Source organism: Aequorivita echinoideorum, assembly GCF_018476645.1.
GTDB lineage: Bacteria > Bacteroidota > Bacteroidia > Flavobacteriales > Flavobacteriaceae > Aequorivita > Aequorivita echinoideorum.
In genome coordinates this window covers 344,884-402,554 of the sequence record NZ_JAHCTB010000004.1, presented here as the reverse complement: position 1 = coordinate 402,554, position 57,671 = coordinate 344,884, and the positions used below count along the sequence as shown (strand labels likewise).

General features: G+C 39.3%; 43 protein-coding genes and 3 tRNA genes (2 of these 46 only partly in view). 24 read left to right on the top strand and 22 right to left on the bottom strand.

Annotated features, from left to right (window positions below):
* A protein-coding gene (locus KIV10_RS11145) for an NAD(P)H-hydrate dehydratase (protein WP_214113655.1) crosses the window boundary here: on the top strand, window positions 1-84 show its 3' end. It extends 1,452 nt beyond the left edge of the window; the window shows 84 of its 1,536 coding nt (coding positions 1,453-1,536); the start codon falls outside the window, past its left edge; its stop codon occupies window positions 82-84.
* Window positions 85-144: 60 nt separating this feature from the next.
* On the opposite strand, the gene KIV10_RS11140 is transcribed toward KIV10_RS11145, so the two are convergent.
* Complete coding sequence (locus KIV10_RS11140) at window positions 145-1,506, bottom strand: TlpA family protein disulfide reductase (RefSeq protein ID WP_214113653.1); 1,362 nt, start codon at window positions 1,504-1,506, stop codon at window positions 145-147.
* Window positions 1,507-1,641: 135 nt separating this feature from the next.
* On the opposite strand from KIV10_RS11140, the gene hutH reads away from it, so the two are divergent.
* The gene (gene hutH, locus KIV10_RS11135) at window positions 1,642-3,153 is read left to right on the top strand and encodes a histidine ammonia-lyase (RefSeq protein ID WP_214113651.1); all 1,512 of its coding nucleotides are present in this window, start codon (window positions 1,642-1,644) and stop codon (window positions 3,151-3,153) included.
* A gap of 12 nt (window positions 3,154-3,165) precedes the next feature.
* A complete protein-coding gene (locus KIV10_RS11130) occupies window positions 3,166-4,047 on the top strand; it encodes a T9SS type A sorting domain-containing protein (RefSeq protein ID WP_214113649.1) in 882 nt (293 codons plus the stop codon).
* Here the strand turns inward: KIV10_RS11130 and KIV10_RS11125 are convergent.
* Together KIV10_RS11125 and KIV10_RS11120 are read right to left on the bottom strand one after the other, a co-directional pair.
* A complete protein-coding gene (locus KIV10_RS11125; RefSeq protein ID WP_214113647.1) occupies window positions 4,044-4,421 on the bottom strand; it encodes a hypothetical protein in 378 nt (125 codons plus the stop codon). The two genes, KIV10_RS11130 and KIV10_RS11125, sit on opposite strands and share 4 nt — an antisense overlap.
* A gap of 116 nt (window positions 4,422-4,537) precedes the next feature.
* Entirely contained in the window at window positions 4,538-7,090 is a 2,553-nt protein-coding gene (locus tag KIV10_RS11120) for an ATP-dependent Clp protease ATP-binding subunit (RefSeq protein ID WP_214113645.1), read from the bottom strand.
* Between the two features lie 256 nt (window positions 7,091-7,346).
* Between KIV10_RS11120 and gyrA the strand changes: the two genes are divergently transcribed.
* Together gyrA and KIV10_RS11110 are read left to right on the top strand one after the other, a co-directional pair.
* Entirely contained in the window at window positions 7,347-9,887 is a 2,541-nt protein-coding gene (gene gyrA, locus KIV10_RS11115) for a DNA gyrase subunit A (RefSeq protein WP_214113643.1), read from the top strand.
* 11 nt (window positions 9,888-9,898) lie between these two features.
* Entirely contained in the window at window positions 9,899-11,155 is a 1,257-nt protein-coding gene (locus KIV10_RS11110) for a tetratricopeptide repeat protein (RefSeq protein ID WP_214113641.1), read from the top strand.
* 48 nt (window positions 11,156-11,203) lie between these two features.
* Here KIV10_RS11110 and KIV10_RS11105 read toward each other — a convergent pair whose 3' ends face one another.
* The gene (locus KIV10_RS11105) at window positions 11,204-11,953 is read right to left on the bottom strand and encodes a C40 family peptidase (protein ID WP_214113639.1); all 750 of its coding nucleotides are present in this window, start codon (window positions 11,951-11,953) and stop codon (window positions 11,204-11,206) included.
* Window positions 11,954-12,052: 99 nt separating this feature from the next.
* Entirely contained in the window at window positions 12,053-13,231 is a 1,179-nt protein-coding gene (locus tag KIV10_RS11100; protein WP_214113637.1) for an acetyl-CoA C-acyltransferase, read from the bottom strand.
* Window positions 13,232-13,363: 132 nt separating this feature from the next.
* Between KIV10_RS11100 and KIV10_RS11095 the strand changes: the two genes are divergently transcribed.
* The 4 genes from KIV10_RS11095 (at window position 13,364) to KIV10_RS11080 (ending at window position 15,974) form a co-directional block, all read left to right on the top strand.
* Window positions 13,364-15,409, top strand: a complete 2,046-nt coding sequence (locus KIV10_RS11095; RefSeq protein WP_214113635.1) for an HD family phosphohydrolase — start codon at window positions 13,364-13,366, stop codon at window positions 15,407-15,409.
* A 149-nt stretch (window positions 15,410-15,558) separates the two neighbouring features.
* Window positions 15,559-15,642, top strand: a tRNA-Ser gene (locus KIV10_RS11090).
* A gap of 141 nt (window positions 15,643-15,783) precedes the next feature.
* Window positions 15,784-15,858, top strand: a tRNA-Pro gene (locus KIV10_RS11085).
* A 42-nt stretch (window positions 15,859-15,900) separates the two neighbouring features.
* A tRNA-Arg gene (locus KIV10_RS11080) sits at window positions 15,901-15,974 on the top strand.
* Between the two features lie 66 nt (window positions 15,975-16,040).
* Here the strand turns inward: KIV10_RS11080 and KIV10_RS11075 are convergent.
* From KIV10_RS11075 to tsaD, 6 genes are read right to left on the bottom strand one after another with little or no spacing between them, the layout of a single operon-like run.
* Window positions 16,041-17,213 carry a THUMP-like domain-containing protein gene (locus KIV10_RS11075; protein WP_246516274.1) on the bottom strand — a complete coding sequence of 391 codons (1,173 nt, stop codon included), beginning with the start codon at window positions 17,211-17,213 and terminating at the stop codon, window positions 16,041-16,043.
* A 2-nt stretch (window positions 17,214-17,215) separates the two neighbouring features.
* The gene (locus KIV10_RS11070; RefSeq protein WP_317194730.1) at window positions 17,216-18,310 is read right to left on the bottom strand and encodes an AI-2E family transporter; all 1,095 of its coding nucleotides are present in this window, start codon (window positions 18,308-18,310) and stop codon (window positions 17,216-17,218) included.
* Window positions 18,311-18,338: 28 nt separating this feature from the next.
* Window positions 18,339-18,845, bottom strand: a complete 507-nt coding sequence (locus KIV10_RS11065) for a TrmH family RNA methyltransferase (RefSeq protein WP_214113633.1) — start codon at window positions 18,843-18,845, stop codon at window positions 18,339-18,341.
* A gap of 2 nt (window positions 18,846-18,847) precedes the next feature.
* Window positions 18,848-19,492, bottom strand: a complete 645-nt coding sequence (locus tag KIV10_RS11060; protein ID WP_214113631.1) for a DUF4159 domain-containing protein — start codon at window positions 19,490-19,492, stop codon at window positions 18,848-18,850.
* Window positions 19,493-19,549: 57 nt separating this feature from the next.
* Entirely contained in the window at window positions 19,550-20,260 is a 711-nt protein-coding gene (locus tag KIV10_RS11055; RefSeq protein WP_214113629.1) for a 16S rRNA (uracil(1498)-N(3))-methyltransferase, read from the bottom strand.
* 45 nt (window positions 20,261-20,305) lie between these two features.
* A complete protein-coding gene (tsaD, locus tag KIV10_RS11050; RefSeq protein WP_214113627.1) occupies window positions 20,306-21,328 on the bottom strand; it encodes a tRNA (adenosine(37)-N6)-threonylcarbamoyltransferase complex transferase subunit TsaD in 1,023 nt (340 codons plus the stop codon).
* Between the two features lie 94 nt (window positions 21,329-21,422).
* On the opposite strand from tsaD, the gene KIV10_RS11045 reads away from it, so the two are divergent.
* Complete coding sequence (locus KIV10_RS11045; protein ID WP_317194729.1) at window positions 21,423-25,805, top strand: translocation/assembly module TamB domain-containing protein; 4,383 nt, start codon at window positions 21,423-21,425, stop codon at window positions 25,803-25,805.
* A 456-nt stretch (window positions 25,806-26,261) separates the two neighbouring features.
* Here KIV10_RS11045 and KIV10_RS11040 read toward each other — a convergent pair whose 3' ends face one another.
* The 3 genes from KIV10_RS11040 to KIV10_RS11030 form a co-directional block, all read right to left on the bottom strand.
* Window positions 26,262-27,005, bottom strand: a complete 744-nt coding sequence (locus KIV10_RS11040; RefSeq protein WP_214113623.1) for a phytanoyl-CoA dioxygenase family protein — start codon at window positions 27,003-27,005, stop codon at window positions 26,262-26,264.
* A gap of 483 nt (window positions 27,006-27,488) precedes the next feature.
* Window positions 27,489-27,869 (bottom strand): RidA family protein, encoded by a 381-nt coding sequence (locus KIV10_RS11035; RefSeq protein WP_214113621.1) that lies wholly within the window; start codon window positions 27,867-27,869, stop codon window positions 27,489-27,491.
* Between the two features lie 136 nt (window positions 27,870-28,005).
* Entirely contained in the window at window positions 28,006-30,780 is a 2,775-nt protein-coding gene (locus tag KIV10_RS11030) for a putative LPS assembly protein LptD (protein ID WP_214113619.1), read from the bottom strand.
* 78 nt (window positions 30,781-30,858) lie between these two features.
* On the opposite strand from KIV10_RS11030, the gene KIV10_RS11025 reads away from it, so the two are divergent.
* The 7 genes from KIV10_RS11025 to bshA are packed head-to-tail and all read left to right on the top strand — an operon-like array spanning window position 30,859 to window position 39,769.
* Window positions 30,859-31,977: an N-acetylmuramoyl-L-alanine amidase family protein gene (locus KIV10_RS11025; RefSeq protein ID WP_214113617.1), complete on the top strand. Its 1,119-nt coding sequence runs from the start codon at window positions 30,859-30,861 to the stop codon at window positions 31,975-31,977.
* Window positions 31,978-32,031: 54 nt separating this feature from the next.
* Entirely contained in the window at window positions 32,032-32,982 is a 951-nt protein-coding gene (locus KIV10_RS11020; RefSeq protein WP_214113615.1) for an MlaD family protein, read from the top strand.
* A 3-nt stretch (window positions 32,983-32,985) separates the two neighbouring features.
* A complete protein-coding gene (locus KIV10_RS11015) occupies window positions 32,986-34,317 on the top strand; it encodes a (Fe-S)-binding protein (protein ID WP_214113613.1) in 1,332 nt (443 codons plus the stop codon).
* A 50-nt stretch (window positions 34,318-34,367) separates the two neighbouring features.
* Window positions 34,368-35,159 carry a (Fe-S)-binding protein gene (locus KIV10_RS11010; protein ID WP_214113611.1) on the top strand — a complete coding sequence of 264 codons (792 nt, stop codon included), beginning with the start codon at window positions 34,368-34,370 and terminating at the stop codon, window positions 35,157-35,159.
* 3 nt (window positions 35,160-35,162) lie between these two features.
* The gene (locus KIV10_RS11005) at window positions 35,163-35,648 is read left to right on the top strand and encodes an ABC transporter ATPase (RefSeq protein WP_214113609.1); all 486 of its coding nucleotides are present in this window, start codon (window positions 35,163-35,165) and stop codon (window positions 35,646-35,648) included.
* 3 nt (window positions 35,649-35,651) lie between these two features.
* Window positions 35,652-38,582: a glycoside hydrolase family 3 N-terminal domain-containing protein gene (locus tag KIV10_RS11000; RefSeq protein ID WP_246516272.1), complete on the top strand. Its 2,931-nt coding sequence runs from the start codon at window positions 35,652-35,654 to the stop codon at window positions 38,580-38,582.
* Window positions 38,583-38,629: 47 nt separating this feature from the next.
* Complete coding sequence (bshA, locus tag KIV10_RS10995; RefSeq protein WP_214113607.1) at window positions 38,630-39,769, top strand: N-acetyl-alpha-D-glucosaminyl L-malate synthase BshA; 1,140 nt, start codon at window positions 38,630-38,632, stop codon at window positions 39,767-39,769.
* A 77-nt stretch (window positions 39,770-39,846) separates the two neighbouring features.
* Here bshA and KIV10_RS10990 read toward each other — a convergent pair whose 3' ends face one another.
* The gene (locus KIV10_RS10990; RefSeq protein WP_214113605.1) at window positions 39,847-40,347 is read right to left on the bottom strand and encodes a hypothetical protein; all 501 of its coding nucleotides are present in this window, start codon (window positions 40,345-40,347) and stop codon (window positions 39,847-39,849) included.
* 140 nt (window positions 40,348-40,487) lie between these two features.
* Between KIV10_RS10990 and KIV10_RS10985 the strand changes: the two genes are divergently transcribed.
* Window positions 40,488-43,406 (top strand): FAD-binding and (Fe-S)-binding domain-containing protein, encoded by a 2,919-nt coding sequence (locus KIV10_RS10985; protein ID WP_214113603.1) that lies wholly within the window; start codon window positions 40,488-40,490, stop codon window positions 43,404-43,406.
* On the opposite strand, the gene KIV10_RS10980 is transcribed toward KIV10_RS10985, so the two are convergent.
* Window positions 43,403-44,239, bottom strand: coding sequence for a UDP-2,3-diacylglucosamine diphosphatase (locus KIV10_RS10980; protein WP_214113822.1), 837 nt, complete (start codon window positions 44,237-44,239; stop codon window positions 43,403-43,405). The genes KIV10_RS10985 and KIV10_RS10980 overlap by 4 nt on opposite strands.
* 172 nt (window positions 44,240-44,411) lie before the next feature.
* On the opposite strand from KIV10_RS10980, the gene aroC reads away from it, so the two are divergent.
* The 4 genes from aroC (at window position 44,412) to KIV10_RS10960 (ending at window position 48,856) form a co-directional block, all read left to right on the top strand.
* The gene (gene aroC, locus KIV10_RS10975) at window positions 44,412-45,476 is read left to right on the top strand and encodes a chorismate synthase (protein ID WP_214113601.1); all 1,065 of its coding nucleotides are present in this window, start codon (window positions 44,412-44,414) and stop codon (window positions 45,474-45,476) included.
* A gap of 78 nt (window positions 45,477-45,554) precedes the next feature.
* Complete coding sequence (locus KIV10_RS10970) at window positions 45,555-47,000, top strand: dicarboxylate/amino acid:cation symporter (RefSeq protein WP_214113599.1); 1,446 nt, start codon at window positions 45,555-45,557, stop codon at window positions 46,998-47,000.
* A 50-nt stretch (window positions 47,001-47,050) separates the two neighbouring features.
* Window positions 47,051-47,563, top strand: coding sequence for a flavodoxin family protein (locus KIV10_RS10965; protein ID WP_246516271.1), 513 nt, complete (start codon window positions 47,051-47,053; stop codon window positions 47,561-47,563).
* Window positions 47,564-48,067: 504 nt separating this feature from the next.
* On the top strand, window positions 48,068-48,856 hold the full coding sequence (locus tag KIV10_RS10960; protein WP_214113597.1) for a hypothetical protein: 789 nt from the start codon (window positions 48,068-48,070) through the stop codon (window positions 48,854-48,856).
* Window positions 48,857-48,859: 3 nt separating this feature from the next.
* Here the strand turns inward: KIV10_RS10960 and KIV10_RS10955 are convergent, their stop codons facing one another.
* Both KIV10_RS10955 and KIV10_RS10950 read right to left on the bottom strand, forming a co-directional pair.
* A complete protein-coding gene (locus tag KIV10_RS10955; protein ID WP_214113595.1) occupies window positions 48,860-49,261 on the bottom strand; it encodes a thiol-disulfide oxidoreductase DCC family protein in 402 nt (133 codons plus the stop codon).
* A gap of 94 nt (window positions 49,262-49,355) precedes the next feature.
* Window positions 49,356-51,515, bottom strand: a complete 2,160-nt coding sequence (locus tag KIV10_RS10950; protein WP_214113593.1) for an endonuclease MutS2 — start codon at window positions 51,513-51,515, stop codon at window positions 49,356-49,358.
* Window positions 51,516-51,564: 49 nt separating this feature from the next.
* Here KIV10_RS10950 and ung point away from each other — a divergent pair, with 49 nt between their 5' ends.
* On the top strand, window positions 51,565-52,230 hold the full coding sequence (ung, locus tag KIV10_RS10945; protein ID WP_214113592.1) for a uracil-DNA glycosylase: 666 nt from the start codon (window positions 51,565-51,567) through the stop codon (window positions 52,228-52,230).
* Between the two features lie 199 nt (window positions 52,231-52,429).
* Here ung and KIV10_RS10940 read toward each other — a convergent pair whose 3' ends face one another.
* The 4 genes from KIV10_RS10940 to KIV10_RS10925 form a co-directional block, all read right to left on the bottom strand.
* Window positions 52,430-53,296, bottom strand: coding sequence for a substrate-binding domain-containing protein (locus tag KIV10_RS10940; RefSeq protein WP_214113590.1), 867 nt, complete (start codon window positions 53,294-53,296; stop codon window positions 52,430-52,432).
* Window positions 53,297-54,172 (bottom strand): nucleoside phosphorylase, encoded by an 876-nt coding sequence (locus KIV10_RS10935; protein WP_214113588.1) that lies wholly within the window; start codon window positions 54,170-54,172, stop codon window positions 53,297-53,299.
* Window positions 54,173-54,250: 78 nt separating this feature from the next.
* Window positions 54,251-54,580, bottom strand: a complete 330-nt coding sequence (locus KIV10_RS10930) for a translation initiation factor (RefSeq protein ID WP_214113586.1) — start codon at window positions 54,578-54,580, stop codon at window positions 54,251-54,253.
* Window positions 54,581-54,625: 45 nt separating this feature from the next.
* The gene (locus KIV10_RS10925; RefSeq protein WP_214113584.1) at window positions 54,626-55,576 is read right to left on the bottom strand and encodes an isopenicillin N synthase family dioxygenase; all 951 of its coding nucleotides are present in this window, start codon (window positions 55,574-55,576) and stop codon (window positions 54,626-54,628) included.
* Between the two features lie 121 nt (window positions 55,577-55,697).
* Between KIV10_RS10925 and KIV10_RS10920 the strand changes: the two genes are divergently transcribed.
* On the top strand, window positions 55,698-57,671 hold the 5' portion of the coding sequence (locus KIV10_RS10920; RefSeq protein WP_214113581.1) for an alpha-ketoacid dehydrogenase subunit alpha/beta. 33 nt of this gene lie beyond the right edge of the window; only the first 1,974 of its 2,007 coding nucleotides appear in the window; the start codon lies at window positions 55,698-55,700; the stop codon falls past the right edge of the window.

The window sequence follows — 57,671 nt, the reverse complement described above, 5'->3', positions numbered from 1 at the left end:
ATGGCAGGCGATATAATTGATGCTATTTCCCAGGCATATTTGGAGCTTTTTACTAAACCTGAGGAAGAGGAAAAAGGGCAATAAAAAACCGCGAAATCAAAAGTTACATTTTCGTTTCGCGGTGTTTCTTAAAAAAATTGAAAACTACATCAAGCCGTCCAACATATTTTTCAATTGTGGGTCTGAAGGTCGCGGTGCGTCTGCTGAAACAATGATCCCTTGCGGATCGATCAAAATAAATCTGGGAATTCCCAAAATTGCGTACTCCTGCACAAATTTTGAATTCCAATTATTATCTGCCATCAACTGGATTCCGCCGAGATCATTTTCGGTAACCATTCCCCTCCATTTGTCATAATCTTTCTCCTCGTCAATGGAAAGACTTACAAACTCAATATTTTTTGATTTATATTCATTCTCCACTTCTTTTAAATAGGGAATCTCACGCAAACAAGGGCTGCACCACGTTGCCCAAACATCTATGTAAACATATTTGCCGCTTAAACTTTCAAGGGAAGTCGTTCCGCCCTTATGGTTTTCAAAATTGAAAGTGGGAGAGGGGTTGCCCTTTGTCAATTGCTTCAATTTAGTATAACGCTCTGTGATTTTGGCAAGATTTCCAGGATTGGGATTGGAGTTTTTATAAATAGTATAGGTTTCTTCCAAAGATTCATTTGGGCTTAAACCGTATTGCAGGTATGAATTCATTATTTTATCCTTCGCATATCCATCGGGCAATTCAGCATCAACTTTTTTTAGCAATGCCAAGGTTTGATTGGTTGCATTGTTTTTGGGTTCCTCGCTTATTAAGCGATTGTAATGCGTTTCCAAAAGATTTTGATATGCCACAGAATTTCTGAAAGCCAGCGTGTCTGTATAATTTATCTTTTTAAGATCATCGTAAAATTCTGAAGAAACTTTAAAGTCCGTGCTTCCGGAATAATATCTGTACGCTTCCTCATAATTTTCCACGAGGGCAGCATTGGCGTATACATTTTCTTCTTCCAATGATTTCTTAAAAGTTTCATTGTCCACTTTTTTGGCTTTGTAGATACTATCCATTTGCTGCTTATTCCTTTCAAGCTGCTTTTTGAATGCATTTTCATCCAAAGAATACAATTCCCTGAAATTTAGATTTTTTTCATTCCATAGAAATTTAGCAGCAAGATAATTGTTCTCACTTGACAGCGTTCCGCTGTAATTTAAGGTTTCGTCAAATTCATTGGCATCTACTGTCACAGTAAGCGTACCGCCTTTTTCAAGATAAACACCCGTGCGCTCGCGACCTATATATAATTCATAAAAACCATCTTTTGAAATATGAAGGGTATCGCTAAAAGTTCCATTTTCGGAAATTGGCATTCTTTTCTCAAAATCATATCCGCGCACAAAGGTGGTCTCGCCAGTGTTATTTTCAACTGTTCCGTTCAGTATGGCGTATTCCGGTTTTTCTTCGGCGCAAGCGAACAGTAGTGTTAGCACGCCAATTGCAAGTAATTTTTTCATTAAGTATCATTTAAATTCAACGGTAAAAATAAGTATTGAAAACGGATTGTATCTAAAATTCATCAAATTCTGAAGGAAAGCCTATGGGATTGTGGCAAATAAAAAATAGTATTTTTGTAAAAATTTTAAATATAGATGCAAACTACTCACTACATAAGCTCTGAAATTCTGGATTTACCTTTATTGAATGCCATATTTGAAGATGGCGCAACGCTAGAACTTTCTGAAGAAGCAAAGTTGAACATCAATAAATCGCGGGAGTTTCTCGTCAATAAAATGAAGAACAACGAAACCCCTATTTATGGAATAAATACAGGATTCGGATCGTTGTGCAACGTCAAGATTTCTTTAGAAAATCTATCGCAACTACAGGAGAATTTGGTTATGAGTCACGCTTGCGGAACTGGGGAATTTGTGCCAAAGCCTATAATTAAATTGATGCTGTTGTTAAAAATACAATCGCTGAGCTACGGCTACAGCGGCGTTCAGATTGAAACGGTAGAGCGACTAATCGATTTTTACAATAATGATATTTTACCGGTAATCTACACGCAAGGCAGTCTTGGCGCCTCGGGAGATTTGGCGCCACTCGCACATCTTTCGCTCCCGTTAATAGGAAAAGGCGAAGTTTATTACGAAAATAAAAGAGTATCTACTGAAGAAATTATGGCCAGATTCAACTGGCAGCCCATAAAACTTCAAGCAAAGGAAGGTCTCGCCCTTTTAAATGGGACCCAATTTATGAGCGCCTACGGAATTTTTTCGCTTTTAAAAAGTTACAAACTTTCCTATTTGGCAGATTTAATCAGTGCCGTTTCCATTGATGCCTTTGATTGTAATATGAGTCCATACAATGCATTGGTCCACTTGGTGAGGCCGCATCGTGGCCAAATAAAGACCGCTGCACGGATATTGGAATTTTTGCAAGATAGTGAGTTGGGTCTTTCAGAAAAGAAAAACGTACAGGATCCGTATTCGTTTCGATGCATTCCACAGGTACACGGTGCGTCAAAGGATACCTTGAGTTTTGTTCATAAAACGTTTAAGACCGAAATAAATTCGGTTACGGACAACCCAAATATTTTTGTGGAGGAAAATATGATTATCTCCGGCGGAAACTTCCATGGGCAAACGCTGGCACTGGCTTTTGATTATTTGGGAATAGCCATGGCCGAACTTGGAAATATTTCTGAAAGAAGAATTTATCAATTGGTTTCGGGATTGCGGGATTTGCCTGCATTTTTGGTGAACAATCCAGGGTTGAACAGCGGTTTTATGATTCCGCAATATACAGCCGCCAGCATAGTAAGCCAAAACAAACAACTGGCTACGCCAGCTTCCGTGGATTCCATTGTGTCCAGTAACGGGCAGGAAGACCACGTAAGTATGGGCGCCAATGGTGCCACAAAAACACTTCGCATTTTGGAAAATCTTGAAACCATTCTTGCAATAGAATTAATGAACGCCTCACAGGCAATGGCTTTTAGGGAACCCAAGAAATCTTCGCCATTGGTCGAATCTTTTTTGAAAAGCTACAGGGTAGTTGTTCCATTTGTAAAGGAAGACAGACTTTTGGCAGATGATATTCACGCATCCGTTGCATTTTTGCAAAGTTTTTCAATAGATAGCGAGATTCTTTTTGAATAATTTTTTTTTAAAATGAAGAGGAAAATCCACATTCTTGTTGCACTTTTCGTGACATTTTTTGTCCAATCACAAACGTATGTGCCTTTGCTCGACAATATTAATGAATGGCAATTAACAAATTGCTATTCTGGTTGTGTGACTGATATTTATTATACTGATGGAGATACGATTGTAGATGGGAAATCCTATAAAATTCTCGATGGATTTCATTTTATTTCAAGAAAATTTTTGCTTCGCGAAGATGTGCCCGAACGTAAAATATATTTGAATTTCATTGAATCTACGCATAGTGCGGAGACATTACTTTATGATTTTTCACTTTCAGAAGGGGATAGCATAAACATAAGAAATCCTATAAGTCCTTTTCCTACAAACGGGGGTTATTTTCTATTGGATTCAATAAGAAATGTTGTTTCAAATGGTGAAAATCACAAAAAATTCTTTTTTTCGCCCACTCCATCAAATCCATTTAGCACCGGCAACGCAATCTGGGTGGAAGGTGTAGGGTCGCTTTCCATGATCAATGCTCCAGGGGGAGAACCAAATATTAACGGTGCGGGCCACTTGAGCTGCTATTTCAAAAATGCTGAATTATATTATTCAAATTTAGATTCTATTGATGGATGTTCACCTTCAGTTTTGGATATTCAACAAAATTTGGCACCAATTGAAGCAGCGCTAATTTTTGAAAATGGAAAACCTTTTTTGGTTCATTCAGAAAATGTAAGCCGCTATCAAATTTTCGATCTCTCTGGTAAACGGATTGTTTCAGAAAATAATAATGGCTCTAAAATAATTGATTTGCAGACAGCTAAGCTTTTAAACGGAATTTACATTTTGGTAGTGGAAAATCGAAATTCACAAAAAAAGAATTTCAAACTCTTTATAAACTAACCTTTTTGGCTCTCAATTAAGGAATTGATCCAATCTTTCGCATCATCTAATGACGAAAAAGATGCCAGTGGTTTTTTTAGAAAGTATTTCTCAATTTCAAGATTTGCTAGCTTCGATTCTTCCTTGGAAACTACGGCAAACCCAATTAAATTTTCAATTTGTGAAGTCTGTATATACACCAAAGGATCCACGGAATATGAATTTTTACGATACGTAATATAACCGAAAGGCCTATTTTCAAAATATCTATCAGCAATATCTCTTAATACATCATTGTGTTTTGGCAGAACGGTAGTCCCCTCGTTCATAATTGCAATTACGAAGTTTTTGAAAACATTCAGTTCTCCAAATTCATAAAATAGTGCCTTGATCATACTCATTTTATTTTGAAGATGAATAAGTTACGAAAAATTTAGGTGAAACTTTTAGTTCAAAACAAAAAAGCACTCCAACGTAGAAGTGCTTTTTTATCAATAGAATTTATTTAATTCTACGATTCCGTAGTTTTCTTCTGTTTTTTGATTTTTATGGTGAGCTCTTCTGCTTTTTCATCAAAATCCATTGTAATTGAATCACCTTCTTCAAGGCTGTTATTGATAATTTCCTCGGCAAGGGCGTCCTCAATATATTTTTGGATTGCTCTGTTGAGAGGTCTGGCTCCATATTGCTTGTCAAAACCTTTATCGGCAATGTAATCTTTGGCTTTTTCAGTTAATTTAAGATCGTAGCCTAAATCACCAATTCTCAAGAATAATTTATCAAGTTCAATATCAATTATTTTGTGAATATCCTCTCGTTCCAAAGGATTGAAGACCATAACGTCATCAATTCTATTAAGAAATTCTGGTGCAAAAGTTTTTTTCAAGGCATTTTCAATCACACTTTTGCTGTAAGCTTCCTCTTGGCTTTTTCTTGCGGAAGTACCGAAACCTACACCTTGCCCAAAATCCTTCAATTGTCGGGCTCCAATGTTTGAAGTCATAATGATAATCGTATTCCTGAAATCAATTTTTCGGCCCAAGCTATCCGTTAAATAACCATCATCCAGCACCTGCAATAACATATTGAAAACGTCTGGGTGGGCTTTTTCTATCTCGTCCAGAAGGACAACAGCATAGGGTTTTCTACGGATTTTTTCCGTTAATTGTCCACCTTCTTCATAACCCACGTACCCCGGAGGCGCACCAATCAGACGCGATATTGCAAATTTCTCCATGTATTCGCTCATATCAATACGTATAAGGGCAGATTCAGAATCAAAAAGCTCACGGGCCAGTACTTTTGCAAGTTGCGTTTTTCCAACTCCGGTTTGTCCCAAGAAAATGAAAGAACCAATAGGTTTATTGGGATCTTTCAAGCCCGCGCGATTACGCTGTATGGCTTTTACCACTTTCGCAACTGCTTGGTCTTGCCCTATAATTTTACCTTTAATAAGATCAGGAAGTTTGGCTAATTTTTTTGTTTCCGTTTGGGCAATTCTATTAACCGGGATTCCAGTCATCATGGAAACTACTTCTGCCACATTTTCCTCAGTTACAATTTCTTTGTGAAGTTTACTATCCTCTTCCCATTTCTCTTGTTGTGTGGCAAGTTCTTTTTCTAAATTTTTCTCATCATCACGAAGTTTAGCGGCTTCTTCGTATTTCTGTTTTTTCACCACAGAATTTTTCAGTTCCCTGACCTCTTCAAGTTTGGCTTCAATTTCCAAAATTTTATCCGGAACGTGAATATTCGTAATATGAACCCTAGAGCCCGCCTCATCCAGAGCATCGATAGCTTTGTCTGGTAGAAAACGCTCAGTCATGTATCTATTGGTAAGTTTAACGCAGGCTTCAATGGCACCATCCGTATATTCTACATTGTGATGGCCTTCGTATTTGTCTTTAATATTTTTCAAAATTTCGATAGTCTCCTCGACGCTAGTTGGCTCAACCAATACTTTTTGGAAACGTCTTTCCAGCGCACCATCCTTTTCGATGTATTGTCTGTATTCATCCAGTGTTGTTGCGCCAATGCATTGAATTTCACCTCGTGCCAGCGCAGGCTTGAACATATTTGAAGCATCGAGAGATCCCGTTGCGCCACCCGCTCCCACGATTGTGTGGATTTCATCAATAAAAAGAATAATATCGTTGTTCTTTTCGAGCTCGTTCATCACGGCCTTCATACGTTCCTCAAACTGTCCGCGGTATTTAGTTCCAGCTACGAGACTTGCTAAATCAAGCGTAACCACGCGTTTATCGTACAAAATACGTGATACTTTTCTTTGAATAATACGAAGTGCAAGTCCTTCGGCGATAGCAGATTTTCCTACGCCTGGCTCACCAATCAATAAAGGATTATTCTTTTTTCTTCTGCTCAAAATTTGGGAAACCCTTTGAATTTCATCCTCACGGCCCACAACGGGGTCAAGTTTGCCCTCTTCGGCAAGTGCAGTTAAATCCCTTCCAAAATTATCCAAAACCGGGGTCTTGGATTTTTTGTTTGTTTTTGAAGCCGTTCCTGAGAACAGATTTTCCTTGCCAGCATCCTCAGCCTGAGCGTCGTCATCGTTAGGAAAAGATTCCGCGCTGGGGGAATCTACATAATCGTCATCATTTGTTATCATAAGTTTAAATTGGTCTTTGACCGCATCATAATCCACCTTCATTTTATTCAACAGTTTTGTAGTGGGATCATTTTCATTCCGCAGAATACACAGAAGTAAATGAGCCGTGTTAATGGAAGAACTCTGAAAGAGTTTTGCTTCCAAAAAAGTTGTTTTCAGCGCACGCTCTGCCTGTCTTGTAAGGTGGAGATTTTTTTTATCGTTTGTATTTGAAGTAATGCCCGGATTGGCCGGGCTCAAAATCTCCACCTTACGGCGAAGATGGTTAAGATCTATTGCCAATGCATTAAGTATAGTCACCGCTTTACCATTACCATCACGTAGCAGACCAAGCATTAAATGCTCCGTTCCAATAAAATCGTGACCTAAGCGCAGTGCTTCTTCTTTGCTATATGCTATTACATCCTTTACTCTTGGGGAAAAATTGTCATCCATTATTAAAAGTCCTCTCTTCTTAAAAATACTAATTTAGCCAAAATAAGACAAAAACTGTTCCTCTTTGGCAAGCTTTCAGTAAAAGGACAAAATAAATAACGCAATTCAAAGTAAAAGCGGTCATATTTATTAACGATTTCCAGCACTTTATTTGTTAATAAATTCGTGAATAACACCAAGGTCAAAGTGGCTCTAAACCTACAAAAACATGTATCTTGCCTCATTAGTTTAACAACGATAAATAAAGATATTTTTTATGGCTGAAGGTGAAAAATTAATTCCCATAAACATTGAAGAAGAAATGAAATCTGCCTACATCGATTATTCGATGTCGGTCATAGTGTCACGTGCCCTGCCAGATGTTCGAGACGGAATGAAACCCGTACACAGAAGGGTTTTGTTTGGAATGCACGAACTAGGAATTAGGGCTACTGGCGCACATAAAAAATCCGCTAGAATTGTGGGAGAAGTATTGGGTAAATACCACCCGCACGGAGATACTTCAGTATATGATGCCATGGTGCGTATGGCGCAAGAGTGGAGCTTACGTTATTTGCTTGTGGATGGACAGGGGAATTTTGGCTCAGTAGATGGCGATAGCCCTGCGGCAATGCGATACACAGAAGCAAGAATGCAGAAAATTTCTGAAGATATGCTCGCGGATATTGATAAGGAAACGGTAGACCACCAACTCAATTTTGACGACACATTAAAGGAACCAACCGTACTGCCCACACGCGTTCCCGGACTTTTGATCAATGGTGCTTCCGGTATCGCCGTAGGTATGGCAACAAATATGCCTCCGCACAATTTAACCGAAGTCGTGAATGGAACAATCGCCTATATTGAGGATAACGATATTGACATTGATAGTCTAATGCAGCATATAAAAGCTCCAGATTTTCCAACTGGCGGAATTATTTATGGTTATGACGGTGTTCGCGAAGCTTTTCATACCGGCCGCGGCCGTGTGGTGATGCGTGCAAAAGCGAGTTTTGAGGAAGTAAATGGAAGGGAATGTATTGTGGTTTCTGAAATTCCATATCAAGTGAATAAAGCGGAAATGATCAAAAAGACCGCTGATATGGTGAATGAAAAGAAAATTGAGGGAATTTCGAATATACGAGACGAAAGTGATAGAAAGGGAATGCGCATTGTTTATATTTTGAAGCGTGATGCAATTCCTAATATTGTTCTGAACACATTATTTAAATATACAGCGCTTCAGTCCAGCTTCAGTGTAAATAATATTGCGCTTGTAAAGGGGCGCCCTCAATTATTGAATTTGAAGGAGCTCATCCACTATTTTGTGGAGCATCGCCACGAGGTTGTAGTCAGGAGAACCGAATATCTTCTTCGAAAGGCCGAAGAACGTGCGCATATTCTGGAAGGATTAATTATAGCTTCAGATAATATAGATGAAGTAATCAGGATAATTAGGGCTTCCTCAAATGCAGATCAAGCACGTGAAAGATTGATCGAGGCCTTTAAACTTTCAGAAATTCAAGCGAAAGCTATTGTGGAAATGCGTCTGCGCCAATTAACTGGTCTGGAGCAGGACAAACTTCGCAGTGAATATGAGGAATTGATGAAAACAATCCAGGATTACAAAGATATTCTTGCAAGCAAGGATCGCAGAATGCAGATTATTAAAGAAGAGCTGGAGGAGATTAGAGATAAATATGGTGATGAGCGCCGTTCTACCATTGAATATGCAGGAGGTGACGTAAGTATTACAGATCTTATTGCAGATGAACAAGTGGTATTAACAATTTCCCACGCGGGCTACATTAAAAGAACTTCGCTATCTGAATACAAAACGCAAAATAGGGGAGGCGTGGGACAAAAAGCTTCCGCTACGCGAAATGAAGATTTCCTTGAACACCTTTTTGTGGGAACCAATCATCAATATATGTTGTTTTTCACCCAAAAGGGAAAATGTTTCTGGATGCGTGTTTTCGAAATCCCCGAAGGAACCCGCACCTCAAAAGGTAGAGCCATCCAGAATTTAATTAATATTGAACCGGACGATAAAGTGAAAGCCTTTATCTGCACGCAGGATTTAAAAGATGAGGATTACATAAATAGCCATTATGTAATTATGGCCACGAAAAAAGGACAGGTCAAAAAGACACCTCTGGAGCAATATTCAAGACCGCGGACAAATGGTATTAATGCAATTACCATTCGCGAGGACGATGAACTATTGGAAGCAAAACTCACTACGGGCGATAGCCAGGTGATGCTCGCAGTTAAATCTGGAAAGGCCATTCGTTTTGAAGAGGAAAAAACGCGACCTATGGGAAGAAATGCCTCTGGTGTTCGTGGAATTACCTTGGGAAATAAAAATGATGAAGTCGTGGGTATGATTGCCGTAAATGATAATGATTCCAATATACTCGTTGTTTCTGAAAATGGATATGGTAAAAGATCCTCAATTGATGATTACCGAATTACCAATAGAGGAGGAAAGGGAGTGAAAACTATTAATATTACAGAAAAAACTGGTAAATTAGTCTCTATCAAGAATGTAACCGACGATGATGATTTAATGATTATTAATAAATCAGGAATCGCGATCCGCATGGGTGTGTCAGATTTACGTATTATGGGTAGGGCCACCCAAGGTGTCCGCCTTATAAAAGTAAGGGAAGATGATGCCATTGCCGCAGTTGCAAAAGCCATGAGGGAAGATAATGATGTAGAAAGCCAAGCTGAAAATTTGGAAGATGGACAGATTCCCGATAGTGGCATCACTCTTGATGATAATGATGAGCAAACCGAAAACAACGAATAAATTTTAACACAATGAAAAAACAAATTTTAGTAGCTGGTTTGGTTCTTATTTCTGCATTTTCATTTGGTCAGAAAAAAGAAATCAAAAAAGCCGAAAAAGCCATTAAGTCAAATGAATTTAACGAAGCCTTAGGCTACCTTAATGATGCCGAAGGAATGTTGGCATCTGCGGACAATGAGATGAAAGCGCAATTCTACGCAGCACGCGGCGAAGCCTATATGGGCTCGGCTGGATCTGATTTCCAAAAGTTAAAGATGTCTGCCGAAGCATTTCAACAGGCATTGGAGCTAAACCCCAACATAGAAAGTCAAGTATCCGTTCCGCTTCAAAATTTGCGTGCGAAGTTGATAAATTCTGCTGTGAGCGATCAAAATTCTGAGCAGTATAAAATGGCCGCAGAGAAATTATATACCAGTTATATGATTACAAAAAAGGATACTTCAGATTTATATTTTGCCGCCAGTAATTCCGTAAATGCTAAGGATTATCCGAACGCGCTTAAATACTATCAAATGTTGGTAGATCTCGGATATACGGGAGCTACGAAAGAATTTGTTGCTACGAATAAAGAAACTGGTGAAGTAGAACCTTTCGATAATAAAAATCAACGTGACATTGCTATCAAAACTGGGGAATATATAAAGCCCGAAGAACGCGTAGCTGAGTCTAAAAGAGGTGAAGTTTTAAGAAATATGACCTTGATTTACGTTGAGCAGGGCGATTCTGATAAAGCTACAAAATTGATGAAAACGGCGCGTGCGGAGAATCCAACTGATGTTTATTTGATGCGTGCCGATGCAGATATGTCTTACAAAATGGGGGATATAGCAAAATATAACGAATTGATGAATAAGATTGTTGCCACAGATCCTGAAAATCCTGAAATCTATTTCAACCTTGGAGTAGGCAGCGCTGAATTGGGAGAGGACGAGAAAGCTATTGGTTATTACAAAAAAGCATTGGAGCTAAAACCGGAACACGAAGGTGCATTAATTAATCTAGCCGTCGTAAAATTAAAAGGTGAAGACAAGCTTGTAGAGCAAATGAATAGCCTCGGAAACTCTTCTGCTGATAATAAAAAATATGATGAGCTCAAGGAGCAACGAAAGCAATTGTATATGGAGACAATTCCATATCTTGAAAAAGCTGTAGAATTGAATCCTGAAAACAAAGGGGTGGCACGTACGCTCATGAATATTTATAGTCAAATGGGTGAGGATTCAAAAGCGAAGGCCATGAAAGCCAAGATTGAAGCAATGGGTGGATAAGAATAATGATACAGTAATAAAAAAACCTCCAAAATTTTGGAGGTTTTTTTATATTATTCTTTTAATCACCCGCAGTTTGTGGGTGTGGTTTCTAACATCATAATTAAATATTCCACTATGGTCCAGCCTATCTATACGAACTTTTCCGTGGGCGTGGATTATATAATTATCTTCCATAATAATACCAACGTGCGTAATTTTACCCTCCTCATTATCGAAAAAAGCTAAATCGCCCGGTTCGCTTTCTTCAATAAAACTTAACGCTTCTCCTTGGGTAGCCTGTTGACTTGCATCACGCAAGAGTTTGTGGCCGTTCATCTTATAGACCATCTGTGTAAAACCACTGCAATCAATGCCGAAAGGAGTTTTACCTCCCCATAAATAGGGCGCGTTCAAATATTGCAATGCTGTATTTATTAGATTTTTCTTCGGAAGCGTTTCTGAAATAAATTTTCCCTCGAAGTGATGTTCCATGAAACCTGAAATGCTCACGGTACTTCCCAAGCATATTGTCAAAGGCTGGTTTTCAGAAGAGGTTACAATATCGACAATTTCTGCGGAAAGCCTCGCGGGCAAAAGTTGAAAATGATTATAGTCCTCTTCTGAAATATTGAGATATTGTTTTGTATCCAGCCAACCTTCATAATTATCAAAAGCTAAGCGAATGCGACACCATTTTTTTCGAAGTTCCAGAATTTTAAAATGTTCGCCATACAAAACCTGGGTGACCATTTCGCTAGAGTCTGAGGGCTCTGCGCGCAGAGCAACAATGCTTAGATTGCAGATACCGTAATCCACTAAATTTGAATTGAAAGATTAAAATGTGAAGCCAAACTTATCTTTTTTCTAAGAAACGCTGTATTAAGATAAAATAGTAAAAGAGTTTTAAAGTATTAATTATTTTCTTTCAATCACCATCGCTGAGGCACCACCGCCTCCATTACAAATGGCAGCTGCGCCAATTTTCGCATTGTTTTGTTTTAGTACATTCAAAAGCGTTATCAAAATGCGCACGCCGCTACAGCCAAGTGGATGACCCAGTGAAACGGCACCACCATTTACATTTACGTTACTATCGTCCAAACCTAAAATTTTCATATTTGCCAAGCCCACTACAGAAAATGCTTCATTAAATTCAAAAAAGTCCACATCTTTCTGTTCGATTCCTGCTTTTGCCAAAGCTTTTGGAAGTGCTTTGGATGGTGCGGTAGTGAACCACTTGGGTTCTTGTGCCGCATCTGCATAACTTTTAATGTAAGCCAAAATTTCCAATCCCAATTCCTTTGCTTTTTCTTCGCTCATTAAAACCATGGCACCAGCTCCATCATTTATAGTTGAAGCATTTGCGGCGGTTACGGTTCCATCTTTGCTGAATGCTGGCCTAAGGGAGGAAATTTTATCCATTTTCACATTTTTATATTCCTCATCCTCACTTACCACCACGGGTTCACCGCGACGTTGAGGCACTTCAACAGAAATTACTTCATCCTTAAATTTTCCATCGGCCCAAGCTTTGGCGGATCGCTCATAAGATTTCACGGCAAATGCATCTTGATCCTCACGGGAAAAATCATATTCTTTTGCGCAAAGATCGGCACAAGTGCCCATAGCGTTGTGATCGTAGGCATCAACCAATCCGTCTTTTTGCATACCGTCAATTAAACTTGCGGGACCAAATTTAGTTCCAGCACGCATTTGCACATAGTGTGGAATGTTGCTCATACTTTCCATACCTCCGGCAACTACAATGTTGGCATCTCCCAGCGCAATGGCTTGCGCGGCGTTCATTACAGCTTTCATTCCTGAGGCACAAACTTTATTTACGGTAGTACAAGGAACGGTATCTGGAATACCCGCTCCCAAAGCAGCTTGCCTAGCAGGAGCTTGCCCTACACCGGCCTGTACCACATTGCCCATATATACTTCATCAATATTTTTTGGATCAAGATTGATTTTGCCCAAAGCGCCTTTTATGGCTACTGAGCCTAACTGCGTTGCGGTCAATGACGATAAACTTCCCATAAAACTTCCTATGGGTGTTCTTGCGGCGGCTACAATTACTACTTTCTTGCTCATATTTTCGCTTTTTATATTTTTGGAATAAGGATTGCGAAATTACGTATTTCTATTATAAATATCAATCTTTGCGAAGGTTGGTTTTGGGATTACTCATTCGTTATTTATACCTTTACTTTAAGTTATTTATCCATGAAAAACCTTTTTTCCCTATTCGCAAAAAACCAATCGATAATTTATAAGGTTTTTCTTTTCGTAAGTGCTACACTGCTAGTAATTTACTTATTGCCAAAGGGTGGTCAGTTCAAATACAATTTTCAAAAAGGAAAACCGTGGCAGTATGAAAATTTATATGCGCCCTTCAGTTTCACTATCAAAAAATCCACAGAAGCCATTAGGCAAGAGGAAGAAGCGATACGTGATAATGCAATTCCATATTTTGAGGTAAGCGATGAAAATATCACGCCTATTTCTGAAAATTTTGAAATATTACTAGGCCAAAATTATGTGGACAGCCTTTATGAAACTTCGCTAAAAACCACGTTGCGAATTGGGAATTCAATCATTGCCGATATTTATGAAAACGGTGTAACAGATGAAATCCACGCTTATGACGGCAACAAACTGGTTTATCTCAAAAAAGGTAATGAAATTGAGGAACGTAATTACTCCCAAATTTTCAAAACGGACGATTTAGACAAAAAAGTAAGGGCAGCTGTTGAAGCTAACAGGAGTGAGGATATACAAGTGTTGCTTTACAATTTGTTGAAAGATGTATTGCGGCCGAATGTGAAGCTAAACTCAAATCTCACAGAATCTGCCATAAATTCTGAAATAAACGCAATAAACCCCAATCGTGGTATTATCGAAAAAGGCGGAAGAATTATTGCCAAAGGTGAAGTTGTTGAGGGAGATAAATTTCAAATATTGAATTCCTTAAAGGCTGAGTACCAATCGCAAATATGGAGTAAATCCAATTATCTTTGGTTGCTAGTGGGGTATTCGCTTTTGGTGTCACTCGTGTTTTTAATGCTCTTTTTATTTCTGAAAAATTATAGACCCTATATTTATAACAATAACACAAAAGTTACTTTCATTGTCTTCAATATTCTTTTGATGGTATTTCTTACCACGCTGGTTCTAAAGATACATGCAAGTTATGTTTATGTGGTCCCCATCTGCATTTTACCACTGATTTTAAAAGCTTTCTTTGATCCCAGAGTTGGTCTCTTTGTCCACGTTCTAACGATTTTATTATTGGGTTTTATCGTTCCCAATAGTTTTGAATATATGTTTTTGCAGTTTATAGCTGGAATCGTAACAATCCTCACTATTTCTGAACTTTATAAAAGAGCAAATCTCTTCATTTCGGTGGGACAAATTACGCTTATTTACATCATCGGCTATTTTGCGTTTTTTGTAATTCAGGAAGGAAATATCCAGACAATGGAGTGGCAAAATTTTCAATACTTCATATTCTGTGGCTTGGCCACGCTTTTTGCACACCCGCTTATTTATTTTTACGAAAAGATTTTCGGATTGGTTTCAGATGTATCGCTATTGGAGTTGAGCGACACCAATTCAAAATTACTGAAAGAGCTTTCAAATAAGGCCCCGGGAACATTCCACCATTCACTTAACGTGGCAAATCTCGCTGAAGCTTCCGCAAATGAAATTGGCGCCAATAGTATGCTTGTTCGTGTGGGTGCGCTGTACCATGACATTGGTAAAATGTTGAACCCAACAATGTTTACTGAAAATCAGGCCAATTCAGTCAATTCGCACAATGAACTCGACCCAAAGGAAAGCGCGAAGATTATTATTGACCACGTCATAAAAGGGATAGAAATAGCGCGTAAAAATAATTTGCCAGACCGTGTAATCGATTTTATACGTACCCATCACGGAACAAGCTTGGTATATTATTTTTATAAAAAGGAGCGTGAAATTGAAGGAAAAGCCAATAAAGAAGATTTTTTATATCCAGGCCCCATTCCATTTTCAAAAGAAACTGCCATATTGATGATGGCCGATAGCGTGGAGGCTGCAAGCAAAAGTTTAAAAGAACCGTCTTCATCAATCATTGATAATTTTGTGGAGAAAATTATAAACAATCAGTTAGAGCAAGGACAATTTCTAAATGCGAACATAACGCTGAAGGAAATTGAGACCATCAAAAAGGTGCTGAAGAAAAAGCTTAATAACATATATCATTTAAGAGTAGAATATCCTGAATAAATATTAAGTGTGCTTTATTGCATTTCTAACGGATTGATAGTAAGCAGAGTTTGAATTTTTATAAAAAAACGTAAAATTTTTGTTGCGTCATACCATTTATAAGGTTACATTTGCAACCGCATTTTAAGATTACACGTTCATACAAAATTGGAGAGGTGCCGGAGTGGTAACGGAGCAGATTGCTAATCTGTCGACGGGCAACCGTCGCCAGGGTTCGAGTCCCTGTCTCTCCGCATTATTAAATATTCTGATTTTTGAATTATTATTGATTCAAATTTCAAAACTTTCAATGGCTGTAGCGTAGCCCGGTTATTTTGTGCTGACTTATGTTTGGAAAAAATCCGAAAAAAAATCGCAAGGAGTTGAAAGTATTTCGGGGTGTAGCGTAGCCCGGTTATCGCGCCTGCTTTGGGAGCAGGAGGCCGCAGGTTCGAATCCTGCCACCCCGACAAAACCGGACCTATTAGTTCGGTTTTTTTGTTTATGATTAGGGTCTGGTAGCTCAGTTGGATAGAGCATCTGCCTTCTAAGCAGACGGTCACAGGTTCGAATCCTGTCCAGATCACTTTAAAATCCCCGTTCAAATGGGGATTTTTTTGTTGTGGGATATTCTTGTTATGGCTAATCTAGCCTATGAAACTTTACTGCAGATTAAAAGCTTCTTTTTATTATCCATATCCGTTATAAAAAAAAGATAAATATCACCACCGTCCTTTATTTTCCATTTTTTCTGAAGGGATTCTACGCTTTCTGGGAAATTTCGTGTCGCAATATTTGCCTTTGGAAAATTGATGGCACGCTTCATCTCCATTTTGGAATAAGGCACAATTTTTTCGATTTCAAATGTTCTTCCCGGAAAATCTATCAACGTTTTGTTGGTGTAAAGATGTGTGTGTTTATGAAGTTTGTTTAGTTTAAATCGATGCGATACTAAATCAAAAGCTCCGCTTTTTAAGATAGCAGCATTGGGTTCATACAGAAATTTTTCAGGATGGCTGTAATTTGCTTCCGCCTCATCGTTATAATTGAATTCAAACTTTTCGGAATGAAGTTTTTTGAGATTGATTGTTTTTATGGTCGGATTTCCTTTGAATTCTTCTCGTAAAAGCCAAATCAATTCTTTAACCTCATTTTCAACCGCGACAATGTGAATTTCAAAGGTATATTGCAAATCCTTCAAACCTATTGCAATATCGAGCATCGGTGAAGTTTTGATCATTAAAACATTGCAATTCCTTAAAATTTCTTCAAGGTTTTCGGGAATATTTGGCTGGCAGTCTTTCAGGAAAAATACTTTTCCTTTCTCGTCGTGCCGCCGAGAAGGGTCTACATAAATTATATCAAATTCATCATTGATTGCTGCTTGCAATCCATTCTCCGCAAAACAGGAAATTGTATTTTTCTTAAAGATAAGAAAGTTATGTGCGGCAATGGCTGAAAGCTCTGTATCAATTTCAAAATGGGAAATCTCTTTGAATTTTTCTGAAAAATAAAAGCTGTCTACACCAAATCCTCCGGTAATATCCGCGATGGAATCTCCCGAAACCAAAGAGGCTTTATATTGCGCCGTAATTTCTGAGGAAGTTTGCTCAATATTTAATTTTTTTGGATAATAAATTTGAGATGTTTGGAACCACGTGGGCAATTTTTTCTCCGCCTTGCGTCTGCCTTCAATTTGTACAATTAATTCTTGAACAGTTATATTTTCGAAAGGACTTCCGGCAAAGGCAAGTGTTGCGGTAGGTTGGGAATAATTCTGAATAAAATTCTGAACTTCCTCTTTTAAAATTTCTGGGTTTATCAATTTTAAAGATTTTGGGTAAGCCTTTTCACGATTTTGTATTCAAAAAGAAATTCTTTTGAAATAACCTTCAGCGTAGTGTACGTAGGCACTGCGAGAATCATTCCGGGAATTCCGAAAACAAATCCGCCCATTAATATTACCAAGAAAATTTCTAATGGATGGGAGCGGACGCTTCTTCCAAAAATAACGGGTTGGGTAATGAAATTATCAAAAATTTGAGCAATGGCGTACCCAGAAGTCGCTACTAAAAGCGGTGGCAATAAACCTGTGGAAAAATCTGCGCCCAGATTATTGGAAACTATGACCAGCAGCATCAAAATCCAACCTATAACCGGACCCAGATAGGGAACAATATTCAAAAATGCACAAATAAGTGCGACGGCAACGGCATTATTAATGTCCAAATAAAGCAATAAAACCGAATAAAAAAGGGCGAGTATAAATATTTGTAGCAAGAGCCCAATAAAATAGCGGGAAAGCAGCTCTTTACATTTGATTAAAATACGTTTAAATTTATCTTCATCGCCACTTTTAGCAAAAACCAATACCGATGTTGCGATTAAGTTTTCATCCTTCAAGAGAAAAAAAGCGATGAATAATACCGAAAACAACCCAATAATCGCCGCGCCTATATTTCCAAAAAATATGTCAATGAAACTGGGTACAATTTCAGCATCCATATTTTGAATATACTCTGTGCGTTTAATGGCTTCTACAAGCTGAAAATGGTCAACGCCCAAATAATCGCTTGCTTGCATGTTGAGCTCGTTAAGATCGGTTTTAACTTGTTCAAAATCTATTTCTGAAATATTCCGTCCCTGCTCAATAATTATGGGAACAAAAATGGTCAACAACATCCCGAAAGAGGCGGCAATAAGCACTAGTGTCACAATTGCGGCAAACGTGTTGCCCATTTTTAATTTTCTCTTGAAGAATAAAAAGACCGGCCGGCCGACAAGCGAGAGCGCTACCGCAAGAAAAATATAAAGGATGAGTGATTTTATTTTTACCAAAAACCATAGAAACAAAAGTATGCCAACCAAGATGGCTAGGGCTCTCAATATTCCAACGGTTATGGCTTTTGCGGTAGGTTTCACAAAGTAAATATAGTATAATCCTATTAAGTTAATTCAATTTTGTGGCGAAGTTGTGCAAAGCGATCGCCGTAGCTTGGGTTACGTTGAGACTGCTATTTTCACCAAACATCGTAATGTGTATTGATTTTTTGATTCCATCTAGAGCGGCTTGTGATATTCCACTTCGCTCATTTCCAATTACAAGCGCAAGTTTTGCATTGGATTGAATCACAAAATTTTCAATGCTTTGGCTCTCGTCGGTTATTTCCAAAGCTATTAATTCAAAATTATTTGCTTCGAGGTTTTCAATTTCAGAGAGAATATTTTCCGAAATTCGGTGTTTCACTTTGCTAATAGTATTTCTCGCAGTTCTTAAAAGCCGGTTGGATGACAGATTTATTTCAGCGTTGCAAAAAATGATTTCGAGCACTCCAAAGGCCTCACAAATTCTGAAAAGCGAGCCAATATTGGCCGGGCTGTTCACGCCATCGCAAATGACAATTATTTGTTTCTGTTTTGCTTTAAATGAAGAATTTCTATGCTGAAGTTGTTCCAAAATCAGTTCTCAAAAACATATTTTATAATGTTTGCGCCCATTTGCAGTGCCTTTAAGCGCACATCTGCCGGATCGTTATGGACTTCCGGATTTTCCCAACCGTCACCCAAATCACTTTCAAAAGTGTACAGTAAAACCAATCTGTCTTCCACGAAAATTCCAAAGGCCTGTGCGCGTCCGCGATCGTGTTCGTGAATTTTTGGCAACCCGTCCGGAAACTTGTAAACATAGTTGAACAATGGATGGTTCCCCGGAAGTTCGCGCAATTCCCTATCGGGAAAAATTTTGACCAATTCCTTTCGTATGTATTCGTCCATTCCATAATTATCATCTATATGAAGAAAACCGCCACTCATTAAATATTTCCGAAGATTTTCAGCCTCTTCGGCAGAAAAGTAAACATTTCCGTGGCCCGTCATATGCACAAAAGGGTAATCAAAAAGATCTACACTTCCGGGCGTAACATTTTCCGGTTTTGTTTTTATGGCCGTGTCAATTTGCTCGTTACAGAATTTAACTAAATTGGGCAATGAAGTGGGATTTGAATACCAATCACCGCCGCCGCCGTATTGTAATAAAGCAATTTCTTGGGCTGAAGCATTTGAGATTGCAACAATAATTAGAATTAAAAGAAATTTTTTAAACATAGCTCTCAAATGTACAAATTATGATGATTTGAAATGGCTAAAACGGCGTAAATCATATCAATTTTCATTGATGAATGCAACGCTGTGGCAGGCTACAATCGCGGCGGTTTCCGTACGCAATCTGCTTTCGCCCAAACCTACCGGGATAAAATGGTTTTTCTTTGCCAATTCAATTTCTTCAGTAGAAAAATCGCCTTCGGGACCAATGAGAATCAGAATTTTTTTCTTTGGAAGTAAAACAGATTTTAATGATTTTTTTTCTGTTTCCTCGCAATGCGCAATATATTTTACGGTTTCGGAAAAATCTGCTTCTATAAAATCCCGAAATGAAACAGCTTCGTTTAAAATTGGCAGAAACGCTTTGAGGGATTGCTTTGCCGCGCTTTGGATTATTTTTTCGAAGCGCTCATTTTTTATGACTTTCCTTTCGCTGTGGTCGCAAATAATAGGTGTTATTTCTGAAATTCCGATTTCTGTGGCTTTTTCCAAAAACCATTCATAGCGATCGTTCAATTTTGTAGGAGCTACGGCCAAATGCAGTGAATAGGGCAGCGGTGCAATTTTTTCTTCGGAAAGAATTTTGGCGATGCATTGTTTGGGGTTTGTGCTTATAATCTCTGCATCAAAAAATGAACCTTCGCCATTGGTGATTTTAAATTTATCACCCGCTTTCATCCGCAAAACCTTCAGAATATGTCGGCTTTCCTCTTTGTCAAAAACCACTTCTTTTGATGCTTCGGTAATTTTCGGGTTGTAGAAAAGGTTCAAAGTATGCTGGATTTAATGGTTTATAAGTTTGGTTTACAAACATTTCTAAAACTTCATTCTGGCATTTGCTGCCACATTTTGTTCGGCAAACATTTGGTTTTTGTATTTCAATTCGCCCACGATAGCTATCATTGCTGCATTGTCTGTACAGAATTCAAATTTTGGGATGTGCGTTTTCCAGCCGTATTTTTTTTCGGCATCCTTTAATGCTGTTCGAATCCCGCTATTTGCTGAAACACCGCCTCCCATTGCAATTTCTTTAATTCCGGTTTTCTTCACGGCATTTTTCAGCTTATCCATCAAATAATCTACGATGGTGAATTGAAGGCTGGCGCATATGTCTGCCATATTTTCTTCAATAAAATCAGGATTTTGATCAACTTCCTTTTCCACAAAATATAAAACCGAAGTTTTCAATCCACTAAAACTGAAATCCAATGGGCCCACCTTCGGTTTTGGAAATTTAAACCTTTTAGGGTTGCCTTCCTTTGCGTACTTATCGATCAATGGCCCGCCAGGATAGGGAAGTCCAAGTATTTTTGCACTTTTATCAAAGGCTTCGCCCACGGCATCATCAATGGTCTGGCCTATAACTTCCATTTCAAAATAATCTGTCACTTTTACAATCTGGGTGTGGCCCCCACTGATGGTAAGCGCCAAGAATGGAAAATTGGGTGCGGTTTGTCCTTCGGCCTCAATAAAATGGGCGAGAATATGGGCTTGCATATGGTTTACATCAATAAGCGGAATGCCCAACCCAAGTGCTAAAGACTTTGAAAATGAAGTGCCTACAAGCAAGGAACCCATAAGCCCAGGTCCACGTGTAAATGCAATGGCTTGTAACTGATTTTTGTCGATATTTGCCTTGCGTAACGCTTGGTGTACCACGGGAACAATATTCTGCTGGTGCGCGCGCGAGGCAAGCTCTGGCACCACACCGCCGTATTCTTCGTGAATGTGCTGTGTTGCCACAACATTGCTGAGTATTTTGCCGTTGTTGATTACTGCCGCGGCAGTGTCATCACAGGAAGATTCTATGCCAAGTATGTAGCAATTTTTTTGTCCCAATGCAGAAAAGGTATGTTATTTGGGCGTAAAATTAAAACTTTAAAAGCGTATCAAAAAACTCTGGAAAATAATACTTCGCACCTTTGCTGCCATCGTGTTGCTGTTGTTGCTTTTAATCATTATTTTCTCCATTCCGGCGGTGCAGACCTGGGCCGCCAAAAAAGTTACCACCAATCTAAACGAAACGTACGGAACCAGTATCCAGATTGAGCGGCTTGGCCTCAATTGGAAAGGGGAAGTGGATATCAGAAAAGTGTATATTGAGGACCACAGGCAGGATACCCTTATTTATGCCAATGAGCTGCAAACCAATATACTCAGCTTTCAAAATTTAGTCAATGGCAATTTGGGCTTCGGGGATATTGCGATGGATCGCGCAAAACTCTATGTAACTACTTATGAAGGCGAGGAAGCTGACAATCTAACTATTTTTGCAAATAAATTTGATACCGGTAAACCCTCCACAAATCCTTTTTCACTTTTCAGCAATGATGTGGCAATTACCAATTCACGCGTAAAAATTGTAAATGAAAATCTGGAGAAATCTGAAGTCTTAACGCTGGAGAACGTGAATCTTCAAGCGGATAATTTCAAAATTACGGGTCCCAATATTGAAGCTGAAATAAACAGCCTGAATATGTTGACCGATTTAGGGTTTAATGTAAAAAACTTGCAATCCGATTTTTCATATACGCTGGAGGCTATTGTAATGAATGATTTAATTCTTGAAACCGATGCTTCACGAATTGCCGGAAATATAAATCTGGATATCCGGAAAGGATTTTCAGATTTTATAAATGATGTGAATATTGATGCAGATTTTCAGGAATCCCTTGTTTCCACAGATGATATAAATGGTTTTTACAACGAATTTGGTCCCGACCAAATGGTCTATTTGGATGGCGAATTTACAGGAACCATAAACACGTTTACTTTAAACGATATCACTTTAAAAACCAGTGACACACAGATTACGGGCGATTTTGAGTTTCAGAATTTGGTAAATAAAGAAGCTAGCTATTCCATTATTGCGAAAGGCCACAATTTCACAACCAATTTTTACGATTTGCGGAGGTTTATGCCGCGTATACTTGGGGATATACTCCCTGTGCAGTTAAAGGAATTGGGCACTATTACATATTCTGGAAATACGTCCATTATTGGTGAGGAATTAAATACAAAAAGCAATCTGAACAGCACCATTGGCAAAGCGAAGATTGACCTTAAAATGGGCAATATCAATAATATTGATTTTGCTTATTACAAGGGAAATGTAGTGCTTTCGGGATTTAATCTGGGGAAAATTGCCAAAACAAATTCCTTGGGCAAAATGTCTGGGAATTTGAATTTTGACGGACGCGGTTTTACTGCCGAAACGGTAAGCACCGAGATATCTGGCGCTATTTCTTCCTTTAACCTTGAAGGGTATAATTATAAAAATATTGAAGTTTCCGGTAATTTGAAGAATCCTCTTTTTAATGGGGAACTTTCCGTCAACGATCCCAATTTAAAAATGGATTTTCAAGGGTTGATCGATGCATCTTCAGATGTAAATCAATTTGATTTTGAAGCGAATGTTGAATATTCAGACTTAAACAAGCTTAACCTCATAACGCGTGATAGTATTGCTGTTTTTACCGGAAATCTGGTGGTTGATATGGCCGGAAAAACAATTGATGATGTGGTGGGTACGGTTTCATTCAACCAGACTTTTTATCAAAACGAGCGTGATTATTTCTATTTTGATGATTTCAATCTCACGTCTTCATTCAATGGTGACATACGTACCATTGAAATTAATTCGCCAGATATTATAAATGGCAATATCACCGGGCGTTTTTTAATTGCCGATATTCCCAATCTATTCCAAAATGGAATTGCAAGTATTTATGCCAATTATGTTCCTTCGGAAGTAACCACAAACCAATTTATAGATTATGAATTTGTGGTTTACAATAAGATTGTGGATGTGTTTGTGCCACAACTTCAATTGGGAGAAAATACAAAAGTGAAAGGTTCGGTTTCTTCAGATCAATCAAAATTTGAACTGGATTTCCGCTCGCCAGAGATTTTGCTTTTTAATAATTATTTAGGTAAAGTTAATGTTCAGATTGATAATGATAATCCACTGTACAATACGTATATAGATATTGATTCAGTTTATACTGGTTTTTATAATCTGAAGGAAGTAAACGTGATCAACAAAACCTTGAACGACACAATGTACGTGCGGGCAGAATTTAAAGGCGGTGAGAAAAAAGAAGATCTTTTTAATCTTTCGCTTTATCATACGATTAACCCGGAAGGTAAATCGGTTGTAGGGGTGAAGCGCTCTGAAATTACGTTCAAGGAAAATGTTTGGGCCATCAACGAGAATAATAATAGCCTGAACAAAGTGACGTTTGACGATAATTTTAAGGAAATTCGCATTGATTCCCTCATCGCAAGCCATAACAATGAAATTATCCAGATGGCAGGGATTGTACGCGATTCCACTTACAAGGATTTGAAATTGCGTTTTAGGGACGTAAACATAGGCAATATTACTCCAGATATTGATAGCCTTCGCCTGCAAGGAAACGTGAATGGGAAACTTGATTTTATTCAGCGAAATGGTGCTTATTATCCCAATTCAACTGTAAAGATTGACGATGTTATCATCAATGAAATACCCTTTGGAAATCTGAATTTAAAGATTGATGGCAATGAAAATCTTACGCAGTATAAAATTAACACTACCCTTATCAACAATAATGTAACCTCCATTAGTGCCATTGGTGAAATTGATGTATCGCCCAACAATCCCCAAATTCGCTTGAATGTGGATTTAAATGAATTCAATATGCAGGCGTTTAGTCCTTTTGGTGGCGATGTAATTACCGATATTCGTGGCTTGATAACCGGAAAGGCATTTATTTCAGGAAATTACAAGTCGCCAGATATGCAGGGGAGGTTTTCGTTGGTGGAAAGCGGACTTAAAATACCGTATTTAAATACCGATTTTGATATTGAGGACAATACGCAAGTTCTGCTATCCAATAACAAAATTGAAATCCAGCGCACCAATGTTACCGATACCAAATTCAATACGGCGGGGGTACTGTCGGGCAACGCTACACACAAAAATTTTCAGGATTGGGAACTTAATCTAACTATTGACGCGCCGGAGCGACTGCTTGTGCTGGACACTCCGCCAGAGGAAGATGCCCTCTATTACGGAACTGCTTTTATAAGTGGGGATGCCAATATTTCTGGGCCCATTGATGAGCTTACTATTGTGGTAAATGCAACGACTGAGGAAGGTACTACATTCAAAATACCCATAAGCGAAACGGAAGCCATTGGGGATGATTCCTTCATCAACTTTTTATCACCTGCCGAAAAGGATGCCCGAATTAATGGAGAGCCCATTAAAACCGAAGAAAAAAAGGCGTTGACGCTCAAGTTCGATCTCGATATAAATACCAATGCCGAAGTGGAAGTAGTGGTGGACCAAGTGAACAATTCAACTTTAAAAGGCCGTGGTGCGGGGATTCTTTATATAGAAATCAATACCAATGGGAAGTTCCAGATGTTTGGGGATTTTCAGGTTTTTGAAGGGCAGTATGATTTTAGGTACAGCGGTATAATCCAGCGGAATATTAAAGTAGTTCCAGGCGGAAACATTACCTGGGACGGCTCTCCGGAGCGTGCCAATCTTAACTTGGAAGCTTTATATGAAACTGAGGCAAATCCTTCGGTTTTACTTGATAACCCAACCATCAACCGAAAGATTCCGGTAAATGTTTACGTAGGTCTGGAAGGCGAATTGGTACAGCCTAACCTCAATTTCCGGATTGATTTCCCAAGGGTGAGCTCAACGCTTAAGAGTGAGCTTGAATATAATCTTCAAAATGAAGATCAGCGGCAAAAGCAGGCGTTGTTCCTGTTGGCCTCAAATTCATTTGTAAATGATAATTATGCCGGGACCAATGCATTTACGGGGACACTGGCAGATAGAGTATCGAGTTTGGTGAATGATCTATTTTCAGACCAAGACAGTAAATTTAGGGTGGGTCTGGATTATTCGGTGGGCAGCAGGACTCCCAATCTGGAGACCGCGGACCGGTTTGGGATTACCCTTTCCACGCAAATAAGTGAGCGCATCCTCATTAACGGGAAAGTGGGTGTGCCCGTGGGGGGTGTTAATGAAACCCAAGTGGCGGGTGATATTGAGGTGCAATGGTTGGTGAATGAGGACGGTAGCCTACGTATCAATTTCTTTAACAGGCAGGCAGATTTACAATTCATTGGCGAGGAACAGATTTTTGAGCAAGGTGCCGGAATTTCGTACTCTGTAGATTTTAATACCATACGCGAGCTGGTACGGAAACTTTTCAATAAGAAATTGACACTGGAATCTGAAGAGCCCATTGTCCCCGATGACAATAGCTACCCGGTTGATTTTAATAGTGAGGGGGTTAGGGAGGAGGATTGAGTGAGAAATAACAATTTTTATTTTTAATGATCTGTTCAAAAAATTGTTTGAGTCATTGAGTTGGGCCTATTATAAATGGATTTTCAAAGATATAGTTTGTATATCCGTATTTAATGGCAATTAAGAATGTCGAAGATACTAAATAACAAAGCAGGCATATTCCGAGAATGATAAGCTTAACTTTATCAACTGACCATAACTTATGAACTTGAGAAATTGTTTGATACGTTAAATAAAAGAAAAGTAATATTGAAGATAGGTTCGCTAAATGTGCAATTTGAGGCCCAGAGGTAAAACTTAAAACTATTGATAATAGCTATTAATATAAATAAAAGTATCGTAAAAATTATATATTCAGATAATTTTTGATCCATATTTTTATCCCTTTGATTTATGATGAGAAGTATTCTACGTTTGGGAAGAATAATTTCGAATTAAGGTGAGAACACGCAGTTTTTAATAGCTATGATTATAAACTGGCTTTTTTATATTATAATATTCCAACCAAGCCAGCGGTTTAGGTAGCCTATATTTATTGAACTCTAAATGTATTACTCTTCTTTTTTTTCTGTTTGTCGTTCTATTTGAAGCGTGTAAAGTCAATGGTTTCATTAACATTGCTCCGCCTTTTTCTATTTCGCAAATAAATTCGTTTTCTAAATTCCAATCTTTTGAATCAGCTCGAATTATTCCATTTAGATGCGATTTGGGAATTACCTTTAAAGCTCCATTATTTTTGTCCGTTTTGTCCAAATGAATTCGGATTGTTATGGTATCTTCCAAAATCTGGACTGGTGGTTGAACTCCGTATTGTCCTTTTTTAAAAGTCCAATTAACGTAATTTTCCAATTCCACTTTTTGATCAACTGTAATACTTAAATCTTGATGATAAGCAACAAACCAATTCGATTCGCTTGGTTTGTCAAAGTAAATGGCTTTTGTCAGGAAATATTCTGACTCGGTAAGGTCAGAAATTAATTCAGTCAGTTTTTTATTAAACAACAAATCACTCAATTCAGGCACATTTGTGATTAATTGTCTAATAGCAAACAAATCCTTTGTTCTCATGAAAGAATTTTCAACCTGTTCAGCATTTTCAATACAGGCTAAAATTTCACTAATTTCATTTTGTGAATACAAGTCAGTTAAAATGGAATATCCATTTTCTTCTAGTTCTATTTTGTTTATTTTGTAGTTCATTTTTCAGCTTTCACACCGCACAGATATATACCGTGATTCCTATCCAAAATTAGCACGCTACTTTTGCTTAGCTCCCAAATATAATAAAATCGATTACTTGCTCGCTATTTCATAATTGATTCTATTTTGACACAAGGCTAGATTTACTATTGCAGTTGGGTAATTCCTTTCTTGCAAATAAATTATGATCCGTGGGGTTTAGGGTTGAAGTTATAAACGGAATGGTACGAGGATTGTGGCATTATCAGTATGGTATCTATAAAGTATCATCGGCATAGAGTCGGCATACTATCGGCATACCGTCGGCATATAGTCGGTTTATAGGTAATAAATTAATGTTTACCGTACCTGAGAAGAAGTACTAATATAATAAAAACCTTGGTACTCAACGAATACGAATACGAAAGGGGTGTTCTTTCAAATTTGATATAACTATGAAATCGAAACAAACATTTTATTTATACGGATGAAAAACCATCATTTTTAAACTCCCGCCACCACCGAAATCTCCACATTTACAAATTTTGGCAGGTTTGCTACCTCTACCGTTTCGCGCGCTGGGGCAGTGGTTTCATTGAAATAAGTGGCATATACTTGATTGATAGCTGCAAAGTTGTGCATATCGCTAATAAAAATGGTGGTTTTTATCACATTTTCAAAAGTCATCCCAGCCTCTGTGAGTACCGCTTTTAGATTTTCCATCACTTGTTTGGTTTCCTTGGCAATATCATCTGTAACAAGGTCACCGGTTTTTGGGTCAATGGCAATCTGGCCAGAAGTATAAAGCATATCGCCATAGCGCACAGCTTGGTTATAGGGACCAATTGGAGCAGGAGCGTGGGGGGTGTTGATTATTTTTTTCATAGTTCTTTGTTCTCGGTTATCAGTTATCAGTTGTCGGTTCTCGGATTTTGTTGATTGTTGTGGCTACTCGTTTGTGTTTTAAACCTCTAGTTTTGGCACTATTAATTACTAATCACTAATTGCTCATTATTAATTATCAAAGATTCCTATCTGCTTCCCGGCGTTTGTCGTATTTGATGTCGCTTAACACGGACGATTTAATTCCGATATAAAAATACCACGAGGTATTGATATTGCGTCCAATGGGAGTCCAGTTAAAACTGAACTGCCAACTTTCCAAATCCCGCTGAAAGCGAAATTGCGTAAGGGTTACGCCCTTATTTTTAAAATCGTATCCCGAGGAAACCCCCACCTGCCAGCGGGGCGAAAGTTCCAGATTGGTACTGAACATAAGCGATTGGGAAGAAATGGTATTCTGCCGTTGGTTATTAGCATAACTAATAGTGTACGCCACCCGCATATCCCACGGTATGGAATAATTGTACCAATCAATATCCGTTTTGTCCACATCCTCATCCTCGTCCTCATCATAAATATTACCGTTGTAGATGTCTGAAGTCTCACCAAAGAGATCATCCGGCCGACCACCATTTCTAAAAGTTTCGTTCTCAACACGATCCAAATCCTGACCGCTGCCCTCAAAATCGCTACTGCTAAAGGAATAATTAATGCTCAGGTTTGCATCGGTGAGCCTAAAAAGACTACCTCCATTGTTGATGTTAAAAATGTCGATGCGGTTATTGTTGTTATCCAGCGCATACGGATCCAGCGTTCCGCTGAAGTTAAAGTCGAGCCTCGGGACAATGGGCACCCCTCCCGTAAAACGAACGGGACTGAAGCGAAGCGAATCCCCGGCAAGGTTATATGCCGAAGTGAAATTGAGGTTATTGAGAAGGATAATCTTCTTTGGTTCCGCGGCCATAGTATCCCTATCGCGTATCTTGGCCTCAAGTGTATTGCTGATACCGAAGCCAATGTTACTGGAATAGACACGCCCGGGCGCGCCGAAAAGAGTGTTCTCAAAACGTGAATACTGGACAATTCTATCCATATTTGCCGCTTCATCTGCAGTTTCCGGAATGGTATAATCATCGTAATACCGCTCAAAACCCGGATTGATGTTATAGCTTATGGACGGGCGAACCACGTGTCGCAACGCCTGTATTTTATTTTCCTTATTGAAATTGAAAGTTCCGTACAGTGTTGTTCCCAAACTCGTATTGAAGTTGTAAGTTCGGTAACTGTCAAAGCCTGGGATGGTATCTTCCACCACGCCACCGGCACCATCGTTAAGATCTTGGTCAAAATCCCTCCGGATGGTTTTTAATACCCATGTTTCCCTATAATTGGTACCCATAGAAGCACTTAAGTATTTTAGCACTTTGAAATTTGTGGTAATGGGGATGCTGTGCTGTGCGCCAATCTGTGCACTGTTGAACATTTCAGGCTTAAAGAAAAGGGAATCAAATGTTGTGATTCGGTTTTCTGCGGTAAGATCGTACTGAAAATTTATATTCTGAATAATTCCCTTTTTTACCCCATCCTTTGGAGCAAACGGAAATATACGCGAGACACTCAGGTTTGCGTTGGGAAGGGACATATTGATAGCCTGCGTTTGCGTATTTTGTTGATGCGTAGCGGCAAGGCTCAGGTTCACTTGCGGTTCGCCTTCAAATGTTTTTGAATATGAAACCGAAGAGCTTAAGGTATTTACCAAGCTACTGGCATTATTGGTCTGGTTAATGGATTGCGTAAAATACGTGCTGCTCCCTAAGTTAACAGAAGCCGAAAAGCGCGAACTAGGGCTGCTCTTGGCATCCTGTGTATGCGTCCAGCGGATGTTATAAATGTTGCTTTCGCTGAAATCTGGGAAACCACGTTCACTGTTTACCAAACTCTCGTACCGAATACTAACGCTTCCGCGGAATTTGTACCGCGCGGCGTAAACCGATTCTGCCCGGAGACCATAGCTTCCGTTTGTGTAATAGTCGCCCAGCAGGCTTAAATCCAAATAATCATTTATGGCAAAATAATAACCTCCATTCTGAAAAAAGAAACCACGGTTGCTGTTTTCGCCAAAGGTGGGAATTATAAATCCCGAAGAGCGATCCTCCGTCAAGGGAAAATAGGCAAACGGCAAGCCCACTGGGGTTGGTACATCTGCAATGTACATATTGGTAAGCCCAGTTACGATTTTCTTTTTCGGAACAAACTTTGCTTTTCGGGTATAGAAATAATATTCTGGATCATCAATATTTTTTGAAGTGGTAAACTTCACATTCCGGAGGTACACAACGCTGTCATTTACTTTCTTGGTAACTTCGGCAATAACGTTGAATCCATTCTGCTCTGTCCTTGAATTGAAAACCAGGGCCTTTTCGCTATCAAAATTATACCGAATGGAATCCGGTTCCACGCGGTTATTGGCCTGGACAAATACGGGGCGTTGGCTATAAAATCCCGCGCTGTCTATTCCTTTGGCATATACTTCATTCTTATTATAATCAAGAATTATGAGACCCGCATCTATACGCATATCGCCATAGATAATGTAGGCCTTGTTGTACATATATACCTTGTTTTCCTTTCGGTTTAGGTACACATAATCTTCGCCATAATATTCCACGATATCCGTAAGCATTTCCTTTGGCGGGAGGATGGTATCGGTTTTTACCGTATCTACCACGACTTCATTTAGGGGTGGGGTAAGTGAGTCAATTCCCACGTTAAGCGTGTCGTCAACGGTGGTTCGGGGGATGTTTGTCTGTGTTTTTGGCGGAATGTCCTGGGCGTGCAACATGGTACTACAGGACAGCAGCAATGTTAAGAAGATTGTTAAGTAATGCCTGTATGTGTGCAATGCTACGATGCTATTATTTTGTAGATTTGGCTCAGTATTTGAAACGGTCAAAAATAAACATATTTTTTTGCGTACGTTTTTTAAAACAGTTTTTTTAGAATTTCAAATCGGATTAATCGTTTACATAGTATGACAACGAGATTTTTAACCTTTTTCGTATTACTTTTAAGTGCCACAGTTTTTGGATTTACAGTTCAAACCAACTCACCCACAAAGCCATTTGTTGTAGTTCTGGACGCAGGACACGGCGGAAAGGACCCGGGGAATAGGGGAAATGGTTTTTACGAAAAGGATATAGTGCTGGATGTAACCTTGCAAGTAGGAAAATTACTGGAGGCGCACAAAGATATAAAGGTTGTTTACACACGCAAAACGGATGTATTTATAGACCTTTACCGTAGAGGCCCCATTGCAAATGAAGTTGACGCAGATATATTTGTTTCCATTCATTGTGATTCGCATAACTCACAGGCATCTGGCATAGGGACCTTTGTGATGGGTGTGGATAAATCTGGTAAAAACTTAGAAACTGCAAAAAAGGAGAACGAGGTTATATTCTTGGAGGATAATTATCAGGAAAAATATGCAGGTTTCAATCCAAATTCCCCTGAATCATTTATAGGTTTCACGCTTATGGTAGAAGAATATCTTGACCAAAGTATTATGTTGGCTGGACTTATTCAGAATAACATTGTAAATAATCTAAAAAGAAAGGATAGAAGTGTCCGCTCCGCGCCATTCTGGGTTTTGCACAGTTCATATATGCCAAGTGTTTTGGTGGAATTGGGTTTCTTGACAAACAACGAGGAAGGGCCTTATGTAAATTCCAAAAAAGGACGCAATGAAATGGCAAAAGAAATAGCAAATGGAATTCTTTCCTATAAAAAACAAATATCCCTGGCTACTGAAGATGCAAGAAACCCAGTAATAACCGAACAAGAAGTAGAAAAGGTTATTGAAAAAACCGAGGAGAATATTTTTAAAGGGGTTATTTTTAAAGTGCAGCTTGCCGCAAGCGGAAAAAAAATTGATACCAAGCCCAACAATTTTAAGGGATTGAAGGAAATTTCCAGACTCAAAGAGGATGGGCTTTTCAAATATTACTACGGGGAGACTTCAGACTATAACAAAATTACGCTTATGAAAACATTCGCACAGCAGAAAGGCTATGATTCAGCCTATGTTGTGGCTTTTAAGGACGGCAAAAAGGTCAATCTACCGGAAGTGTTAAAATCTAAAGCCGATTAGTACGCTTTCTTTATATTTATCACCTAAATTTGTACGTAATCTAAATTTAAGCATTTGAGACTGTCAAAAGAAGTAAAAACCGGAATTCTCGCCATTGGCGCCATATTGTTACTCATATTTGGATATAGTTATCTTAAGGGTACAAATTTGCTGGAAAAAAACAGAACCTATTTTGTGAAGTATGATAATGTGGAGGGTCTTTCCAAGTCTGCTCCCGTTACCATTAATGGTCTTTCGGTGGGTAAAATTCGGAATATAACCTTTGAAAACCAGCAGGGTGGACTTGTTGTAGAATTTACAGTGGAAGAAGATTTCGATTTTTCCCGAAGCAGTGTAGTACAAATTTACAGCACCGGACTTATTGGCGGAAAAGCCTTGGCAATCTATCCAGAGTATGATGCAAACGATATTGCCAAATCTGGCGACACCCTTCAAGGAGATGTTGAGGATGGTATGCTTACCGCGGTTACAAAAGCGCTAGGTCCACTTGAGAAAAAGGTAAATAATACGCTGGCTACCGTAGATACGCTTTTGTTGAGCTTTACAGACATTGTTGATGAGCGGACCCGCGAGAATTTAAAGGAAGCCATTTCAAATTTGAACAATACCCTTAACTCACTTTCGGGCGTATCGCAAAGCTTAAATGGAATTTTGGATAGAAACAACCAAAAGCTGGATAGAACCTTTACGAATCTTGATAAAACTGCTTCCAATTTCGCAACGCTTTCAGATTCACTTTCACAGTTGGATACGGGCAAATTGGTAACCGATATTCAAGATGTGGTTTCTAAACTGGATGGACTTGTTGATGGCTTGGAAAATGGCGAGGGTTCTATGGGAAAATTGCTGAAGGATGATAAAATGTATGAAAATTTAGAAGGAGCCTCCAGACAATTGGAACAGTTAATTCAGGATATAAAATTGAATCCAAAGCGTTATGTACATATTTCGGTTTTCGGCAGGAAGCAGAAGGAATATGTAGAACCCGAGAATCCAGACCAATAAAGCATGCAGTACATTTCCAACATTCTTTTTATTATCGCCCTGGCTGCGGGAGTGGGATACTTTACCTTCAACATCCGCAAGATTATCCGCAATATTAAATTAGGGCAAGAGGTAGATGCCTCAGACCATCAACCGGAACGTTGGTCCAATGTGGTTCGCATTGCACTTGGACAATCCAAAATGGTAGTTAGGCCCATTCCGGGATTGTTGCATTTATTCGTTTATATCGGATTTATCATTATAAATATTGAAGTACTTGAAATTATTATTGACGGTATTTTCGGCACCCATCGCATTTTTGCAAGTGTACTTCCCGCGGGACTTTATAATTTCCTGATTGCTTCTTTTGAAATTTTGGCCCTATTGGTTCTCGTGGGTGTAATTTTATTTTGGACACGAAGGAATATTCAGAAGCTAAAACGTTTTTGGGCGAATGAAATGAAAGGTTGGCCTAAAAATGATGCCAATTACATTCTGTATTTTGAAATGGTTTTGATGGTTCTGTTTTTAACAATGAACGCGGCTGACCAACAATTACAGGCCATAGGAGCGGCACATTATGTGGAGGCAGGATTTTTTCCTGTGAGTAATTTTATCGTTCCTTTTTTTGAAGGTCTTTCAGAAAGCACTTTGATAATTATTGAAAGAGCTGCGTGGTGGCTTCATATCTTGGGGATTTTGGTTTTTCTGAATTATTTATATTTCTCCAAGCACCTACATATAATTTTGGCTTTCCCCAATGTTTATTTTGGAAAAGTGGTTCCCAAGGGAAAATTCAAAAATTTGGAATCCGTTACTAATGAAGTGAAACTGATGATGGATCCCAATGCAGATCCATTTGCCGCTCCCGCAGAGGGTGCCGCCGAAACTCCAGCAAAATTTGGCGCGAGTGATGTAATGGATTTGAACCGAATCCAACTTTTAAATTCCTACACCTGTACGGAATGTGGACGTTGTACAGACGAATGCCCGGCTAATATTACAGGTAAAAAACTATCGCCCAGAAAAATTATGATGGACACCCGTGACCGTCTCGAGGAAATTGGCGAAAACATAAATAAAAACGGTGAATTTAAGCCGGATGGCAAACAATTGCTCGACGATTATATTACTAGGGAAGAGCTTTGGGCCTGTACTACTTGCAATGCTTGCGTTCAAGCTTGCCCTGTGAGCATTGATCCGTTGAGCATTATAATGGATATGCGTCAATATCTTGTTATGGAACAATCTGCAGCACCCATGGAACTTAACGTTGCTATGACGAATATTGAAAACAATGGTGCGCCCTGGCCTTACAATCAAATGGACAGGATGAACTGGACCGGTGAAAAATAAAATGATTTCAAAATTCTACGTGTATTTTGAGTTAGAAAAAATATAAAGCTATGAGCGAAACAATAAAAGTCCCAACCATGGCCGAATATATGGCGGAAGGCAAGAAGCCTGAAATCTTGTTTTGGGTAGGCTGTGCCGGGAGTTTTGACGATAGAGCAAAAAAAATCACCAAGGCTTTTGTAAAGATTCTTAACAAAGCGAATATCGATTTTGCAGTCTTGGGAACCGAAGAAAGCTGTACGGGCGATCCGGCCAAACGAGCTGGCAACGAGTTTGCCTTTCAAATGCAGGCGATGACAAATATTGAAGTTTTGAATGGTTATGAGGTAAAAAAAATTGTTACTGCCTGTCCGCATTGCTTCAACACCATTAAAAATGAATATCCCGGTCTCGGCGGAAATTATGAGGTGGTGCATCACACGCAATTCCTGAAATCCTTGTTAGAGGGGGGAAGACTACGTGTGGAAGGTGGAAAATTCAAAGGAAAGAGAATAACATTCCATGATCCTTGCTATTTGGGAAGGGCAAATGGGGAGTATGAAGCACCTAGGGATTTGCTTCAAAAACTTGAGGTAGAACTGGTTGAAATGAAACGATGCAAAACCAGAGGACTTTGTTGCGGTGCCGGCGGCGCCCAAATGTTCAAGGAGCCCGAATCCGGAAAAAAGGATGTAAATATTGAAAGAACTGAAGAGGCACTTGAAATTGAACCAAAAATTATAGCAGCCGCGTGTCCATTCTGCAATACAATGATGACAGATGGCGTTAAAGCTAAACACAAGGAAGATGAGGTTCAGGTAATGGACGTTGCCGAAATGATTGCAAATGCAGAAGATTTATAATACATGCTGACAGATTTTAAAAACCTGCCGGATGATTCAAGAATTTGGATCTATCAGGCAAACCGCAAGTTAAGTGATGATGAAGTTGCAAACATCACTCAAGAAACAGAAATATTCTTGGAAAAGTGGACAGCCCACGGTGCCGCACTGGAAGCCGGATTTGAGATAAAGTACAATCGATTTTTAATTATTGGACTTAATCAAGCTAACGCTTCTGCTTCGGGATGTAGTATTGATGCTTCGGTGCACTTCATTCAATCCCTTCAGGAAAAATTCAATGTAGATTTACTGGATAAAATGAATGTCACTTTTTATTCGGGAGATTACATTACGTATAAGCCATTGACAGATTTCAGAAAAATGGCTAAAGATCGCTCGGTCTCAAAAAATACAATTGTTTTCAACAACCTCGTAAATAGCAAAGCAGAATACCTCGAAAATTGGGAAGTACCCGCTAGCGAAAGCTGGCACAGTAGATTTTTGTCATAACATATGAGTAAACTTTTACGTATGAAGAAAAATCTGTTGGGTTGCCTATTGTTTTTGTTGAGTGTTTCTGCTTTTTCCCAAGAAACAAATCCGCTTGTTGTCCGCAAGGATTATCAAAACCAAAAAAAATGGGTGGATAGTATTTATGAAAGTCTTTCACTTGAGGAAAAAGTGGGACAGCTATTTATGGCCGATCTATTTTCAAGCGATCCGCCGGAGAAAATTGAAAAAATAAAGGGGTATATCACCAATAATTATATTGGAGGAGTGATTTTTTCAAAAGGGGGACCATTGCGGCAGGCAAAAATTAATAACGATTTTCAGGCCGCTTCAAAAGTACCTTTGATGATTGGGATGGATGCGGAATGGGGCTTGGCTATGCGGCTGGATTCCACATACGCTTTCCCATGGAATATGACTTTGGGTGCAATTAAGGATAATAAGATTGTAGAAAAAATTGGTAAGCGAATTGGGGAACAGTCCAAAAGGCTTGGAGTCCACATCAATTTTGCTCCTGTTGTGGATATTAATACAAACCCCAAAAATCCCATAATTGGCAACAGAAGTTTTGGTGAAGATCGCGAAAACGTGACTGAAAAAGCGTTGGCATTTATGAAAGGAATGCAGAGTGCCGGAGTCTTGGGCAGCGCCAAACATTTTCCAGGACATGGTGATACCGAAAGCGATAGCCACAAAACGTTGCCAACAGTTGATTTCACTAAAAGCAGACTGGATACCATTGAACTTTACCCTTATAAGAGGTTAATAAAGGGAGGTTTGAACAGCGTAATGGTTGCCCACTTAAATGTGCCTTCGCTTGAGGAACAGTTCAATTTGCCTTCTTCACTTTCCAAAAAAGTAGTGACAGATATCCTAAAAGGCGAATTGGGCTTCAATGGACTTATTTTTACGGATGCCCTCAATATGAAGGGTGCTTCCAATTTTAAATCTCCGGGAGAGATAGATCTCGCTGCATTTCTCGCAGGGAATGATGTACTTCTTATTTCAGAAAATATCCCAAAAGCAGCCCAATTGATCATCAATGCCTACCGTGAAGGCGTTATTACCGAAGCGCGCCTGTCTACTTCGGTGAAAAAAATTCTATATGCCAAGTACAAAGTGGGTCTTAACAATTACAAACCAGTAGATACAGCATTTTTGATTGATGATTTAAATACAGTTAACGATGATGCCTTATCTGAAGAAGCCTTTGATAATGCACTTACGGTAATAAAAAACGATAGGGCAATACTTCCCATAAAAGATCTTCAGAAAAAGAAGATTGCGTATATAAATTTTGGAGATGATAGCGGCGAAACTTTCTTGGCTGAATTACGAAAATATGGTGCAATCGATTGGGTAAAAGAAAATAGTCTTGACGGTTACGTACAAGCTTTAAAAGAATACAATTACGTGATAGTTGGTTTTCATAAATCGAACGAAAACCCTTGGAAACCCTTCAGTTTTTCTGAAAATGAATTGGTCTGGCTTTATGAAATTGCAAGGACAAACACGGTAATTCTTGATGTCTTTGCGCGACCATACGCGATGTTGGATTTAAAAACCACCGCAAATTTTGAAGGAGTGGTTATGTCTTACCAAAACAGTGAGATTTCACAAAAACTCTCCGCCCAACTTATTTTTGGAGCGCGTGAGGCCAAGGGTATTTTGCCGGTTTCTTTGGGTAGGGATTTTCCGTTGCATACCAGTTTTCAAACCAAATCCCTCCGGCGTTTGCAATATGGAACCCCAGAAAGCGTGGGCATGAACAGCCATAAATTGAATAAAATTGACACGCTTGCAATGATGGGCATAAAAGATGGAATGTTTCCCGGAGCGCAGATTTTGGTTGCCAGAAAAGGAAAGGTAATTTACAATAAAACTTTTGGGCATCACGAATACAAGAATTCCATTCCAGTTGCGGATACCAATGTTTACGATGTTGCCTCGCTTACCAAAATTTTAGCGAGCCTTCCGCTTGTAATGGAACTGGTAGATAAGGATCGATTGGATTTAAACACCAAACTTTCTGAAATGCTTCCGGAGTATAAAACTTCAAACAAAGCGAAAATTACTTTAAAAGATATGCTATCGCACTATGCCCGATTTCCGGCGTGGATTCCATTTTATACTAAAACCCTCGAGAAAGGTTCGCTTTCCCCCAAATATTATTCAGATATTCCCGGAAAGGATTTTAATGTACAGGTAGCTGAAAATATCTATATGCGAAGGGATTACCAAGATTCTATCTATAAAATAATTCGTGATAGCGACCTTAACTCAAAATTGGAATATAAATACAGCGATTTACCGTATTATATTTTAAAGCAATATTTTGAGCGGGAATTCCAAAAACCCATGGAAATTGTGGTTCAAGAAAACATTTACGAATCCTTGGGAGCTAATTATACCACATACCAACCTTTGGAAAAATTCTCAAAAGATAATATTCCGCCTACAGAAGTTGACAATATTTTCAGAAAGCAAAAAGTCCACGGTTACGTTCACGACCAAGGTGCCGCGATGATGGGCGGGGTAAGTGGCCACGCAGGTTTGTTCAGTAACAGCAATGATATAGCGAAGATTATGCAGATGTATCTTTGGAAAGGTTTTTACGGAGGAAAACGGTATTTTAAGCCAGAGGTAATGGATGATTTCAACAAATGTTATTTCTGTGGCAAGGGCGTTAGGCGCGGGGTTGGTTTTGATAAGCCCCAATTGGGAACCTCTGGTCCCACTTGTGGTTGCGTCTCTATGGAAAGCTTTGGTCACAGCGGTTTTACCGGTACCTTGGCTTGGGCAGACCCAGAAGAGGAAATTGTGTATGTATTTCTATCGAATAGAACATTCCCGGATGCTGAAAATCGAAAATTGATTCGAAGTGATTTACGAAGCGAAATCCAACAGGCAATTTACGATGCCATTGATTATTGATTTCAGAATTTTTGAAGAACTGAAACTTTGAACTTGAAAATTTTACAATGAAAATAGCAATAGTTTGTTACCCAACCTTCGGCGGAAGCGGGGTTGTGGCCACGGAATTAGGGATTGCACTTGCCGCAAATGGCCACGAGGTACATTTTATTACGTACAAACAGCCTGTAAAGCTTGAGCTTCTTTCGCGTAAGATTTTCTTTCACGAGGTTTCAGTTCCCACGTATCCACTTTTTCATTTTCAGCCTTATGAACTTGCGCTTTCGAGTAAGCTCGTAGATATGGTAAAACTCCACCAAATAGATGTGCTCCACGTACATTATGCCATTCCCCACGCATACGCAGGCTATATGGCCAAAAAAATGTTGGAGGAGGAAAATATTCATATACCTATGGTTACAACCCTTCACGGAACGGATATTACGCTCGTGGGCAACCATCCATTTTACAAACCGGCGGTGACGTTCAGCATTAATAAAAGTGATGTTGTAACCTCTGTTTCAACGAGTTTAAAGGAGGATACATTGCGCTTGTTTGATATTCAAAAAGAAATTCATGTAGTTCCAAATTTTATTGATATTTCCAAATACCACAAACCCTACACAGACTGTCAGCGTGAAATGATGGCCGAAAAGGAGGAGCGAATCATTACACACGTGAGCAATCTTCGGAAAGTGAAGCGCGTGACCGATGTTATTGAAATATTTGATAGAATCCAGAAGAAAATCCCTGCAAAACTAATAGTGGTGGGTGAGGGGCCAGAAAAGGAAAAATGTGAAAAACTTTGCCGGCAGAAAGGCATCCAAAACAAAGTATTGTTTATGGGAAATAGTAGTGAAGTGGATAAAATACTGTGCTTCAGCGATTTGTTTTTGCTTCCTTCAGAAAAAGAGAGTTTTGGTCTTGCTGCGTTAGAAGCTATGGCGAGCGGGGTTCCGGTGATTTCCAGTAACACGGGAGGGCTCTCTGAAGTTAACCAAGAGGGCTTCAGCGGATATTTAAGCGACATTGGAAATGTGGATGAAATGGCCGAAAACGCACTTAAAATTCTATCTGAAGATGAAACTCTGAAGAAATTCAAAAAACAAGCCGTGGAAGCTGCACGGGTCTTTGATACTAAAAAAATTGTTCCGCTGTATGAGAAATTATATTCCCAAGCAATTGATTCACTGAAGGAAAAAATTTAATATCAACCAATTAATTTTATTTAAATAAAAAAAGCCTTGCAATTCTGCAAGGCTTTTCCAATTTGAATTATATGTTTTTAAAATTGATAACGCACCCCAAGGGCAATATCTAAATCTAAATCATCATCGTATCTATCAAACCCAAATTCTGGGCGAATATCCAAAGATATCAATAGCGGGAAATCAAAATTATATTCAATACCTATATCTCCGGCTAGGAAAACGTAAGTTTCGCTGCCGTCAAAATCATTTCCGGGGAAATCAAAATCATTGTCATAGTCTACCTGCGCAATTCCCGCACCCGGACCTGCATACCAGTTAAAACCACCGTCAATGTTCCAAACCCAGTGGTAGAGGCCTGTAAGTTTGTAAGCGTCAAAATCTCTATTGCTGCGCCAGCCTAGATCAAACTCCAAGCGATTGTTATTAGAGCCTACTGCGCGCTGATAACTGATTTCAGTACCAAAACCATCACTATCACCCAATCGCAAACCGATGGCATTTTTCGCAATTTCCTGTGAAAAACCATGAGCGGTAAATCCAGCAATTGCAACTAAAGTCAAAATGAGTTTTTTCATAAAGTTTAAGTTAATTGTTAATGGCGTAAAAATATTACTATTATTGGCCGCTCAGCGTTAAAGGCATACTAACGAATGAAGTGATTTTAAAAAACTTTTGTTAAAGAAATAGATTCGGTTTTTTACATTTACATATTGCTATGGAAAAATTATTGCAACATTTTAAAGGTATTTTTGACGGGGAATTCCACTACGATACATTGCACACAGCGATGTACGCTACGGATGCATCGGTATATCAAAAAATTCCGCTTGCGGTGGCATATCCCAAAACTGAGTATGGCATTAAACAATTAATCCATTTTGCTTCAGAAAATAAAACATCACTTATTCCACGAACTGCGGGCACTTCGTTGGCTGGCCAATGTGTGGGCGAAGGTATAGTGGTGGATGTTTCAAAATATTTCACCAAAATTATTTCGCTCGATAAAAAACAAATGACCGTTACGGTGCAGCCGGGTGTAATTCGGGACGACCTCAACAGATTTTTGCGGAAATATAATCTATTTTTTGGCCCGAATACATCAACTTCAAATAGATGTATGATTGGTGGAATGGTAGGCAATAATAGCAGCGGCACCACGTCTATACAACATGGCGTAACGCGCGATAAGGTTCTAAAGTTGAAAACCTTGCTATCAAATGGTGAAGAAGTACTTTTCGAGCCACTTTCAAAAGAAGATTTTTTAAATAAAATGGAATTGAATTCTTTGGAAGGAAAAATCTATAAAAATCTTTTTGCTGAATTATCTTCTGAAGAAATTCGAAAAGAAATTTGGAAAGAATTCCCCAAACCTGAAATTCACAGGAGAAATACCGGATATGCGGTTGATGCCTTACTGGATAATTCCGTTTTTGCCGATAGTGAAATGCAGATAAATTTGTGTTCACTCCTCTGCGGAAGCGAGGGCACGCTTGCTTTTACCACCGAAATTACACTCCAACTCGATCCGTTGCCACCCAATTTTTCTGCAGTTGTTGCCGCACATTATGAAAATCTGGAAAACTGCCTAAACGATGTTATTGTGGCAATGCAGCACAATCTTCATACTTGCGAAATGATGGACGATGTGATCTTGGATTGTACCAAAAAGAACAAGACCTACGAGCCGTACCGCTTTTTTGTAGAGGGAAACCCCAAAGCCCTATTATTGCTGGAATTGAAAAGCCACAGCGAAGCGGATCTTCAAAAACAGATTGATGCGCTATTGAATTCCCTGGAAATTTCAGGCTTAAGTTACAGCAAACCTGTTCTCAGAGGAGAAGAAATTGAAATGTCGCTGGAATTGCGCAAGGCTGGGCTTGGTCTTTTAGGCAATATGGTGGGCGATAAAAAGGCAGTGGCTTGCATTGAGGATACTGCGGTTGCGCTGGACGATTTGCCCAATTACATCAAGGAATTTTCTGCATTGATGGCGCGTTTTGACCAAAAGGCGGTCTATTATGCCCACGCCGGAGCCGGAGAACTTCATTTGCGACCTATCTTAAATTTGAAGGAGAAAGAAGGTGTGGAATATTTCAGAAAAATTACCACGGAAGTTGCCAAACTTTGCAAGAAATACGGAGGATCTTTTTCTGGCGAACACGGCGACGGGATTGTGCGCGCTGAATTTATACCGATGCTCATCGGCGAAAAAAACTATTCACTTTTAAAGCGAATCAAAAACACCTTTGATCCCGAAAACATCTTTAATCCTGGGAAAATCGTGGATGCTTTTAAAATGGATCAATCCCTGCGGTACGAAGCCGGCCGAAAAGAACCGGAAATAAATACCATATTCGATTTTTCCGATTCTGAGGGGATTCTTCGCCTAGCTGAAAAATGCAATGGCAGTGGCGATTGCCGGAAACCGCCAGAAGCGCTTGGCGCGATGTGTCCAAGTTATCACGCCACGAAAAATGAAAAAGACACCACGCGCGGCAGGGCAAATGCGCTGCGCGAAGTTCTTACCAATAATGAGGAGACAAATAAATTTAATTCTCAGCAACTGAAAAATGTTTTTGATTTGTGCATTAGTTGCAAAGCCTGCGCCAGCGAATGCCCAAGCAATGTAGATATGAGTACTGCCAAAGCTGAGTTTTTATATCAATATAATAGAACTAATGGGGTTTCAATGGCTGATACAATTTTTGCAAAAAGCACAAAATTAAACAAGTATACTTCCAAATTTCCGAAGCTTACCAATGCATTTTATAGGAATTCTATTTCTTCAAAAATTATAAAAAACATAGGGAATGTACATCCCAAAAGATCGCTTCCCAAGATTTCGAGTAAGAGTTTTGATAAATTGATTCAAAATAATAATTATCAATTAGTTGAAAAAAATAAGAATCAACAAAAAGTGATGCTATTTGTTGATGAATTCAGTAATTATTTGGAAGCAGAAATTGCCGCCGATGCCTTTGTGCTTTTATCTAAATTAGGCTATAATATTGAAGTCATAACACATTTGGACAGTGGCCGAGCACTAATCTCAAAAGGTTTTTTGGAGGAAGCAAAGTGGGAAGCCGATAACAATATAGCATATTTAAAGGAGAAAATTTCAGAAAAAGTACCGCTTTTGGGCATTGAACCTTCGGCTATACTTTCGTTTCGGGATGAATATTTACGATTGGCAACCGATAGAAAATCTGCAGAAGAAATTTCAAAAAATACTTTTCTGATAGAGGAATTTCTTGCTTCGGAAATTAAAAAAGGCGTAATTACCGCGTCCCAGTTCACTTCCAAAGAAAAAACCATTAAAATCCATTCCCATTGCCATCAAAAATCATTGAGTAACCAAAAAGTGACTTTTGATATTTTGAACCTTCCCAGAAACTACACGCCCACCATCATTCCATCAGGTTGCTGCGGGATGGCGGGGAGTTTTGGGTATGAAAAGCAACATTACGAGGTAAGTATGAAAATTGGCGAACTCAAACTTTTTCCAACAATCCGAAAATCGGGTGCCACTGCCATTATCGCCGCAAATGGGACGAGCTGCAGGCACCAGATAAAAGATGGAACCGGGCGCGAAGCCTTGCATCCGGTAACTATTTTGCGAAATGCCTTACGTTAGGGTAGGACCTTAAACGTGCGCATAGCTGCAATCATATCCTTCATATCAACTTCCTCGATGGCAACTTCCTTTTCTTGGGTAACCAGCAAATGCTTGCGCTCTTGGTAGGAGTAGAGCGTCCACTGCTCATCGTGATATTCCAACGCGGTAAGATTTTCAATCCAATCGCCGCTGTTTAAATAGGTGCACGAGCCTTTGCCATTATTTACTTTGCGGATGCAAGGCTGGTGAATGTGGCCACAAACCACATAGTCAAAATCATTATCGATAGCCAAATCTGTTGCGGTTTTTTCAAAATTATCTATAAATTTTACGGCGCTTTTTACGCTGTTCTTTATTTTTTTGGATAGCGAATATTTTTCGCGTCCCATTTTTACCAAAAAATAATTGATAAGCCTGTTCAAAAGAATCAACAAATCGTAACCCCAGCCACCTAACTTTGCAATCCATTTGGCGTGCTGGATGGAGGCATCAAAAACATCACCGTGAAAAAACCACGCTTTTTTTCCATCCAAATGAAGCACAAGCTTATCTATAATCTGAAAATTGCCCATAGCCGTCCCGCTAAATTTGCGAAGGTTTTCATCGTGGTTTCCGGTTATGTAATAGACCTTTGTACCTTTTGCGGCGAGGGCGAGGATTTTTTTAATGACCAAAAAATGGGATTTTGGGAAATAGCTTTTTCTGAATTGCCAAATATCGATTATATCGCCATTCAGCACCAGATTTCTGGGTTTTACTGAATTTAAATATTTAAGGACTTCCTTTGCGTGGCAACCGTACGTTCCCAAATGTATGTCTGAAATTACAACAACTTCAACCTTTCTTCCCAAGTTTGTTCGTTTTGCTTCAAAAATCAATAAAATTGGTTTAATTGACTTTACGCCAATGTTATAGAATTTCGGAAAAAATGTTATTTCTGCAAATAATTGTTTCGGCAATATTAAGGCAGCGGTTTATTTTAAAATTTCGGCGCAATCATTTACATTTGTTGAAAACGCACTAATGGCAGGCAATTCCTTCGGAAAAATTTTTAAACTTACCACATTCGGTGAATCCCACGGGCCGGCCATTGGCGGAATACTTGAGGGCTGCCCGGCAGGATTGCAACTAGATTTTGAAGCAATAAATGCAGAAATGCAACGCCGAAAACCCGGCCAATCCAAAATTGTTACACAGCGAAAGGAAGCAGATGAAGTAACCTTTCTTTCAGGCATTTTTGAAGGAAAAACTACCGGAACGCCCATTGGCTTCACTATAGAAAATATAAACCAAAAAAGTGCCGATTATAATCATATAAAAAATATTTACCGCCCCTCACACGCCGACTTTACCTACGATAAAAAGTATGGAGTGCGTGATTATCGTGGTGGGGGACGCTCTTCCGCGCGTGAGACCGCCTGCCGTGTTGTGGGCGGCGCCATCGCAAAACAATTGTTGAAAGATGTAAAAATCACGGCCTATGTTTCAGCCGTGGGAGCTATAGAATTGAAGAAACATTTTTCTGAATTGGATTTTTCAGAAATAGAAAAAAATCCCGTTCGGTGCGCCGATGCCGAGACGGCTTCAAAAATGGAAAAATTCATCAAGGAAATACGAAAAGAGGGCGATACCGTAGGTGGAAAAATAACATGCGTAATTGAAAATGTACCGATTGGGTTGGGCGAACCCGTTTTTGACAAACTGCACGCAGCGCTGGGCATGGCGATGCTTTCCATTAATGCGGTGAAAGGTTTTGAATATGGAAGCGGTTTTGCCGGCACCAAAATGAAGGGCAGCGAGCACAACGATATTTTTAATGAAGATGGAAGCACAAAAACCAACCACAGCGGCGGAATTCAGGGCGGAATAAGTAATGGCGAAACCATATATTTTAATGTTGCCTTTAAACCCGTTGCTACAATTATGCAGAAACAAGAAACCATAGACAGTGCAGGAAAAAAAGCCGAAGCAGAAGGGAAAGGAAGACATGACCCGTGCGTAGTGCCGCGTGCCGTGCCGATTGTTGAAGCTATGGCCGCGCTGGTTTTAGCGGACTATTGGTTGATAGGTAAGGTTTCAAAATTCTAAATCACAAATTTCAAATTTAAATTCTCAAATCTCAAATCTCAATTCTCAAATCTAAAACCTAAAATCTAAAATCTAAAAATGAAAAAACTTGCACTTCACTGGAAAATAATTATCGGTTTGATTTTGGGGATTGTATGGGCCATACTTTCCAGCCAGCTGGGTTGGAGTGAGTTCACCATTAATTGGATTGCGCCCTTTGGAACCATTTTTATCAATCTGCTGAAATTGATTGCCGTTCCGCTGGTTTTGGTTTCCATTATTAGTGGCGTGGCAAATATTGGTGATCCGTCCAGCTTGGGAAGAATGGGAGGGAAGACCCTTGGCGCGTATTTGCTTACCACGCTGTTTGCGGTTGGATTGGGATTGGTCTTGGTAAATGTGATAAAACCAGGAAAACTGGTGGACGAGCAAAGCCGAATCGATAACCGGATAAGTTACGAGGTTTGGGCCGCCGCTGAGGGCTACCAAATTAAGGATGGCATTAATTATTTGCAGGAACCTGAATTTTTTGAGCGCGCACAGCGAATTACCGATCTTTCCAAAGGGGAATTGAAGGATGCCTCAGTCTCAGAGAAGATGAAGACTGCAGAACAGACCCGGGAAGCCACGCCGCTACAACCCCTTGTAGATATGGTGCCGGAGAATTTCTTCTATTCGCTTTCAGATAATGGGCTGATGTTGCAGATCATCTTTTTTGGGCTGTTTTTTGGGGTCTGCCTCTTGTTTATCCCCAATGAAAAATCACATCCTGTCACCGTTTTTATGGATAGTGTGATGGAGGTTTTTCTAAAAATGGTAGACTTGGTTATGCAGGCCGCACCCTTCTTTGTGTTCGCTCTATTGGCGGGCGTTGTTAGCAAAATGGCGGGAGACGACATTGGCAAGGTGTACGAAATTTTTAAAGGATTGAGCTGGTATTCGCTTACCGTATTTTTGGGGTTGATGCTGATGATCTTTATTATTTATCCCTTGATTTTAAAATTGTTCGTGAGAAAAATACCGTATCTGGGATTCTTTAAGGCGATGAGCCCCGCACAGACACTCGCATTTTCTACCTCGAGTAGTGCCGCCACGCTCCCGGTAACTATGGAATGTGTGGAGGAAAATCTGGGCGTGGATAAAAAGATTACCAGTTTTGTACTGCCCATAGGCGCTACCGTGAATATGGACGGAACGTGTTTATACCAGGCCGTTGCCGTGGTGTTTTTGGCACAATTGCATATGATAGATTTAACCCTGGGCCAGCAACTTACCATTGTACTTACGGCCACGCTGGCATCCATTGGTTCTGCGGCGGTACCCAGCGCGGGCTTGGTGATGCTTATTATTGTACTGGAATCTGTTGGGTTAAACCCGGCTTGGATTGCCATTATTTTTCCTGTGGATAGAATACTGGATATGTTTAGAACGGTAGTAAACGTAACGGGAGATGCCACGGTATCTACCATCATTGCCAATGGCGAAGGGATGCTACGCTATAATGAAAAGGAAGATCCCTCGGAGACTTTTGGGGTGGAGTCTTAGGGTTGTTTAATATTTATTTGTTGTGGTGCATTTGAGAAAAATACTGAATATTGAAGAAAGTAATAATTTTAGGTAGTTCAAGAAAGAATGGTGAAACAAAAAAAATCGTTAACGAACTGATACGGATATCTGGCTGGGACTTAATTGATTTGACTGATTTTAATATTTCTCATTTTGACTATGACCATTTAAACAGAAATGATGATTACATCGACTTGATAAAAAGAATTACTGACAATTACGATGTTTTGATTTTTGCAACGCCTGTTTATTGGTATTCAATGAGCGGAATTATGAAAGTGTTTTTTGATAGACTGACTGATTTACTGCGAATAGAAAAGGATATTGGACGTAAATTACGCAATAAACATATGGCTGTTATAAGTTGCTCGAATGGAGACAATTTAGAAGACAATTTTTGGCTTCCTTTTAAAAAATCAGCTGAATATTTAGGAATGAATTATATAACAAACTTGCATACTTTCCAAGATAAAATCGAAACGGAAAAAATATTTGAATTTATGCAGTATATAGAAAAAAACGCACCACAACACCGTATATAAAAATTGCTAGTTTTATCCTTAACCAATGTTAGTTGCTTTGTTTGCTAGCATCTGATTTTCCTTCGGAAAATCCTCGCACGCAAACACGCAACTTTCTATATACATAAACGTCGCCAAATCTATTAATGCTATTGAAAAAGCCTTCCACGGTATCCAGAGACCCATTATTATACTTCATTTGACGTACCTAAACACATCCCACACGTATAAATTACGTCCACTTATGTATAATTATACGTTACCCCACGTATCTGTACACGTCCCAGACCTATAAATATACGTCCACTTACGTACCTAAACACGTCCCGGACGTGTTGGAATGCTATTCTTAATACATCCATAATCCACAATTTACATGGCGAACCTACTTTTGGTATTCAAAATTAGTTGCGTGCATTGTAGGGCGTGTCAAAAAGTTCATTACTTTAGTGCACTCCCCCTTAAATAGTTAGACCCAATCTACCTACTTTCAAAACTGCTTAGCTACGATTAAAATCTATAGCTATGAAGCATATTATCCTTTCCGTAATTTTTGGTCTTACCGTATGTATCCTTTCTGCCCAAGTGGGTATAGGCACCACAAATCCCAGCGCGGCGGCGATGCTCGAGGTAAGCAGCCAGACTGATGGCAACGGTCCGTATCTGGGTTTTATGCCCCCGCGCGTTCCCAACGTTTCGGCGCGGGATGCTATCGCTGTTACCGCGGCGGATGTTGGGTTGATGGTGTTTGTAAAATCTATTGGTTGTCTTCAAATGTGGGATGGAAGCCATTGGGAAAGTGTACAATGTCTCAATTCAATTCCAATAGAACCTTGGATAAACGAATTTCATTATGACAACATTGGTACCGATAGTGGTGAATTTGTTGAAATTGCTGGTCCAGCGGGTTTGGATTTAAACGGTTATAGAATAATTTTATATAACGGTGCCGATGGAACTTCTTATGATTCTTTCCAGTTATCTGGAATTATCGACAATGAAAGCAATAGTTATGGCGCGTTGGGTTTTACAAGACCTAACATCCAGAATGGGTCGCCGGATGGAATAGCATTGGTAAAAACTTCCAATAACCAAATTCTACAATTTATAAGCTATGAAGGTGCGTTTTCAGCAAGCAATGGGCCAGCCCAGGGGGCTTCATCTATCGATATTGGATATTCGGAAAGTGACCTAACTCCTACGGGAAATTCTTTACAATTAATAGGAACAGGAAATCAATGTAGCCATTTTACGTGGTCTGCCCCCGCAACCGCATCTCCAGAAAGTTTAAATGCTGGGCAGAATATTAATTAAAGATTACAAAAACTTAGCCTTCAACTCTGCAGTGGGGATCATACAGCTTTCCTTTTTGCCAAACCATTTGAAGCGGTTTTTGGCAATGTAATCATACACCGAATTTCTGATGAATTTTGGCACCACCATAAATCCAAAGAGGAGGGGATAGGCGCCGGAAAGTTCTTTTGAAATATGAAGCGCCGCAGATGATTTTTCGTAGTATTTTTCGCCGTCAATCAAAATAATGGAATCCACCTTTTGGGTATCAATATTGAATTTTGAAATCAATTGTTGCCCAATTTCGCTTTGAAGCGCGGCGAATTTGAAGCTGTTCTTTTTATCTCGTTTAATTATGAAAGTAATAGCGCCGTTGCAAAGGTTGCAAACACCATCGAAGAGGATTATTTTGTAATTATCTTTCATTTTTCAATATCTTGACGCAAAGTCGCCAAGCGGTATTTTTGCACATTTAGGTTCATACTTTCTTCCCTTCGGGGAGATGCCGGAGGCAGAGGGGCTATACTTTCTCAAGTTCTTCCAAACTTACATTAGTAGTAAACATTCCGTAGTTTACGATTGCTTTATTTTTTTCAATGGTATCAATCGTGCCAATCGCGCGGCCATCAATCATTCGAACCCTATCTCCAATTTTTAATGCGACTTTTGGTTTTGGTGGCGGAAGTTTTTTTGCTTTCTCCTTTTCCTCTTTCTTTCGTTCGCGGATTACTTCTACCTTTTGCTCAACCTCTTTGATTACCTCTTTTTCTTTGGCTTTAACTGCCTTTTTTACTTTTGGGGCCAATTTTTTCCTTTTGCTGTTTTCAACCATCACCAGTTTCATCAGCTCATCGATCAATTGCTTTTTTTGGCGATTGTTGAAATATTTTTCTGAAAGAATATCCACCTTTTTACCCAAACTGATGAGTTTTTGGTTGGCATCAAACAATTCCTGATAGCTTTCCAGTTTTTCCTGAACGCGCGCATTCACTTCTTCCAGTTGTTTGCTCTCCATCCGTGCTTTTTGTTCTTCAGATTTTAAGGATTCTGAAGTTTTCCGAAGGTTGCTGCGCTCGCGTTGCAGGTTCGCAATGGTCTTGTCAAACCGAACCTTGCCGCGCTCTATTTTCTTTTTCGCTTTATTGATCAAACTATACGGAATCCCATTTTTCTGCGCCACCTCAAAAGTATAGCTGCTTCCGGCTTCGCCCAAATGCAGTTGGTATAACGGTTCCAAAGATTTACTGTCAAATTGCATATTCGCGTTGATGGCGTGCGGAAGCTCATTTGCCAACAGTTTTAAATTCGTGTAATGTGTTGTGATTATCCCAAAAGCTTCGCGCTCGTAAAACACTTCCAAAAATGTCTCCGCCAAAGCGCCGCCCAGTTCCGGGTCGCTTCCGGTTCCAAATTCATCTATGAGAAAAAGCGTGTTCTTGTTGCACTTTTTCAGAAATTGATTCATCTTTTTCAATCGATAACTATAGGTACTTAAATGGTTTTCGATGGATTGGTTATCACCAATATCGGTAAGAATTCTTTTGAAAAAATAAACCTCACTCTGCGGATTTACTGGGATGAGCAATCCGCTTTGAAGCATAACCTGCAGAAGCCCAACGGTTTTCAACGTAATACTTTTTCCGCCGGCGTTTGGACCGGAAATCACGATAATGCGTTTTTCGGGAACCAATTCAATGCTCTGCGGAAAAGTTTTTTCTTTTCTTTTGTTGTTCGAAACCAATAACAGCGGGTGAAATGCTTTTAGTAAGGAAATTCTTTTCTCAGAAGAAATTATCGGCAAAACTCCGTTTATATTTAGTGCATATTTGGCCTTTGCGTACAGCACATCCATCGCAATCAAATATTCCTGATAGCTGGAAATTAATTCGCTGTGCGGCCGGATAAATTCGGTCAATGCTTTTAAAATTCGCTTTATTTCCTCGTCTTCTTCGTAAATTAAATTACTAAGTTCGTTAGCATATTCCAGCGTTTCTTGTGGTTCAATGTAAACAATACTACCCGTTTTTGAACTCCCCAAAACCGCACCGCGGACTTTTTTGCGGTGCATCGCCTTTACGGCAAGTACACGCCTATTTTCCACAACCGATTCCCGAATTTCATCCAAGTAATCGCTCTGTGAATAATGTGAAAGCGCACGTGAAAATGAAGAGTTGATTTTTCCCTTCACCAAATTCAGTCGGCGACGGATGGTTCCCAATTCATTGGAAGCTTCATCTTTTATTTCGCCGTATTTGTCAATTTTTTTATTGATTTCCTCGGAAATAAGTGAAGTATAATTTACTTCTTCAGAAAATGAGTTGAGATGAAAATAAAATTCCTCGTATTTCTTAAAGAATTTTTGAAGGATGCGGGTAGTTTCGGAAATAGTAAGAATTTTTCGAAAACCCGAAATTTCTAAGGTACTGTTTTCAATTTCCAAAAGGCGAAGTTCCCTAAAAATAGGATCAAATCCGTGATTAGGGATTTTATTTTCGCCATCAAAAGAAGCCGTAAATTCCTTTACGCGTTCCAGTTCGGGCAGTATTTCATCAAACTCGTGGAATGGCTGTATGGAAAGTACATTTTCACGCCCTGGTTCGGTAACACAAAACTGCGCAACCTGCGTGAGCACCGAGGGAAATTCGAGATCTTCTAAAGTTTTGTTATCTATACGGGGCATCCGTTTATTTCAGTTAATTTTACTTTTCAGGAATACAAAAGTAAGCAATATGCAAGTAACAATTGAGCCGGGTTGGAAAGCTATTTTGAAAGATGAATTTGAAAAACCCTACTTCAAAAATTTAGTGGAATTTGTGAAATCTGAATATACATCTACCAAATGTTTTCCACCGGGAAAGCAGATATTTTCAGCATTCAACCATACTCCTTTTGAAGATGTGAAAGTTTTGATATTAGGGCAGGATCCGTACCACGGACCGGGTCAGGCCAATGGATTGTGTTTTTCTGTGGCGGATCGTGTTGCAATCCCGCCGTCTTTAAAAAATATCTTTGAGGAAATATGGACCGATTTGGGAACGCCAATCCCAAATTCCGGGAACTTGGAGCGTTGGGCAAAACAGGGTGTTTTATTGTTGAATTCTACGCTGACAGTACGCGCACATCAAGCGGGGAGCCACCACAATAAAGGTTGGGAACAATTTACCGATGCGGTTATTGAAAAATTATCTGATGAAAAAAACGGTTTGGTTTTTATGCTTTGGGGCGGCCCTGCAAAAAAGAAAGGCGCTAAAATAAATGCTTCAAAACATAAAATTCTGGAAAGCGGACATCCTTCACCACTAGCGGCAAATAGGGGGTATTGGTTTGGCAACAAACACTTCAGTAAGGCGAATGAATATTTGGAGGAAAATGGCAAGAAGCCAATTGAATGGTAAAAAAATAAAAAGAATAGAAAAATGGGGAGGGATTTTCTATTCTTCTTCCGGTACTTCGGGTTCGGTAGCATCGTTGCAGCTAAACTGCAATAACAAAAAGTTTGTTACCAACAACGCTCCCAAAACGATTAAAAATGTAGTCATAACTATTGGTTTTATGTCTATAAGATGCAAGGGTAGCGTTGAGGTTGCGTAATAATTAAGATTTTTTTTGGAAATTATATAAAATGCTGGATTCCTGTACTTTATTTTTAATTAAATCCAATTCCAGAAGCTTTTGCTGTATATTTTCCAGTTCTTTTGATGTCAATTGTCGGTCGCTCCAGTCAGTCAGGGAGAGCCACTCGCGCACATCTTCAATTTGTATCCCGTACCGCCTTGAAATCATTTCGTCAATATGTTGAATATTTTTAAAGTCTGAAGTAATCTCATTTATAATCTCCAAAATTGTTTTCACGCATTCAGATTCATTTTCCAAAATATCATTTCTTACAGCGATTACAAAACTTGGCCACGGAGTAGGGGATTCGCCCACCAAACGAAATGTTCCATTATCCACGTGGGGTTTTGTCATAAATTTTTCCCACATAAAATAATCGCCATTTCCTTTTGGCAAACCTTCTAAAGCTCCGTCCAAATCTTGTATTACCTTAAATTTAAGATCGTTTTTTAAATCCCATTCCAGATTTTCGGCATTTACAAAGGCCATTAAATGCGAACCCGAACCGTATCTGCTTATGGCTGCATCAGTCCCTTTTAAATCTGCAACCGTTTGATAATCTGAATTTGCCGCCACATGAATTCCCCACAGCAACGGCGATTTCACAAAAACTTGAACAATTTTGGATTCGTTACCGTTAATAATATCGCGAACCATTCCTTCGGTGAGGATTACGGCCATATCAATTTCCTTTTCGCGAAGGGCGCGGTTCATTTGTCCGGTTCCGCCAGCGTAATCCTTCCAGCGGAGATTAATCCCTTTTTCATTGAATTTTTTATCGCGGAGTGCGATGTACCAAGGCAAATTGAAATGTTCCGGCACCCCGCCGATGATGAAATTTTTCATTTATGAAATTATTTCCAGTGTGGATTTTATTAATGAATCAATGGTTTTTTCAGGGTTTTTGCTGAATGTGCCATTAGCTCTATTTGCCAAAATAGCATTCAGCGAAATGGCACGGTGCCCAAGCAATTTTGCCATTCCGTAAATTCCGGAGGTTTCCATTTCCAAATTTGTGATTGCTTTTCCGCGGAAGCGAAAATTCCTTATTTTTTCATTCATCGTTTCATCTTCAAGCGAAAGGCGCAGCGTTCTGCCCTGTGGCCCATAAAATCCTACATTGGTAGCGGTAATTCCCTTAATGAATTTTTCTGAAGAAAATTTTTCTAAAAGATTTTCATCTGCGGAAACAACGTACGGTTTTGATTTTTTTGGATTCCAATTACTTTGTGAAATAAATGCTTCAGAAAAAGCTTCCTCGCAAAAAGAAATATCCCCATAAAAATGAAGCAAACTGTCAAACCCAATCGCTTTTTCAGAAATCATAAAACTATCAATCTCAATCTCCGGTTGAATCGCGCCGGATGTTCCGATGCGAATAATTTCAAGGGAGGTCAATTCATTTTTAACCGTCCTGGTTTTAAAATCGATATTTTTTAGAGCATCGAGTTCATTGAAAACAATATCAATATTATCGGTGCCAATTCCTGTGGAAATTACACTTATACGTTTGCCATTTATTGTTCCCGTGTGGGTTTTGAATTCCCTTTTTTGAACTTCAAATTCAATGGTATCAAAATACTTTGAAACCGCACCAACCCGATCCGGATCGCCCACTGTTATAATTGTATCCGCAAGTTGTTCCGGCAATAAATTTAGGTGGTAAATACTGCCGTCTGGGTTTAATATTAATTCGCTGGGAGAAAGGGTTTTAGATTTCAAATTTTAAGTTTTGAAAAGGGTTTATAAGTTTATGGGTTTAAATGTTTATTTTTTTTAGACTGAAAACTGGAACTATTTTCAACCTCCAACGCGCTTCACTTTAAAACCTTTTTCCTTCAAAAAAGCCATAATTTTGTCACGATAATCCCCTTGAATTATTATCTGCTCATTTTTAAAACTACCACCAACACTTAGCAATTGCTTTATTTCCTTCGCTAAAATTTTAAAATCGGAATCTGCGCCTGCATAACCTTCAATAATGGTGATGGGCTTTCCTTTTCGTTTTTCATATTTGCAAAGAAGCGGTTCCTCCTGTAGCCAAATAGTTGGTTGTTCATTATTTTCAACTTCCGGTTCGGATTCGTGGTCGGGAAAAAGATTTTTTAGCTGGTCTTCTAAAGATTTCAAAATTTAATATGCTATGGTTAACTGCAAATTGCTATAGTGTACTGCCTATTTTTTTATAAGTCCAATCTCTACCAAACGTTGGTGTAAAAAATCGCCGGCAGTGATATCCTCATAGGCTTTTTCATGATCGGCGTCAATACATTCTTCCAGACAATTCAATTTCATATCGCCGCGTGGGTGCATAAAGAAAGGGATCGAATACCGCGGATTGCCCCATTCCTCCTTTGGTGGATTTACGACTCGGTGGATTGTGGAGCGCAGTTTGTTGTTTGTGTGCCTTTCCAGCATATCTCCCACATTTATAACCAGCTCATCTTCCTGCGGGATGGCATCAATCCATTCGCCATCTTTCCGCAATACTTGAAGTCCGCCGGTTGAAGCACCCATTAAAAGTGTAATCAAATTTATGTCTCCGTGAGCACCTGCCCGTACTGCGCCTTTTGGCTCCTCAGTAATGGGAGGGTAGTGGATAGGGCGCAAAATGCTGTTTCCGTTTGAAACCCAATAATCAAAATAATTTTCATCGAGACCTATATATAATGCCAGAGCCCGAAGCACGTAGATCCCGGTTTTCTCAAGCATTCGGTAGGCTTCCATGCCTGTATGGTTGAAATCTGGAAGTTCCTTTACTTGAACATTTTTGGGATATTTTTCTGAAAGGTTTGCATCTTCCGTAGGCTCCTGCCCAAAATGCCAAAATTCTTTTAAATCGCCTTCCTTCTTTCCTTTAGCGTGCTCTTTTCCGAACGAAACATATCCACGCTGGCCACCTAGACCTTCAATTTCATATTTTTTCTTTGTTTCCAGGGGAAGATCAAAAAAATTCTTGATTTCTTTATAAAGTTCATCAACCAATTGATCGCTAAGAAAATGGTTTTTTAGGGAAACAAAACCAATTTCCTCGTATGCTTTACCAATTTCGTTTACAAATTTTTGCTTGCGTTGTGGATCATCTGAAAGGAAATCGGCCAGATCCACACTTGGGATATTGTTCATAGCATTTTATTTTAGGCTACAAAGATACCACATAAAACCCTTTTTTCCGAAGCGAAAAATAAACTTGAAATTCTGCAAAAGGCTTGCTTTTTTTCTACTTTTGAATACCAAAATAAAACCCATGAAATCTGAAACTTCTCCACATATATATTTTCCGTACGACCGAAAAGATATTGATGATGAAACACTGAAAATGCTCTATCGCGGTATGTTGAAACCGAGAATGATTGAGGAAAAAATGCTCATTCTTTTGCGGCAGGGTAAAGTCTCAAAATGGTTCAGTGGAATAGGGCAGGAGGCAATATCAGTAGGCCTTACTGCAGTTTTGGAAAAGGATGAATACATTTTGCCCATGCATCGAAACTTAGGTGTTTTTACGATGCGTGAAATCCCACTGTATCGGCTTTTTTCTCAGTGGCAAGGGAAAGCAAACGGTTTTACCAAAGGGCGTGACCGGAGTTTTCATTTTGGAACACAGGAATTCCATATCGTAGGGATGATTTCACATTTGGGACCGCAATTTGGTGTGGCCGATGGGATTGCATTGGCCAATAAATTGAAAAAAAACAATCAAGTATGTGCTGTTTTTACTGGCGAGGGTGGAACGAGCGAGGGTGATATACACGAAGCTTTAAATGTGGCTTCGGTTTGGAAATTGCCGGTGCTTTTTTGCATTGAAAATAATGGTTACGGACTTTCAACGCCCACAAATGAGCAATATAATTGTGAAAATCTTGCGGATCGCGGAAAGGGGTATGGAATGGAATCCCACATTATTGAAGGAAATAATATTCTGGAAGTATATTCAAAAGTGAAAAATTTGGTGGCCAGTATGCGTAGCAATCCGCGTCCGGTGCTTTTGGAGTTCAAAACATTTAGAATGCGCGGTCACGAGGAGGCAAGCGGAACAAAATATGTTCCCGAGGATTTAATTGACGAGTGGGGAATGCGTGATCCGCTTTTAAATTTTGAAGATTATTTGTTAACTGAAAATATTATTACCGAAGCGGAAATTCAGCAATATAAAACCGAATTTAAAAATGAGATTGATGAAAATCTTGATATAGCCTTCAGTGAGCCAAAAATTGAAGCAAATGAAACCGAAGAATTAAATGATGTCTTTAAAAAATTTGAATATCAAGAAGTTAAAGAAAATTCAGAAAAAGAAAATATTAGGTTGATTGATGCTATTTCGCAAGGGTTGAAACAATCTATGGAGTGCCACGACAATCTTGTAATCATGGGACAAGATGTGGCGGAGTACGGGGGTGTATTTAAAATTACTGAAGGATTCGTGGCCCAATTTGGGAAAGAAAGGGTACGCAATACTCCAATCTGCGAATCGGCTATAGTTTCGGCAGCCATGGGACTTTCTATTAATGGATTTAAGGCAGTGGTTGAAATGCAATTTGCTGATTTTGTTACTTCAGGCTTCAACCCAATCATTAATTATTTGGCAAAAAGTCATTATCGCTGGAACGAAAAGGCGGACGTAGTAGTTCGAATGCCATGCGGAGCTGGAGTTGGCGCTGGCCCATTTCATAGCCAAACCAATGAGGCTTGGTTTACCCATACACCCGGTCTAAAAGTTGTTTACCCTGCATTTCCATATGATGCAAAGGGATTGCTTGCCTCAAGTATTGAGGACCCAAATCCGGTTATGTTTTTTGAGCATAAGGCTTTGTATAGAAGTATTAGGCAAGATGTTCCTACAGATTACTACACACTTCCGTTAGGAAAGGCTTCGATAATTAGGGAGGGAAAAGATGTCTCGATTATCACATACGGAGCCGGAGTGCATTGGGCTTTAGAGGCTTTGGATGAAAATAAAAGTATTTCGGCAGATTTAATTGATTTGAGAACGTTGGCCCCGCTTGATGTGGAGACAATTTACAATTCAGTTAAGAAGACTGGAAAGGTAATTATACTTCAGGAAGATTCACTTTTTGGTGGAATTGCGTCAGATATTTCTTCATTAATTATGGAGAATTGCTTTGAATATTTAGATGCCCCAGTCAGCCGGGTAGCCAGTTTGGAAACTCCAATTCCATTTGCGGCTAACCTGGAATCCCAGTATCTTCCGAAGAAAAAATTT

Bases quoted from the DNA above. Each gene is read 5' to 3' on its own strand.
- KIV10_RS11100 (WP_214113637.1), bottom strand. From the start codon at position 13,231: ATGAGCAAGAAAGTAGTAATTGTAGCCGCCGCAAGAACACCCATAGGA.
- KIV10_RS10925 (WP_214113584.1), bottom strand. From the start codon at position 55,576: ATGAACAATATCCCAAGTGTGGATCTGGCCGATTTCCTTTCAGATGAT.
- KIV10_RS11035 (WP_214113621.1), bottom strand. From the start codon at position 27,869: ATGAAAAAAATAATCAACACCCCCCACGCTCCTGCTCCAATTGGTCCC.
- KIV10_RS10990 (WP_214113605.1), bottom strand. From the start codon at position 40,347: ATGAAAAAACTCATTTTGACTTTAGTTGCAATTGCTGGATTTACCGCT.
- bshA (WP_214113607.1), top strand. From the start codon at position 38,630: ATGAAAATAGCAATAGTTTGTTACCCAACCTTCGGCGGAAGCGGGGTT.
- KIV10_RS11000 (WP_246516272.1), top strand. From the start codon at position 35,652: ATGAGTAAACTTTTACGTATGAAGAAAAATCTGTTGGGTTGCCTATTG.
- aroC (WP_214113601.1), top strand. From the start codon at position 44,412: ATGGCAGGCAATTCCTTCGGAAAAATTTTTAAACTTACCACATTCGGT.
- KIV10_RS11010 (WP_214113611.1), top strand. From the start codon at position 34,368: ATGAGCGAAACAATAAAAGTCCCAACCATGGCCGAATATATGGCGGAA.
- hutH (WP_214113651.1), top strand. From the start codon at position 1,642: ATGCAAACTACTCACTACATAAGCTCTGAAATTCTGGATTTACCTTTA.
- KIV10_RS11060 (WP_214113631.1), bottom strand. From the start codon at position 19,492: ATGTTTAAAAAATTTCTTTTAATTCTAATTATTGTTGCAATCTCAAAT.
- gyrA (WP_214113643.1), top strand. From the start codon at position 7,347: ATGGCTGAAGGTGAAAAATTAATTCCCATAAACATTGAAGAAGAAATG.
- KIV10_RS11025 (WP_214113617.1), top strand. From the start codon at position 30,859: ATGACAACGAGATTTTTAACCTTTTTCGTATTACTTTTAAGTGCCACA.
- KIV10_RS10970 (WP_214113599.1), top strand. From the start codon at position 45,555: ATGAAAAAACTTGCACTTCACTGGAAAATAATTATCGGTTTGATTTTG.
- KIV10_RS10950 (WP_214113593.1), bottom strand. From the start codon at position 51,515: ATGCCCCGTATAGATAACAAAACTTTAGAAGATCTCGAATTTCCCTCG.
- KIV10_RS10985 (WP_214113603.1), top strand. From the start codon at position 40,488: ATGGAAAAATTATTGCAACATTTTAAAGGTATTTTTGACGGGGAATTC.
- KIV10_RS11015 (WP_214113613.1), top strand. From the start codon at position 32,986: ATGCAGTACATTTCCAACATTCTTTTTATTATCGCCCTGGCTGCGGGA.
- KIV10_RS11120 (WP_214113645.1), bottom strand. From the start codon at position 7,090: ATGGATGACAATTTTTCCCCAAGAGTAAAGGATGTAATAGCATATAGC.
- KIV10_RS10960 (WP_214113597.1), top strand. From the start codon at position 48,068: ATGAAGCATATTATCCTTTCCGTAATTTTTGGTCTTACCGTATGTATC.
- KIV10_RS11110 (WP_214113641.1), top strand. From the start codon at position 9,899: ATGAAAAAACAAATTTTAGTAGCTGGTTTGGTTCTTATTTCTGCATTT.
- KIV10_RS11140 (WP_214113653.1), bottom strand. From the start codon at position 1,506: ATGAAAAAATTACTTGCAATTGGCGTGCTAACACTACTGTTCGCTTGC.
- KIV10_RS11005 (WP_214113609.1), top strand. From the start codon at position 35,163: ATGCTGACAGATTTTAAAAACCTGCCGGATGATTCAAGAATTTGGATC.
- KIV10_RS10955 (WP_214113595.1), bottom strand. From the start codon at position 49,261: ATGAAAGATAATTACAAAATAATCCTCTTCGATGGTGTTTGCAACCTT.
- KIV10_RS11130 (WP_214113649.1), top strand. From the start codon at position 3,166: ATGAAGAGGAAAATCCACATTCTTGTTGCACTTTTCGTGACATTTTTT.
- KIV10_RS10940 (WP_214113590.1), bottom strand. From the start codon at position 53,296: ATGAAAAATTTCATCATCGGCGGGGTGCCGGAACATTTCAATTTGCCT.
- KIV10_RS11040 (WP_214113623.1), bottom strand. From the start codon at position 27,005: ATGAACTACAAAATAAACAAAATAGAACTAGAAGAAAATGGATATTCC.
- KIV10_RS11125 (WP_214113647.1), bottom strand. From the start codon at position 4,421: ATGATCAAGGCACTATTTTATGAATTTGGAGAACTGAATGTTTTCAAA.
- KIV10_RS11095 (WP_214113635.1), top strand. From the start codon at position 13,364: ATGAAAAACCTTTTTTCCCTATTCGCAAAAAACCAATCGATAATTTAT.
- ung (WP_214113592.1), top strand. From the start codon at position 51,565: ATGCAAGTAACAATTGAGCCGGGTTGGAAAGCTATTTTGAAAGATGAA.